Genomic DNA, 55207 nt, shown 5'->3' with positions numbered 1-55207 from the left:
CCGGAAGTAATCTCGACGCGCGCGCCTTGCGCATGTCCACGAAACCTTCGAGATCCCGATGGAAATGCTCAACAATCACTGCGGCGTGACGCGCGATGCGCGCGGCGTCGTTGATGTCGCGATCTGCAATGCCGGCGCGCTGAATATTTTGGGCTCGCCCGTAACCGACGCGATGCGCGAAGGCCTGCAAAAGCTCGCCACCGACCGCAGCATCCGAATCGTGGTGCTGCGCGGCCAGAGCGAGAAGAGCATGATCGGCGGCGCCGACATCAAGGAGATGGCGAAGCTCGACCAGAAATCGGCCGAAGCGTTCATCAGCCGCCTGCGCGATCTCTGCGAGGCCGTGCGCCAGTTCCCTGCCCCCGTGATCGCACGCATGCCCGGCTGGTGCCTCGGCGGGGGGCTCGAGGTCGCCGCCGCCTGCGATTTCCGCGTTGCCGCGCATGATGCGCATTTCGGCATGCCCGAGGTGCGCGTCGGCATCCCCTCGGTCATTCACGCGGCGCTGCTGCCGCGCCTGATCGGCTGGGCCCGCGCGCGCTGGCTGGTGATGACCGCGGAAAATATCGACGCGCCGACGGCGCTGGCCTGGGGACTGGTCGACAAGATCGCGCCGGCCGGCGGACTGGATGCCGAGATCGAGCATCTCGTGACCGCGCTGCTCGAATGCGGCCCCGAGGCGCTGCGGTCGCAGAAGGCGCTGCTACGGCAATGGGAGGAACTGCCGCTGACGGAGTCGGTGAATCTCAGCGTCAAGGTGTTTGGCGAGTCGTTCCTGACCGACGAGCCGACGCGGCTGATGCAGGCATTTGTGAACCGGAAGCGGTAGGCAGCCCTCCTCCGTTCGAACGACCAATTCTCATCCGAACCACGACAATTTCTCATGCCGGGCGCGGTTGCATTTTTTGCGTCGCATCATATGATGACCATAATCTAAATCGCCATTGCCAAGGAGTTTGTCATGGCCGAAGCCGCCGATCCCGTCGTCATCGTCTCCGCCGCCCGCACCCCGCTCGGCCGCTTCATGGGCGAATTGTCGCCGCTCGCCGCGCACAAGCTCGGATCGCACGTCATCAATGCGGCGCTGGAACGCGCCAAGCTTGCGCCCGAGAAGGTCGACGAGGTGTTCATGGGCTGCGTGCTGCCGGCCGGCCAGGGCCAGGCGCCGGCGCGTCAGGCTGCACGTAGCGCGGGCCTTCCTGACGCGACCGGCGCGACGACCGTCAACAAGGTCTGCGGCTCCGGCATGAAGGCGACCATGCTGGCGCACGACATCATCCGCGCCGGCTCGGCCGAGATCGTCGTCTCCGGCGGCATGGAGAGCATGAGCAACGCGCCGTATCTTCTGGCAAAAGCCCGCGGCGGCTATCGCGCCGGTCACGACCGCATCATCGACCACATGATGATGGACGGCCTCGAGGACGCCTACGAGACCGGCCGCTCCATGGGCGATTTCGGCGAGGCGACCGCGGAAGCCTACCAGTTCACCCGCAAGGACCAGGACGCCTACGCGATGGAGACGCTGAGCCGCGCGCGCAAGGCGGTCGAGGGCGGTGCGTTCAAGGCCGAGATCGCGCCGATCACGCTGACCGAGAAAGCCGGCCAGCGCGTGATCGCCAACGACGAGCATCCGCTGAAGGTGGATCCCGCAAAGATTCCCGGATTGAAGGCGGCGTTCCGCGCCAACGGCACGATCACACCGGCCGCCTCCTCCGCGAACGCCGACGGCGCCGCCGCGCTGGTGCTGACGAAGCGCTCGCTCGCCGATCGCAACGGCCTGCCCGCACTCGCCGTGATCAAAGGGCACGCCACCCACAGCCAGGAGCCGCAATGGTTCACCACCGCGCCGATCCCGGCGATCCGCAAACTGCTCGACAAGGTCGGCTGGAGCGCAGGCGACGTCGATCTGTTCGAGATCAACGAAGCGTTTGCGGTCGTCGCGATGGCAGCGCAGCGCGATCTCGGCATTCCCCGCGAGAAGCTGAATATCAATGGCGGCGCATGTGCGCTCGGCCATCCCATCGGCGCGACCGGTGCGCGGCTGATCGTGACGCTGCTGCATGCGCTCGAGGCCAACAACCTCAAGCGCGGCGTCGCGGCACTCTGCATCGGCGGCGGCGAGGCCACTGCGATTGCGATGGAGCGTCTCTCGCACTGACCCCGATGACGTCCTAAAATGAGGGAAGTCTGTCATTTCAGACTTCTCGTTTTCGTGTCAGACTGCAACAATGACGCGGGTCTCCCAAAACCCGTTAACCTGGATTGAGGGGCAATGATTTCGAACTGGCTTTCGGCCGCGCTCGGCCGCCGCAACATCCACTACGGCTGGGTGATGGTCGGCGTGACCTTCTTCGCCGCGCTGATCAGCGCCGGCACGGTCGGCGCGCCCGGCGTGTTCATCGTTCCGCTCCAGAAGGAGTTCGGCTGGAGCACGGCGCAGATCTCCTCCGCGCTCTCGATTCGCTTTATCCTGTTCGGGCTGATGGCGCCGTTCGCAGCCGCGCTGCTCAATCGCTACGGCCTGCGCAATGTCACGTTGACCGCGCAGCTCATCGTCGTCTCGGCGCTGGTGCTCTCGCTCGGCATGACCGAGATCTGGCAGCTCGTGGCTCTCTGGGGCGTGGTGATCGGCATCGGCACCGGCATGACCGCGCTGGTGCTGGGCGCCACCATTTCCACGCGCTGGTTTGCCGCGCGGCGCGGCCTCGTCGTCGGCATCCTGACCGCGAGCGTCGCCACCGGTCAGCTCGTGTTCCTGCCGTTGCTGGCAAGCCTCACCGAACGCTACGGCTGGCGCCTGGCACTCGGCTTCGTCTGCATCATGCTCGGCGTTTCTGCACTGGCAGTGCTGCTCGTGATGCGCGACCGCCCGAGCGATGTGGGCTTGCGCCCGTTCGGCGACGAAGGCACAGAGCCCCTGCCCGCGCCGCCCGTGAACCACGGCTCGATCACCGGTGTTGCGCTCGGCACGCTGCGCGACGCCTCGAAGTCGAGCGCGTTCTGGATCCTGTTTGCAACGTTCTTCGTCTGCGGCGCCTCGACCAACGGCCTCGTGCAGGTGCATCTGATTCCGATGTGCCTCGACTTCGGCATCCCGCAGGTGCAGGCGGCGAGCCTGCTCGCAGCGATGGGCATCTTCGACTTCTTTGGCACCATCATGTCGGGCTGGCTGTCGGACCGTTATGACAATCGCTTCCTGCTGTTCTGGTACTACGGCCTGCGCGGTCTCTCGCTGATCTTCCTGCCGTTCAGCGATTTCTCGTTCTATGGCCTGTCGATCTTCGCGATGTTCTACGGCCTCGACTGGATCGCGACCGTTCCGCCGACCGTCCGCCTCACCGCGCAGAAATTCGGACCCGAACGTGCCAATCTGGTGTTCGGCTGGATCTTTGCCGGCCATCAGCTCGGCGCCGGTGCGGCCGCCTTCGGCGCGGGCCTGTCGCGGACGCTGCTCCAGAGCTATCTGCCCGCCTTCTTCGTGGCTGGAGCGCTCTGCGTGTTTGCCTCGCTGATCGTGCTGGGGCTCTCGCGGCAACCAAAGCCGCAAGCAAAGCCCGCGATGGCCTAGTACCGGAGCGTGGTGGTGACGCCGAATACCGCGGCGTCACCGATCCGAGACACACCGGTTGGATCGTTCGGGTTCGGGATGCCGCCGGAGGGACGCACCACGTACTGGAAGTAAGGCGCGATCAGCCAGCCCGGCTTGATGTGCGCCTCGTAGATGATTTCGAGCAAGGCCTCGCTGCTGCGCACCGGGCTTTGGATACCGCTGAAGATCTGCGTATCGACGTCGAGGCTTCTTGCTGCGCCCGAAATCCGCATATAGGCCACCCCGATCCCGAACCGATCGAGCGGACGGCCCGGCGTAAAGCCGACGAAGCCGACGCCGCCGTCGAGATAGAGGTCGATCAGGTTGCGATCCGGCGGGCTGTAGGCGATGCGGCCGAACGCGGTGACGCCGGGTATCGAGGCCGACACGGTCTTTTCGGTTTCTGTCCCCGGCGGCCGCCAGAGGGCCTGCTCGACGACGGCGTAGATTCCGTAATTGCCGCGAAGCTTCGCCGGAATGCCGGATCCGGTCGGGTCTGCAAGCGAGAAGCCGTCCGCAGTGAAGCGCTGGCTGTCGAAGTCGCCGAAATGATACCAGCCGCCAGGCGTGACATTGCCGGCAAGCGAGCTTCCGCCGATGTCGACATGATAGTCGAAGTGGACCTGCCCGATGACCCAGGGCGGATCATTGACACGAAACGCGAGACCATGATTGTCGCGCGTCTGCGGATCGCCATCGCCGGGCGCGGCTGGATTGCCGTTGAACACCGCGCCGAAGACGGTGACGTTGTCCGCGACCTGGGCCTTGATGCGAATGCCGGGCACTGCGATCGGCGGCGCCGGGCCTCCGGCCGGCAAATTGGTGGCCTTGATCGCGGGCCAGCCGAAGGTGCCGTTGATGAAGAGGTCGTCGGTCTGGCTGTCGAAGAACTCGACATCGGCCGCCTGCTGGCCCGCCCTGATGTTCAGACGGTCGTTGAAGAAGCTCTGCTCGAAATAGGCGTTGTAGAGCCGCTGGTCGGGCAGCGCCTCGATCTCGCTGATGGTGGCGAGATTTTGGATGTAATTCCTGGTGAGCCCGCGGCCGTAGATGATGTAGCCATTGGCGTAGAAGCGGCCGCCGGTCCAGCCGACGAGCTTGTCGAGATCGGCGTCGACTGACAGATCGAGCCGGCCGAAATGAATGGCGCCGCGCGAGACGCCGCCGGACACGTTGCCGATGTTGTCGGCAATGTAGGTCGCGCCGAAATTCAGCCCCTTGTTGGCAAGCCCGTCATGCCACTCGTTGAACCATTTTGGGAACAGCCAGTCGGCAGCGCTCTCATCCTTGGCGCCGGCGAACGCGCTGGTGCTCGCGAACATCACCGCCGCGATCACCAGCGAACGTCGCAATCCTGATGTCTGGGCAATCGCATTCACGGCTGACACCGGCTGCCAGCTATTTTTTGAAGATGCCGGTGCGCCGCATGAACAGATAGGCAAGGCCGATCGAGGTCACCATCAGTGCCGCCGCCCAGAGGAAGCCCTCGTCCACGTCGGTGAGCGGCAGGCCCTTGGTGTTCATGCCGAAGATGCCCGTGATCAGCGTCGGCGGCAGCAGCAGCGTCGTCACGATCGAGAGCGTGTGGAGGTGGCGATTGCTCTCCTCCTCGTTCTTGAAACGCAGCTCCTCCTCGAGCAGACGGCTGCGCTCGCGGAGCTCGACGATGTCGTGGTCGAGACCGTCGAGCCGCTGGGCGAGCTTGCCGGCCTGAATGCGCAAGCCCGGCGACAAATGATCGGTATTCTTCTGGTCGAGCCGATGGAACAGCACGCGCAGGCCGGTGAGTTGGCGGTGCAGCCGCACACATGTCCGGCGCAATCTTCCGAGCGTGCGGCGCATCTCCGGCTTTACATCATCAGCCAGAATTCGTTCCTCAATGCCGTCGACTTCCTGGCCGAGCTTGTCAGCCATCCTGTCGAGCGTGTCGGCGACCTCGTCGACGATCTTCTCCAGGAGATGGGCGACATTGTCGACGCGATAGCCGCCTTCGAGCACGCGCCGGGTCGCGTCCGCCGAGCACAGCGCCTGATGGCGGCCGGAGACCAGCAGATGCTCGGTCATGGCGAAGCGCAGGAACGCGGTCTCTTCGGTAGCAGCATCGATGTCGCGGACGAGATCGGAGAACACGCCGTAGACGCAGTGGTCGATGACGTGCAGCTGCTGGAACGTGTCGTTCGACAGCAGGAGATCGCGCGCCAGCGGCGGCAGCTGCGATGCCGCGATCCACGGCCGCGCGCGAGCATCTGTCAAATTGAAATGCAGCCAGAGCCGGCCGTCATGGCTGAACTCGATCGGGTGGTCGATCGGCAGCGCCTCGGCGCTGCCGTCGCCATGCAAACGAAACGCCCACACCAATCCGGGAATGACGAGCGCGACATCCGATGTCGCGCTGACAAGCTTAGCCGGCTCAGCCATGCTGACCCCACGTCGTTGCAGCCCAATCCCGGGGAGCCGTTATTGGCCTCCTCCGGGTCCTCCGTGCAGTCAATTACGCCAGTGTTACAGTTTGATGATGGCGCGCCGCCCTACTCCGCGGCCAGCCCCGTCGCGACCGCCGCCTGGGCTTCCTTGATGTAATCGTGCACCACGCGGCCGAACGGCAATGTCAAATCGGCGATGTAGTGATGCGCGCCGATACAGCGGCGGACCGGGAAATCCGCAACCGGGGCGTTGACGTGCGGCACCAGATGCAGCCGGCCGGGACCCATCCAGGAGCCCTTCGGAACGATGTCGACCAGGTTGATGGCGACGAGCTGGCAGACCTCGAGGTGGCCATCGACGCCCGGGATCATCTTCAGATTAACTTGCGTCTTCGACAGCGTGGCGCGGGTGAGATCGCCATTGCCGGCCATGCTCTCGTGCTTGTAGCCCATCGTGCCCATGGCGACGAGCTGGCCGGCATATTCCAGCGTGCCCGTCAGCGTGTCCTTGACGATCTCGAGTTTTGGATGGGCGTACTTCTTGGGAAAGCCCCAGATCTCGCGGCCTGCGGCGATCGGCGGATCATCGTCGAGATACATCTGCGAGACGAAGTTGACGTCCTCGCCGTGCAGGCGCGCCGGGATCACGAGGCCGGACTCGGTGTAGCTGCCGAAGCCGGAGGAGTCCGGCATCTTGATCCATTCATAATGCACGATCGGCTGGTCGATCGGCTCCAGCGGTTCAGGCAGGCCGGCGCGGATCAGGTCCGGATCGGTCTCGTAGGTGATGACGAGGAATTCGCGATTGACGAAGCGGTACGGTCCGGCCGGATAGCTCGGCCCAGCGGCCGGCATGGACGGAAGCCTCAGCACGTCTTCCCTGCGCATCGCTGTCTCCTCTGGTGATGTCCGGCCCAAATTGCTAGCCGCCGTCATTGACTGCGATGTGACCGATTTCCGTCAACCGCACGACCTGGCACCATTCCCGTTGCGGTTGACCTGCATGCAAAGGATGCATCGGCCTGCTTTGTCATCACGCCGTCACCGCGGGCCGCAATCGTCCGGTGAAGGCAGGAGGCATCGCCATGGACGCCCGCACGTCGCAACCGACACATCAGACCCACCAACCGCCCGCGCGGGGCTGGCGGCCCGAGCGCTGCGACCGCGTCGCGCTGGTCCTGCAGGGCGGTGGCGCGCTCGGCGCCTACCAGGCTGGCGTCTATCAGGCGCTGCACGAGGCCGGGATCGAGCCCGACTGGGTCACCGGCGTCTCGATCGGCGCGATCAATTCTTCCATCATCGCCGGCAACAAGCCGGAGAGGCGGCTGGAAGCGCTGCGCATTTTCTGGGAGCGCATCACCAACCGCAAGATCTGGCACTACACGCCGGACGGCGACATCTTCCGCCAGTGGCGCAACCTCTACAGCTCCTGGATGACATCGGCGATGGGCCAGCCGGGTTTCTTCACCCCGCACCAGGTCAACCCGTGGCTCAGCCCGGTCGGCGCCAAGACTGCGACGAGCTATTACGACACGGCAGCGCTGAAGGCGACCTTGCTCGAGCTGGTCGATTTCGACCTCATCAACGAGAAGAAGATCCGCTTCGCGGTCGGCGCGGTCAACGTGCTCTCAGGCAACTTCATCTATTTCGACAACGCCCATGACGAGATCGAGCCGGAGCACATCATGGCCTCCGGCGCCCTGCCGCCGGCGCTGCCGATGGTGCGGATCGGCACCGATCATTTCTGGGACGGCGGCATCGTCTCCAACACGCCGCTGCAGCATCTGCTCGACCAGGAGGACGCGATCAATTCGCTGGTGTTCCAGGTCGACCTGTTCAGCGCGCGCGGCGTGCTGCCGCGCTCGATCCAGGACGTGATGGCCCGCCACAAGGACATCATGTATTCCTCGCGCACCCGCCACAACACCGACGTCTACCGCCGCACCCATAATCTGAAGGTGCTGCTCTACAAGGCGCTTGCAAAAGTCCCGGACGAGCAACTCTCCGACGAGGACCGCAGCCTCAAGGCGAGCCTGCGCAGCATGCCGGAGATCGCGATCCTGCATCTGATCTACCAGCAGAAGGCCTATGAGGGCGACGCCAAGGACCACGAATTCTCGGGCACCTCGATGCGCGAGCACTGGACCTCAGGCTACGAGGACACCAAGCGCACGCTGAAGCGGCGCGACTGGATCAAGATGCCGGACGAAGGCATGGGGCTCGTGGTGCACGACGTGCACCGGGAGACGGAGAGCGCCTGAGGGGCGCTCTCGACAATAACGTCGAAAACAACCCCATGCACAGTAGAAATCGTTCAAGAATTTGGTCTCGCGAAGACTCGACCCCTTGCATGGCGATTTGACACGTCGGGCAAAACACCTGCACACTGTTACGATTGCGAAATCGCACGACTGATCCGCTCTGCGCCAATGCGCGACATGGCGAGCAACAGCCCCATGCCGTACATTGCCGATCGAGAGCGTCACGGGGCCAAGTTGTGCCCTGTCGGCGAAGGCGCGTATTTCCTTGACGACGATCGCTTTCTCCGGGAGCGACGGTGCAGTGAGCGCCACGCAAGGAACAGAACACCGCGTGGAGAGAATGATGATCAAGGTTGTACAGGCCTTCGACCGAAAAGAGATCACCGAACTCGCCAGTGACGACGCCGCCGCGCTGGAAGCGAAGTTCGAGACGGCACGAAAGCTGCTCGCGGACCGCAAGGCCTGGCTGAAACCCCATCAGCGGATCGCCATCCTCCACAAGCTCGCCGATCTGGTTGCCGAGAAGCGGCAGGATTTCGGCATCCTGATCGCACGGGAGGGCGGAAAGCCGCTCACGGATGCATTGATCGAGACCGATCGGGCGATCGACGGCATCCGCTCTGCGGCGGACTTTCTGCGAACCCGCGCCGGGGTCGAGATCCCCATGGGCCTCACGCCCGCAAGCGACGGCCGCCGGGCATGGACCATCAAGGAACCGATCGGCATCGTCGCGGCAATCTCGGCCTTCAATCATCCCCTCAACCTGATCGTACACCAGCTCGCGCCGGCGATCGCGACCGGTTGCCCGGTGATCGTGAAGCCGGCGGGCACAACGCCTCTGTGCTGTGTGGAACTGGTGAAGCTTGTTCACAAGGCCGGGATGCCCGAAGGCTGGGTCCAGACGTTCTTACCGGAGGATCAGAGCCTTCCGGAAAAATTTGCGACCGACCCGCGCGTCGCCTTCCTGAGCTTCATCGGCTCGGCGCGTGTCGGTTGGCACCTGCGCTCGGTCATCACGCCCGGTGCGCGCTGTGCTCTCGAGCACGGTGGCGTCGCTCCCCTCATCATCGACCGCAGCGCCGACCTCGAGAAAATCATCGAGCCGGTCGTCAAGGGTGGATACTACCACGCAGGGCAAGTCTGCGTGTCGGTGCAGCGCATCTACGTGCATTCCGCGCTTCAGAAGGAATTCATCGACAGGATGGCCGCGCGGGTCGAAGCGCTCAAGGTGGGAGATCCGACACTTCCCGAGACGGAGGTCGGGCCGCTGATCACACCGCGGGAGGTCGAGCGTGTCGAAAGCTGGATCGCCGAGGCAACTTCTGGCGGAACGCGCCAGATCGGCGGCGGACGGCTGAGCGAGACGACACTCAAGCCATCGATCCTCGTCTCGCCACCGCGCGACGCAAAAATCTCCACTCTGGAAGTCTTCGGGCCGGTGACCTGCGTCTATCCGTTCGATCGCATCGACGATGCGATCGCAGAAGCCAACTCGCTTCCCGTCTCGTTCCAGTCCGCCATCTTCACACGCGATCTCGCGGTTGCACTCGACGCTGCGGAGCGCCTCGACGCTGCGGCGGTGATGATCAACGACCACACCGCCTTCCGCACCGACTGGATGCCCTTCGCAGGCCGCCGCGTCTCCGGTCACGGCGTCGGCGGCATCCCCTACACGATGCACGAGATGACCGCGGAGAAGATGATCGTCTTCAAGTAAACGCCGATCGCTCGTCAGCAGCGCGACCGCAACCGCCTGCGACGAGGCTAGCGGGATGGCACGCTATTCAGGAAGGCCGGCCCTGCGAAGACCTTCGACGAGAAGGCCCGCCCGCCACTGCCGGCTACGAATGATCCAATCTGAAATTCGATAACCGGGCTCCAGCTCGAGCAGCCGGGATGCAGCCGCCCTGGCGTCAGCATCGCGCCCCTGCAGAGCAAGCGCTGACGCGAGACAGCGATGCGCCGGCATGAAAATCGGATTCTTGCGCAGCGCCTTCTTGGCGGCGAGCTCGGCGTCTTCGAAGCGATGAAGGCCTATGAGGGCCAGCCCCATCATTGCATACGTTCCGTAAAGCATGGGATCAAGCGGGCTCAAGCGTAGTCCTTGCTCGAAACTGTGGAGCGCTTCGGCAGGCTGCCCCACATACTGACAAGTTATGCCACGGTAGTTCCACGCAATAGCTGAATTCGGATTGAGTGCGACTGCGCGGTCGACCATTTCCGCTGCAGCGTCAAAATCGCCAGCCACATAGGCCCTCGCCCATCCGACATTTGCAACGTATCCGGGTCGTTTTCGTCAATTCCGAGTATCAATTCGGACAGCCTTGTCACCTCAGAGATTTCGAACTGCGGATCGTCGGTCCACCCCAACAGCAGATTCAACGTGCGGCAGAAATTTGCGAGCGACGCGGCCGCGCCAAAACGAGGATCGATCTCCAGGGCTCGCGAAAGCAATCGAAGCGCTTCCGCATTCCCTTCGCGGGTCATGGAGTAGTAGTGCGGCTGGGCCCGAAGGTAGAAGTCATACGCACTGAGGCTGTTTGGTCGTCGCACCGCGAGCTCGATCTCGACCTGTAGCAATTTCGGCTGTATGGCGGACACAACGCTCACGGTGATCTCGTCCTGCACCGCAAAGACATCATGCAGATCGCCCTCAAATCGATCTGCCCAGACATGCGCTCCGGTCACGGCATCGATCAATTGGCTGGTGATACGAACCTTGTCCGCGCTCTTGCGAACACTTCCCTCCAGCACGTAGCGAACGCCGAGTTCGCGCCCCACCTGCTTGATATCGACCGCCCGCCCCTTGTAGGTGAAGCTCGAATTGCGGGCGATGACGAAAAGAAACTTGAATCGCGAAAGAGCCGTGATGATCTCATCGACGACACCGTCGGCAAAATATTCCTGCTCGGAATCACCGCTCATGTTCTGGAACGGCAGGACCGCAATCGAAGGCCGGTCAGGAAGCACGAGCGCAGGCTGGGCGATCTCCAAACGGCCGTGATCGGCAGCAGGAAGTTCCGCCCCCGTGGCTTCCACGACCAGACCAACGAAACGAAAGCCTTTGCGCGGGAGCGTCTTGATCAAACGTTGCTCCTCGCCGGAATCGGAAATCGCCGTGCGCGCAGCATTCAAACGGGTTGTCAGGGCCGCCTCCGAGACGATGCGCCCGTTCCAGACGGCGTTGATGAGATCGTCTTTGGTGACGACGCGTTCCCTGTTGCGGATCAGGTAATCGAGCAGGTCGAACACCTGCGGTGCAATGGCGACGTCGTCGGTCCCGCGATGCAGCTCGCGCCGGTCGACGTCAAGTGCGTAGTCCTTGAAGAGATAGCGCAATCTGCAAATCTCCCGATGGCCCCGGATCACCAGAAGGCATCAGCACCGCCTCAGATCCAAAGAAATAAGGTTCCGGTAAGGGAAATGTAAGGCAAGTAACAGGTCTGCCGCGCGATGGTCTGGCATTGTCCCTGAATGAATTGACCGCCAGGAGGTGCGGTGATGAGCATCATTTATGTCGAAGCATTTTTGAGACAAAGCGCCGCACCCCGGCGACGAGTCTCCAACATTTTTAGACGGTATTGGGTTGCTTTTCGGGATCGACGCAACCGACGCAGGCTGCAGATAACCCTATGGAATCTCAGCGACAGAGAGCTCATAGATATCGGCACGACGCGCGGCGAGATCGACTACGTCGCGTCGAACCGGGATGCCGATCCCCGAGGTATCCGATCTGTCGTCTGAACATGCGGTACGCCAATACTGAAGGCGCTTTGAGCCCCGCGGCTCAGTCGGACGCGCATGCGTTGAGCTGCTCGCGCAGCCAGCCATGGGCGGGATCGGACTCGAACCGCGCGTGCCATGTCACGAACAGCGTGAAGCGGCCGGCGTCGAACGGCAGCGGGAACGCGACCAGCCGGTCCGCATAGCGGCTGAGAAATCGGGCCGGCAGCGTGCAGACGAGGTCCGTCGTCTCCAGGATCAGCGGCACCAGGCTGTAATATTGCACGGAGGCGACGACCCGCCGCTGATATCCCTGGCCCTGCAGAATGTCGTCCACGAAGCTGCGAAACCCGCCGCCGTCGCCCGACACGACGACATGATCGAGACGCGCATAGTCGCGAAGCGTCGGCTTCTTCTCGCCGCGCGGATGGCGCTTGCGCTGCGCCATCATGAATTTTTCCTGGAGCAGCGGCTGATGCGGAAGGCCCCGGGGGAGCACGGCTTGCGACACCAGCGCGACATCGATGTCGCCTGCCTCCAGCTGGTCCACAAGCGTGACGGGATCGATCGCGCGCAGCGCCAGCCGCATCCCGGGGGAGCCGCCCCTGCGCAGCCGCTGAATCAGCCGCGTGCCGATGATGGCGCCGGCGTTGTCGTTGGCGCCGAGCGAGAACGTGCGCTCTGACGTCGCGGCGTCGAACAGCGGCGGCGCGCTGACCACGGCCCCGAGCTGCTGCAACGCATGACGGAGCGGCTCGCGCAGCGCGGCCCCGCGCGGGGTCAGCACCATGCCCTTCCCTGACGACGCGGGCGTCAGCAAGGGATCTCCCAACACGTCCCGCAACCTCGCCAGCTGAGCCGAGAGCGCCGGCTGGCTGATGCCGAGTCGGACTGCTGCCTTGGTGATGTTGCGCTCGTCCAGCATCACGCGGAGAGAGGCGAGCAACGGAAGATCGTGGCCGTTGATATCCATCCTGCCTATACCTCCTATCTCTACTATCGATTTCAATGATCGCACAGGCTGCGGCACATGGGCAATCGTATTTCACGCTCCCGCAGGAGACCTGTTCATGGATACGATCCACCGCATCGGCGCGACCTCGATCACGCGCGTGACCGAGCAGCGGGGCCTGGGATTCGCTCCCGACATGCTGTTTCCGGACTGGAATCCCCGCGTGCTCGAACAGCATCGTGCGCTGATGATCCCCGCATGTTTCGACGAGACGCAAAACCGCTTCATCGCCAGCGTTCACACCTGGGTGCTGAAGACACAACGCCACGTCATGCTGATCGACAGCTGCGGCGGCAACCACAAGAACCGGCCTGCGCTGCCGCGCTTTCACCAGCAGAACCTGCCATTCCTGGCTCGGCTCGCCGAGGCCGGCGTCGCGCCCGAGCAGGTCGATTTTGTCTGCTGCACGCATCTCCACGCCGACCATTGCGGCTGGAACACCGAGCTGCGCGACGGCCGCTGGGTGCCGACCTTCCCCAATGCCAGATATATCTTCTCCAGGGCCGAGCACGATCACTGGACCGGCCCGGCCGGACAGAGCGGATTCAATGCCGGCGTCTACGCCGACAGCGTCCTGCCGGTGATCGAGGCCGGGCAAGCCGAGATCATCGACGGCGATGGCCTGCTCGCCAACGGCCTCGCCGTACACGCGACACCGGGGCATAGTCCAGGCCACGTCGTGTTCGAGCTCGCCGATCGCGGCGCGAAGGGATACTTCAGCGGAGACATCATGCACCAACCGCTCCAGGTGTTTCGCCCTGACTGGAACAGCGCTTTCTGCGATGATCCCGCGAAGGCGCGCGCATCGCGCCGCTGGCTGCTGGAGCGTGCCGCCGACGAGGCGGCAAAAGTGTTCACCGCGCATTTCGCCGCAAGCTCGGCCGGCTTCGTGACGCGCCGTGGCGACGGATTCGATTGGCGTTTCGCCTGACAGGAGACCAGAGATGCAGCAACCGCAGACGGATATCATCCGCGAAGAGTTCATGATCCCGAGCGATACTGATGGCATCGAGCTGTTCGTCCGCAACAAGCGTCTTGCGAGCCTCGCGACGTTCACCCCGGAACGAACGCTCCTTTTCGTGGCCGGATCGACCTACCCGGCCTCGACCTCGTTCGACCTTCCCCTCGACGGAGTGTCGTGGATGGATCATCTGGCGAGACGCGGCTTCGACGTCTATCTCGTCGACATCAGGGGCTATGGCCGTTCGACCAAACCCGCGGAGATGGCGGGCCCACCGCTCGACCATGCGCCGGTCGTGCGCACGCCCGTCGCGGTCGCCGATGTCGGTGCCGCCGTGTCCTTCATCCGGAAGCGACGCGGGCTCGACCGTATCAATTTGATGGGCTGGTCCTGGGGCACCACGATCATGGCGCGCTACACATCGGATCATCCCGATCATGTCGCCAAACTGATCCTGATCGCGCCGCAATGGCTGCGAACGACGCCAAGCGCCGCTGATGCCGGTGGCACGCTCGGCGCTTACCGGATTGTCGATCGGACGGCTGCCAGGGCACGCTGGCTCAACGGTGTGCCCGAGGACAAGAGGACAGCCATTCTGCCGGATGCATGGTTCGAGACCTGGGCCGAGGCCACGTTCGCCCAATCGGAGCTCCGCCCGGACCGGCTGCGCGCGCCAAACGGCACCGTGCAGGACAGCCGCGACTATTGGGCGTCAGGCAAACCGATTTACGACCCTGCAGAGATCACGGTGCCGGTGCTGATCGTTCACGGCGACCTTGATCGCGATTGCCCGATCGACATGGCGCAGGCGGTATTCGCGAGGCTCTCTTCTGCGCCGACGCGAAGCTGGATCGAGATCCGCGATGCGACCCATTCCCTGTTCCTCGAAACCGGCCGATGGCAGGCGTTTGATGCCGTCGACGGATTTCTGGCGGCCGGGTCCCGCTAGAACTTCGGCCCAAAGCCACCTGCCCCGCCCGGTCCACCGCCGCCCCGCCCCGGCCGGCCGCCACCGCCGGGCGCCGGCGATGTGCCGCCCCTCAACTCCGCCGCGGTGACCTTGCAGTCCGCGTTGCTGTCGTACTGGCCGATGAAGCGGCTCGGCTTGTCCACGAGCTCGGAGCGGCTGATTTTGCCGTCGCCATTGTCGTCGAAATATCCGAGCTCCGCCTGGGCGAAGCTCCGCTCGGCGCGCCGGATGACGGGGAATTCCGACGCGCTGAGATAGCCGTCGCGGTTCTTGTCGGCCAGCCGGAACAGCTGGTCCATATATCTTTTCCATTCATCGCAGGTGTAGGTGCCGTCGTGATCGTAGTCCCAGATCGGCGGCCCATCAGGAAGAGGATCTGCGCGGGGCGGCGTCCCGCCTCCCGGGGGCATTTGCGCGCGAGGTTGAGAGATGCAAACGAAGGAAGATACGATGACGACGAGTAAGGACCCGAAGGCTCGTGATGCGCGCACTGTCACTTCACGTCCTTGTTCAATTCGATCGCGACCTCCGACATCCAGGAGCCCGGCGCCTCCATCAGGAACGACTGATGATTGGCTTTGGTCTGGATCGTCACCAGCGCAGCCACGGTGTTTCCCTCGATGCGCGCCTCGATCAAGCCGTCCTTGTTGGTGCCGACGACCTTGCCGCCCTGCCGGTATTCGTGCTCGAACCAGTTGCCCGACAGCTCGGTCCCGTCCTGATCGATGTTCGCGGACAGGACCATCTTGTACGCATCGCTCGCGCAGCGCAGGTCGAGGCTCAGGGAACGGCCGGGCTTGGTGACGTTGTAGGCCACCTTGCAGCGCACCTTCTCACGCGGGCCGTCCGACGGCTTCATCGTCCCGATGCCCGACCATGCGCCGCCCAGACTGTCGAACACCGGCTCCGCGCGCACCGGGCCGATGCCGCCAAGCACGAGACAGGCCGCACCGATGCCTATGTGCGCCGCCAGAGAATTCAATCGCATTCTGCCTGTCCTGATCGATGAAGCCCCGTCACCTCCTAGGCAGGAACAGCCGCAAGATGTTGGCGAACATGTTTGGCGATGTTGCTGAATTTGTCCCGATGTGACCGATATTGCCGTTAGACTTCACGGCCCAAACGTGGACAATACGGCCCAAGCGCTTCGCGCGCGCAGTGCACACCAAGATGCGCCAGGGGAAACAAAATGCCGACTGCCTTCCCGTTGCCCGTACCCGCCATTCCGACCGCGCCTGTGACCGCAGAGCTACGCGACGCCTTGCGCGCGATCGTGGGCGAGAAGGGTTTCATCGAGGACGAGCACGGCAAGCAGCCGTTCGTCACGGATTGGCGGGGGCTGCTGGTTGGCGGCGCCGGGGCCGTCATACGTCCCGGCAATACCGAGGAAGTCTCGAAAGTAGTCCGGCTTTGCCATGACCACGGCGTCGCGATCGTGCCGCAGGGTGGCAACACCGGGCTGATGGGCGCCGCCACGCCCTGGCCTGCGCACACCGGCATCGTGCTGTCGCTCGGCCGCATGAACCGCGTGCTGGACGTCGATCCCGTCGGCTATGCGATGACGGTCGAGGCCGGCTGCGTTTTGCAGACGCTGCAGGAGACCGCGGCGGCGCACGACAGGTTCCTGCCGTTGAGCCTTGGCGCCGAGGGCTCCTGCATGATCGGCGGCAATCTCTCGACCAACGCCGGCGGCGTGCAGGTGCTGCGCTATGGCAACGCGCGCAACCTCGTGTTCGGGCTCGAGGTCGTCCTGCCCAACGGCGATGTCTGGAACGGATTGCGAGCGCTGAAGAAGGACAACACTGGCTACGACCTCAAGCATCTCTTCATGGGCGCCGAGGGGACGCTCGGCATCATCACCAAGGCCGTTCTCAAGCTATGGCCGGCGCCGAAGGACGTCGCCACGGCGTGGCTGGCTGTCCGCGATCCGCGCGCGGCGCTGGAGATCCTCTCCGAAGCGCATGCGGCCTCCGAGGACAATGTCGGGTCCTGCGAGCTGCTGAGCCGCGCGGCCGTCGACCTCGTGATGCGCCACATTCCCGGCGTCCAGGATCCGCTGAGGGCGGATACACCGTGGTACCTGCTGCTTGAATGGTCGTCCTCGCGCCCGCGGCAGGACGGGGCCGATGGCATGTCGGAGAAGCTGGAGCAGTTTCTCGCCGACCAGCTCGAGGCCGGCCGCGTGGTCGACGCGGTGATCGCGCAGACCGTCAGTCAATCACGCAACATGTGGCGCATCCGGGAAGCCATGGCCGAGGCCTCCCGCGCCGAGGGTCCGGGGATCAGCTACGATATGTCGGTGGCGATTTCCAGAATTCCGGAGTTCATCGACAAGGGGCTCAAGGCCGTGCTCGACATTCTCCCGAGCATTCGCCCCTATCCGCTGGGCCACATCGGTGACGGCAATCTGCATTTCTCCTTTATGGGGCCGATCGGCATGGATCAGCAGACGCTGAACCAATACACCGCCGCGATCACGCGGGCCGTGAACGATCTCATCACCTCCATGGGCGGCTCGATCTCGGCGGAGCACGGCATCGGCATCGAAAAGCTCGACGAACTCAACCATTACCGCTCGAAGACCGAGCTCGACATCATGCGCACCATCAAGCGCGCGCTCGACCCGCAGAACATCATGAATCCGGGCAAGGTGCTGCGGGTGTGATGACAGCTGACGATGCGCCGGACCTGAAGGCGTTACAGCTTCCTCGGGGAACTCGCGCGCAACCGCTCGGCAAACCAAATTGCAAAAATTGCAGCGAACGACAGGCAGAAGAATACGCCCGTCCAAAGCATTGCGTTTCCCGCGCTTGTCATGACGTCTCTCCCTCGTTCCAAACGAGACGCTTGCAGACAATTGGATGCGTGGTGTTGCGCTAGATCAATTTTGCCCAAATACGACGCTGGTCGCGCCGAAGGCGTTGCGCAGGATCACGGTTCACCAGGCACGGTGGTCTGGTTGACCGCGGCCATGGCGCGGACGCCATGGCCGATGCTCGCCGCTTTCTCGGCGTCGAGGCCGATCACAGCCGGGGCACTCCACCTGTCTCAGCCGCGCGGGTTGACGATGGTGTAGCCCCGCAGCGAACGCGCGTGCATGCGGGTGGCGTGGCCGCCCGAATTGGCGTCATAGGCCATCCACATGTCGCCACCGAGGGGCTGCTCCAGAACGAAGACGTGCCCGCGGCGGGCCGCAACCATTCCCGGCGCCGGCGACGTCCGCGGGAAACGCAGCCAGTTGGCCGCGAGGTTCAAATCCGGCACGTGGTGGCCGAAGACGCGCAGCGCCGCGCCACAGCCGCAGAAGGACGACGGACAACCGGCCGGACGGCCGCCGATGACGCGCTCGCCACCGGACACGCTGATTGTCGTGGCGGTGTTGCCCGCGTCGGTCACCGTCATTTGCGTTGCGCGATAGGCTTGCAATGCCTGGCGCGGAGCCCGCTCGCGTCGCGGCTGCGCATACGAGAAGTCGCAGGGCATGGTGACGTTGCATCCGGGCGCTTGAAAACTGTGAGAGGGTCGCGCTTCCGAGGCAACTGAACTAACGGCAAATAAGAAACACGCAGAAATTACTCTCTTGATCATTGCAGGACTCCGTCTGGAGGGGCCTGCCCCGGCTATGAGCTACCAATATCGGTTTGACCGAAATGGGCCTGAAGCGCGGCGAAAAATGGCCGGATTTAGGCACCGCCGCTTCGAATGTGTTCCCCGCGCATCCGGATTGGGACACAGCAATCCAGACCGTGTCCGCAGTGAGACGCTGATTGCTTCACTTCGCGCGCAGTGACGGCGTTACGGCCGGATCGTCATGTTCTCCGGCGGTCCTGCTTTTCGCAGCGGCTCGGCGAGACGCGCGAACTCGCAGAGCAGCGAGCGCGTCTTGCGGGGATCAATGATCTCTTCGACCCAGAATTTTTCGGCCGAGCGGAACGGCGAGCGCAGCTTGTTGAGCCGCTCTTGGATCTCGTTGAGCTTGGCGGCCTTGTCTTCGGCCGCGTCAATGTCGGCGCGGTAGGCGGCCTCGATGCCGCCCTCGAGCGGCAGCGAGCCCCAGTAGGCGGACGGCCAGGCGTAGCGGATCGAGAAGCGGTCGGCCGGCTGATGCACGACACCCGCCACACCAAAAGCGTTGCGCAGGATCACGGTGCACCAGGGCACGGTGGTCTGGTTGACCGCGGCCATGGCGCGCACGCCATGGCGGATGGTCGCTGCCTTCTCGGCGTCGAGGCCGATCATGAAGCCGGGGCAATCCATGAGATAGACGATCGGCAGATGGAAGGTCTCGGCGAAGTCGACCCAGCGTACCACCTTCTGGCAGGCATCCGCCGTCCAGGAGCCGCCATAATGAAAACTGTCGCTGGCGAGCAGCATCACCGCCCGGCCCTCGAGCCGCGCCAGGCCCACGATGATCGGCTTGCCGAAATTGCTGGCGACCTCGAAGAACGAGCCCTTGTCGACCACCTGCTCGATGATCGGCCGTATCTTGTAGACCTGCTTGCGGTTGCGCGGCACCGCATTCATCAGCGCCTCTTCGCTGCGCTCCGGATTGTCGATGCAGGGCAAGGTCGGCGGCAGTTCGTAGACCGATGACGGCAGATACGACAGGAAGCGCCGCGCGCAGGCAAAGGCCTCCTCCTCGGTGTCGACGGCATGATCGACCGCGCCGGCGCGGGTCTGGATGTCGGCGCCACCGAGCTCTTCCTTCGAGAGGTTTTGGCCCAGCGCCTTCACCACCGGCGGCCCTGCGACGAACATCGCGGACTTCCGCGTCATGATGGAATAGTGGCTGGCGGCCAGACGCGCCGCGCCCAGGCCCGCAACCGAGCCGAGGCCGAGTGCGACCACCGGCACGCGCGACAAATTCTCCGTCGTGAAGCGATACCAGCGCGTGCCGCCGATGCCGCCCGGCAGGTTCGCCGCGCCCTTGGTCTCGATGGTCTTGACCGAGCCGCCGCCGCCGGAGCCCTCGATGATGCGGACGATGGGCAAACGGAAGTCGTGCGCCATCTCCTCCGCCATCAAGGGCTTTGCCGAGATCGACGCATCGGCAGAACCACCGCGTACGGTGAAATCATCACCGACCACGACGACCGTGCGGCCATCGACGCGCGCGCGGCCGAACACGCAGTTCGCCGGCGTCACGGTCTTCAGCTCACCGCTGGAATCGTACTCACCGATGCCGGAGACGGCACCGATCTCGTGGAAGCTACCCCTGTCGATCAGTTTGTCGATGCGTTCCCGAACAGTCAGCCGGCCCTGGTCATGCTGTCGCTTGACCTTGTCAACGCCGCCCATCTCCCGCGCGAAGGCTTCGCGCCGGGCGAGCTCGTCGAGTTCCGGCTTCCAGTTCATCCACTCCCTCCGAATTGATCGGCTTGTTATTGTTGTGCACGGCCATTGCGACCGGTTTGCGCGAGATGCGGTTGTTGAAGGCGTCGCCTTCCGCGCCCTCCATCAGGCTGCCGAGCGAACGGCCGAGCGCGACCATCACCGGCGCGACTTCGGCATGCAGGCGCTGCTCGTCATACATCGCCGAGAGAAGGCCGATCGTGACGACCACGAAGGTCTGATATTGCGGCGACCAGATCGGCACCGCCAGGCCATTGATGTGCGGGCTCCACAAGCCGCAGGCCGTGACATAGCCGCGCTCGTGCAGCGACTGCCGGTTGGCCTCGATGCGAGGCCGCAGGATTTTTGCAGCCTCGGGCGCTTCGCGCTCCATCTCGGCGATATAGGCATCGCCGACTTCCGGCGACAAGGCCGCGGTGTAGGCCGCGCCCGCAGCGGTCGAAGCCATCGAGATGCGGCTGCCAGTGCCCTCGTGCAGACCGAGCGCAGAGGCCGAGCGCGCGAACTGGAGATAGACGAGATGGAAGCGATCGGGCACGACGAAGCCGACAGTGCCCGGCAATTGCTCGGCGACTTCCTGCAGCCGCTGCCGGATCATGCTGCGCAGCTGCGCGCCCTTCATCATCGAGGCGCTCATCGCCACTGCGCTCGGACCGATGCGATATTTCTGGTCACGCGGCAGATAGACCAGCTGCCCCATGCGCGTCAGCGTGTGCGTGAGCCGCGACACCGTCGAGCGCGGCAGGCCGCAGCGATTTGAAATCTCGAGATTGCCGAGCCTGGCCTCGTGGCCCTCGAAGCATCGCAACACGTCGAACGCGCGCGACACCACCTGGATGACATCACCTTCGCCGGCATCGCCAGCGAGTGCACCTTGTCTACTCAACCGCTCCGAACGTCGTCCCATGATCCCTACCGTTTGTTCCGCTGTGCGGAATTAAATTCCACTTGCAGACGACGCTACCTCAGGCATTTTGCCACCACAACAAAAAGGCGATGGCATGCCAGAAATTAAGATCGTCACGGAGGTCGCCGGTCGCATCTGCGCAACTCCCGTGCAAGTTGGAGGAACCGTCGCCGATGGAGACGACGTTGTGGTCGTCGAAGCCATGAAGATGGAGATACCGGTGGCAGCGCCTGCTGCAGGCACGCTCACATCACTGCTTGTGAAGATCGATGACCTCGTTGCCGAAGGTCAGACGATCGCGATCGTCGCGAGCTGAGCACGCGCCGCCGGCGGCTTCTCATCCGCGACAATCTGAAACAGATCATATCGAGATGGCGTGCGGCGTCTTGCGTTCGGGCGTTATGGCGGGGTGCCGGACGGGTTGCGCGCGCCCTGATTGCGTTGCACAAGGGAGGCGATGATAGCGCAACCGCCACCCGCCTCCGCCTGGACCCGCTCGAAGCCGCCGCTGCTGCGGTTTCTCGACACATGCCTCAATGAATTCTCCGCGGAAACCTCAGGCACGGTGGCCGACTACATCCCGGAGCTCGGCAAGGCCGATCCTGCCTATTTCGGCATCAGCCTCGCGACGCTCGACGGCCATGTCTATGAAGTGGGCGACAGCCGAGCGCCCTTCACCATCCAATCGATGTCAAAGCCGTTCGTGTTCGCGCTGGCGCTGGATCTTCTGGGTGCGAGCAAGGTCGAGAGCGCGATCGGCGTCGAGCCGTCGGGCGATCCCTTCAACTCGATCCGGCTCAATGCGGAGAATCATCCGTTCAACCCGATGGTCAATGCCGGCGCGATCGCCTGTACCGGGCTGATCTACGACAGCAAGGGCGCTGACGCGTTCGAGCAGATCAGGCTCGCGCTCAGCCGCTTTGCCGGGCGCGACCTCGCTGTCGACGAAGCGGTGTACTCTTCGGAGAGCCAGACCGGCGACCGCAACCGCGCCATCGGCTATCTCCTCAAGACCAATGCTGTGATCTCGGACAATGTCGCAGGCGTGCTCGACGTCTATTTCCGGCAATGCGCCGTGCTGGTCACCGCGCGCGACATCGCGGTGATGGCGGCGACGCTTGCCAATCGCGGCGTCAATCCGGTCACCGGCGAACAGGTGCTGACGCCATATGCGATCTCGCGCACGCTGTCGGTGATGACGTCGTCGGGCATGTACGACTATGCCGGCGAGTGGATCTACCGTATCGGCATCCCCGCCAAGAGCGGCGTCGGCGGCGGCATTCTGGCGGCGCTCCCTGCCCGTCTCGGGCTCGGCAGTTATTCGCCAAAGCTCGACAAGCACGGCAACAGCGTGCGCGGCATCAAGGTCTGCGAAGCGCTGTCCTCGCATTACGACCTGCACATGCTCAACCGCAGCGACGATGCCCGCAACGCCGTGATCGCCGACTACGACATCGGCAAGAGCCCGTCACGCCGCGTGCGCCGTCAGCAGGAGCGCGACATCCTCGCCGCACACGAACAGGAGGTGCGGATCATCGAGCTGGTCGGCACGCTGTCGCTGTCGGCGGTCGACTATGTCTCGCGCCGGCTGGCGGAGCGGCCGCGGCCGCAATTCGTGATCTTCGATCTCCACCGTGTGACCTCCACCACGCGGGCCGGCGCGCGGCTGATCGCGGAGGCCTTCGAGGACCTCGCCGCACTGAATGTGACCGTGGTGATATCCGGCGTCAGGCGCGCGTCGAAGGAGTGGAACACGCTGCGGGAATGGACGGCGGAGCTGAAGAATGTCCGCGACTTCTATCTGCTCGATACCGCAATCGAATGGGCCGAAGACCAGATCGTCTACCGCTACGGCGGCTCGATCGATTTTCACGAGACCACCGAGCTGTCCGAACAACCGCTGCTCGACGGCCTCAGCACCGAGGAGCTGACCGATCTCGCCTCGATCTGCACGATCAAAACCTATCAGTCCGGCGCAAAGATCCTCACCACGGGCGATCCAGCGGACGCCCTGTTCTTCCTGCGCAGCGGCGCCGTGCATGTCACCCTGCCCGATGGCGTCAGGCTGGCGACGCTGACCGCCGGCATGGCGTTTGGCGAGATGGCGCTGATCGAGACCGCCCGCTCCGCCGACGTGTTCGCGGACATGGCCGCGACCGCCTTCGAGGTCCCGCTGAAGGATTTCGAGCGCTTTCGCAGGCAGCACCCGCGCGCCTCCGAGCGCATCATGCGCAACCTCGCGCAGCTATTGGCCGATCGCCTGATCGTCGCCAACACCAAGGTCGATATCCTGACGTCGACGTGAGCGGCTATCGGCTTGCCGCCTCGCTGATCCGCCGCTTGATCTTGGCGGCGCTGGCCGCGAGCAATTCGGATGGCTGCTGGCCTGTCGCGGCGCACAGGCAAGCCCAGTAATAAATGACATCGCCAAGCTCTTCGACAAGACCCGCCTTGTCGAGCCAGTCGTCCCGCAGCAGCTTCTTGATGTGCTCGGCGACCTCGCCGGATTCACCGGCGAGGCCGAGCCCGAGATAGGACAGGCGCTCGTTCGAGGGATGCTCATCGACTTTCGCAATGGTTGCGGCCCAGGCCGCATATTCATCGATCGTCATGACCTTCCCTCGCAAGCCAGGCTTTGGATCAGTCCACCACTTCCGTGACGGGCTGGAGATCGATCTCGAACGTCTCCAGGAACTTTGACGTCATGATATAGAAGCCGACCGAGAGCTGCAGCTCGACGAGTGCGGCCGGAGTGAGCTTCGCGGCAATCGCCTTGAAGGTCGCATCCGTCGGCTTCTTCAGCTTCACGATCTCGTCGGTGAAGGCGAGCGCCGCGCGCTGGGTCTCGTCGAAGCAGGTCGCAGCCTGCCAGTTGTCCAGCGCCTCGTTCTGCGCGTCGGTGACGCCGACATTCTTGCCGATGCGCTTGTGCGCGACGATCTCGTACGGCGCCTCGCACAGAATTCCGGTGCGCGTGATCGCGAGCTCGCGCACGATCGGATCGAGCTCGCCCTTGTGGCGGATGGCGCCGCCGAGGCGGCAGTATTGTTCAAAATAGCTCGGCGAATGCGACATCATGCGGAAGATGTTGGCATTGCGGTTCTTGTCGAGGATTTCGCGGGTACGGTCCGACGCCTTGGACGGGTCGCTATAGCCGATGCGGGCCATCAATCACCTTGGGTCTTGGTCTTGTTATGGTTTTCTAAGAACCTCCAAGATTAATCGGGGCTCGACCCGAGAGCAACATCATGGCGCCATTGTTGGCACCGGAAATGGCGTGGAATCGGCGAAGCGCCTGACAATGTTGGTGACCAGCAGGGCCGCCACGTTGGCGTAGCCATCGACCGGCAGCGCGCCGATGAAATTCATCGAGCCGACGGAAAACACCGCGCCGCCGCCTCCCGTCTCAAAGAAGGTGAGGTCGGAGCGGATGATCTCCTCACGCCTGGCCGGCCAGGTGTGGTCATAACGCTCTTCGTTGACGGGCTGATAGGTCGGGTCGTCAAGGACGGCGCGGCCGATGATGATGGCATGATGCGGCGTGCCAAGGCGCGTGTCGGCGCGGTCGAGCTCATGGCCGGCCGCGCCGCCGCCCATGAAGCCGCGCTCACCAAGCTTGTGACCAGGCCTCGCCAGATCCTCGATCCCTTCGCGCATGAATGCGACGCGCGGATCGAGAATGCCGTCGAGGAAGGTGTAGGGAAACCCCTTGTACTCCCCTTGCGTGCTGAAGCCGACGCCAACCAGCGCCTGCGGCGGGCGGCCGAGTCGTCGCCACAGGCCGCCATAGGATCCGTCGAACGCGTGATAGCTCTCGCCGGGCAGCGTTTCCCAGAGACGGATGCCGCCCTCGGCGCGTCGCAATTCGAAAGCCCAGGTGCCTGTCGCGTGCGGCACCACCTTCCAGTAGAAGCCATTGCCGCCGAGATACATGAAGCGGCCGCCGCTGCCGAGATAGGCACTGAGCGCATCGAGAGTCTCGTGGGTGTGGTATTCCGGATGCTGTCCGGTCAGGACGACCGAATATTTCGACAGCAGGTCGACGCCCTCGGCGTGGACGTCGTGATCGGTGATGACCTCGAAGTCGATGCCCTTGCGGGTCAGGAGGTCGGTGATCGCACTGTCGGCTGAGATCCAGTACAGGCCGGACCCATCGTCGCTGGGATCGACCAGATGGATCTGGTTGACGCGCTTGTCGATCAGCGGGCGACGCATGGTCGACATCACCACGCCGCTGCCGTCCGAATGGAAGTTGTAGGGCGAGACGCCGTATTCCGGATGACCATCCGGCGCCTGTGCCAGCGCCCCCCAGGCCAGCGACCGCTCCGTGATCAGGGCCTGCCGGCCCCTCTTCTGATACTGGCTGTAGACCGTGTAGCTGAAGGTCGGTGCGAGGAACGCCACCCTGGCCTGCGATCCCGGCACCCTGGCGCGGACATAGAAGACGATATTGTCGCGCGCGCCGTCCTTTTCGAGATGCAGCGCATAGGCGCCGCTCTGCCAGTCCTCCGGCACCGTGAACGCCAGTGAGGGCTGCCAGCCGGAATCGCCGATGTCGTCGTCGTGGAAATGGATCGCGCCCCAGAGTTTTGGCTCTTCCGTCCAGCGATGCGTCACGCCGCCGGTCCAGCGCGAGCCGGTCATCGCACGCGTCGGCAGATTGATGCAGATGCCGTGCGCCTTGGCAGGCCCGATATCGGTCGCAATGTCGGTCGGGATACCGATAGAAAAATCCCATTCGACGATCGAAGGCGCGGCGGCGCCGGAGCCTTGCGCGGCAATGAGGCCGTCGAGGCCGGTGCCGCCATTGGTGATGCGCGGTCGTTCGATCTTGCCGTTGAAATGGTGGACCACACGCTGGCCCTCGCGTTCCGCCGCAATCGCGGCCGCACCGGCGCCGGCCAACGCGGTGCGTGGCACCCCCGACGATTTCGTCGCACGCTCGTCGTGGTCGAGCCTGATCTTGCGCGGCGCCTGCGCGATCGACAAAACCCCGGTCGCCGGGTCAAACAGGCAGGCGATATCGTGCCAGGCCCGCTCGGTGAGCGCGATGCCGGTTTCGACCTCGATCATTCCCGCGCTGGTCGCAAGGCGAGCGAAAGCGCCCCGCTCACCGATGCCAAGCGTGAGCGAGCCGCCGACGCCAGCCCAGTTCAGCACCGCCTGTTTGCCCGCGGCGAGCAAGGTCGGCCAGATCGTCACGGCAAAGCCGACCGGGCCGCCCGGCAGCGCCAGCGCGGGTATGTCGACCCACGATCCCTTCGCGATGGTCTGCTCGATGCCGTCGTGCTGGCCCTCGAGATCCCATCTGACCGGAATCTCGCGATAGCCGGGTCCTTTCGGGTTCGGATCACCGCAGATCACGCGGGCGATCCGCGCCGAATAACGGCCGCCGCCCTTGACGGCGATCATGAACTTGATGTCGCCGCCCTGGCGCACGCTCCAGCGGTCCGCGTAGCCGGTGATCGCAAGCATCAAAAATCCCCTTCAGGCGCGGCGCACGTTCCAGAACAATGGCAGCCCCTTGAGCATACCCGTCAGGTTCTTCCTGTAGGCCGTCGGCTGATAAAACACACCCAGCGGCACGTAGGGAACGTCGATGAAGCACTGCTTCTGCATCTCGACGCCAATGCTGGCCTGCGCCGCGGCATCGGGCGCGGCAAACCAGGCATCGCGCAACTGCTCCAGCCTCTCGCTCTTCGCCCAGCCGAAGGTCGCCTTGTCGCCGCTGCCACGAATGAAGTTGTGCGCGGACGGATTCAGTTGCGTCACGCCGGCGGAATAGGTGCAGAAGGCGCTGTAGCCGCCCTTGTCCGGCGTCTCGCGGTTGGCCATCCGCCGCAGCATCGAGCCCCAATCCATGACGGCATAGTCGAGATTGAAGCCGAGCTTGCGGAACAGATCGGCGGTCACCTCGCTCATCTGGCCGATAACCGGGAAATCGCCCGGCGCGATCAGGACCACTTTCTCGCCCTTGTAGCCGGCATCCTTGATCGCCTTGGCCGCGGCCGTGATATCCCGCGGGCCGGTGAGCGCGTCCATGCCGGCATCGTTGGCCATGTTGCCGCCGGGTGCGAAGTAGCCGACCTTGTCGCGCCAGAGATTGGTGTCCTCGCCCGCGATCGCGGACATGAAGTCCTTCTGGCTGATTGCGGAGAGCACGGCCCGGCGGATCGCCGGATTGTCGAACGGCGGCTGGGTATGGTTGAAGCGCAGCACGCCGACATTGCCGATCGGGTCGAGCAGTTCGACATTGAGCATCTTGTTGGCCTTCAGCGTCGGCAGCAAATCGACGATGGGCTGATCCCACCAGTCGATCTCACCTTGCTGAAGCGCGGCCGCCGCTGTCGCCGGATCCGGGATGACCTGCCACTCCACCCTGTCGAAATTGGCGATCTTCGGACCGGCAAGCTGGCTCGGCGTTCCCTGTGAGCGCGGCACATAGCCATCGAAGCGCGTGTAGACCAGCCGTGCGCCGGGCACGTGCTGGTCAGCCTGGAATTTGAACGGACCGGACCCGATCAGTTCCTTGACCGGCGTGACGCTGTCCGTCTGCGCCAGACGTTCCGGCATGATGAAGGCGACGATGGCGCCGACCTTGCCGAGCGATTCAGGCAGCATCGGGAATGGTGATTTGAGACGCCAGCGCACGGTCTTGTCGTCCGGCGCCGAGAGTTCGTCCACCAGGGTGAAGAGTGAATTGCCGAAGGCATCGCGCGAGGCCCAGCGCTTCAGGCTTGCCACCACGTCGCGTCCGCGCACGGGCTCGCCGTCGTGGAATTTCAACCCGTCCCGCAGGGTCATCGTCCACAGCTTGCCGTCGTTCTCGACGGTATGGCCGGCGACCATCTGCGGCTGGACCTGGAATTTCTCGTCCACGCCGTAGAGCGTGTCCCAGATCAGAAAGCCGTGGTTCCGATTGACGAGGCCGGTGGTGATCATCGGATCGAGGATCGCCGCATCGGCCTGCGGCACGAAGCGCAGCACGCGCGCGCCCTGTGCGCGGGCCAGCCGCGGCATCGGAAAGGTCGATCCCAAGGCGGCGCCGAGACCGGCGCCCAGTGTGGAACGAAGCAGGTCTCGACGGCGCATGTTATGGTCTCCTCAAGGAGTTACGCGGATGGACGGTTCCCGGCGAGCCTGGCTTCGACGCCGGACAAGGTTCGCGCGAAGAGATCGAGGGCCTCATCGACCCCGGCTTCGTCGATGATCAGCGGTGGACAGAACCCGATCGTGTCGCCCATGGCGCGGATGATCAGGCCGTTGTCGATCGCGCATGCGTCGAACATCGCGCCGACCTTCAGCGCCGGATCGAAGGCCTGTCGCGTCGCGGGATCGGCGACCAGCTCGACCCCGATCATCAGCCCCTCGCCCCGCACCTGGCCCACGATGCGCGAGTCCCGCGCAATCTGGTCCAGTCCGGCGCGGAGCCTGCCGCCCATGCGGCGGACATGGGGCACCACATCCATCTCGTGATAGATCTTCAGCGTTTCGAGCGCGATGGCCGCGCCGACCGGGTGGCCGGAATTGGTGAAGCCGTGGCCGAACAACTCACCGCCCTTGTTCATCTCGGCGAGCGCGTCCTGAATCGGACGTCCCAGCAATACGGCCGACATCGGGAAATAGGACGAGGTGATGCCCTTGGCGAGCGCCACCATGTCCGGCTTCATACCGACCGTCTGGTAGCCGAACCAATTGCCGGTGCGGCCAAATCCGCACACGACCTCGTCGCCAAGCACCAGGATGTCGTGACGGCGCAGCACCGCTTCAACCTTGGCAAAATAACCGTTCGGCGGCACGACGATGCCGCCGCCGGCGTTGATCGGCTCGGCGATGAAGCCGGCGATCGTGTCCGGGCCCTCAGCCATGATCAGCGCTTCGAGGTCGGCCGCAAGCCGGTCGACGAAGGCCGCTTCGTTCTCGCCCGGCCTGGTGCCGCGATAGGCATCCGGGCAATGCGTGTGCAGGAAGCTGTCGAGCGGAAGGCCGAATTCACGGTGCATGCGCGGCAAGCCGCACATCGACGCAGCGACGATGGTCGAGCCGTGGAAACCGCGGTCGCGGGCGATGATCTTGCGCTTGCCGGGCTTGCCGCGGACCGCGTGATAGACCCAGGCGAGCTTCACCATAGTTTCTGTGGCTTCCGAACCCGACGTGGCGAAATAGGCCTGCGCATCCGGGATCGGCGAGATTTCGACCAGCTTCTCGGCGAGGTCGATCGTGTTGTCCGGCGTCTTGTGATTGAAGCTGTGATAGAAGCCGAACTTGTCGTAGGCCGCCGCTGCTGCCGCTTTGAGCCGCGTCTCAGAAAAGCCGAGCGAGGTGCACCACAGGCCGGCCATCGCTTCCAGATAACGCTTGCCGTTTGCGTCATAGACATGGACGCCCTCGCCGCGCGCCATGATCAACGGTCCGATTTCTGCATGGCGCTGCGGGTTGGTCTGCGAGTGCAGATGGAACGCGATATCGCGCGCCTCGGCTGAATTCAGTCTTCTGTCGGACACGCGCAGACGCTCCGTCTTCCCGCCCAGGACACCTATCCGGTCCCGGCCGACCAAATTGGTCAGTCCAAATTGGTCTGACCACCTTGGCTTTGGCGCGTCGGCTTGTCAAACTCAAAAAAACAGCTGATGAGCATCGCGATGTTACCAGATCCTCCCTCCAGGCCGGAACGCAGCTTCGAGATCGTCGCCCGGCGCATCACTGCGATGATCCAGGCAAGCTACGGGATCGGCCAGCGCCTGCCAGCTGAACGCGACCTCGCGAAAACCTTCGGCGTGTCGCGGCCGACCGTGCGCGAGGCCATCCTGTCGCTGGCGATGGCCGGGATGCTCAAGGTCCGCAGCAACAGCGGCGTTTACGTGATCAGCCGCCAGGAAACGCCCGACGTGCATGCGCTCGAAGGCTTCGGGCCGTTCGAGAATTTGGAGGCGCGCCAGTTGATCGAGCCGCAGATTGCGGCGATCGCCGCTCAGCGCGCGTCGGAGACGAGCTTCGCGCAGCTGGCCGAAGCGCTTGCCATGATGCGCTGGGAACACGCGCAGGGCCGTGAGGCCGACACGTCAGACCACCGTTTCCACGTGGTGCTGGCCGAAGCGACGGGGAACGGCACGCTGGTGTCGATTTGCGACTCGCTGTGGCGCGCGCAGACCGAGTCCGGCATCTGGCAAGAGATTCACAACCACATGCAGATGGAGGACTATCGTCCCATGTGGGTCAGGGATCACGAGGCCATATTCGAAGCCGTTCAGGCGAGGAACCCACGCAAGGCGAGCCACGCGATGACGCGTCACCTCAACAATATCAGGGACGCGCTGATGGTGGCTTCAAATGCCAAATCAATGGCCGCACCCAAATCGTCCACGAACTCCGCCAAGAAAACTCGATGAAACTTGTCGCGGTCAAATAAAGTTTCCGCAAACTCTGCGCTGTGCGACCGCAGGAGCAACAACATCGAGTCAAAATGCCGCCGCATTGCTGATCGACCTTGGCACAGTCGATATTCGCCGCGTGGGGACTAGATCGCGGTGAATACTCGAAGTGGGGTGTTCCGAGTAAAATAATTGGCCGTCTTTGCGCTCACCGCGCAACGATGAGTCACGCCCAAGTCTAGGGAGAAAACGGCATGAAGGAAGCCACCAAGGGGGCGGCCTCGGAAGCGCTCGCGCACATGCTGGCGGTGATGGCGATGCTCGTCATCGCCAGCATCTTGTTCTACGGGCGTTGAGTTAGAGTTCCAGAGTTTCCAGAGTTTTCGTCATTCCGGGGTGGCTCTCGCACAGGCCAGGCCCAGAATACCCGTTCCAGGCTCGGTCCCTTGGACCGCCCCCGAATGACGGAATCCCGCTACGCTTCCTTCGTGAAGAACGGCACCAGCTTCCCGGCAAACGCCTTGAAGCTCGTCGTGACCGCATCGCCGATGGCGAGCCCGTCGTCGCCATGGGCCATCATGCGAAATCCCTCGGCGCAATCGACCAGCAGGATGTTGTAGGGCACGTGCGCACGCGTCTCCGGCGTCGCGGCGCGGCAGACCAGCGAGGTCGCATAGACCCTGCCCTTGCCGCTGGCGCGCGCCTCGCGCGGATCGGCGGTTCCACATGCGGCGCAGAACGCGCGATGGAAATATTGCACATGGCCGCATGCGATACAGCTCTGGTACGTGATCGCCTGCTCACCCCTGGTCCAATCCGCTCCTCGTTCGCTCATCGCACCCGCTCCAGAAACATGCTGACATGGGACGACAGCACGCCGCCGTCGCCGTGCAGCAGCGCAATCGACGCGTCGCGCACCTGGCGGTGAGCTGCCCGCCCCGTCATCTGCAAATGCGCTTCGACCAGATGCGCCATGGCGCCGCCGACGCCGCAATGGCCGTAGCTGAGCAGGCCGCCATGGGTGTTGAGCGGCATCGCGCCGTCACGGCTGAAATGGCCGGAACGCACGCGCGCAGCCGCCTCGCCGCGGCCGGCAAGGCCGAGGTCTTCCAGCAGCATCGCGAGCGTGATGGTGAAGCTGTCGTAGATCGCGGCGTAACGCACGTCGGAGATCGCAAGGCCGGTGGCCTCCTTGGCGCGCGCGATGGAGATCTCGGCGCCGAGTTCACTCAAGCCGGGCGCAGCGGTGACGTGCTGATGGGTATGGGCCTGAGCACAGCCACGGATGCGCACGCCGGCCTCGCCGGTTCGCTCGCGGCTGATGACGAAGGCCGCACCGCCGTCAGACACCGGGCAGCAGTCCAGCAGTTTCAACGGCATCGCGACCGGCTTCGAGGCCATGACGTCGGCGACCGTGATGGGATCGTGAAATTGCGCGCCGGGGTGCGTGCAGGCGTGGGCACGCATCAGCACTGCGAATTCGGCGAGGTCCTCTTCGGTCACGCCGTATTCGTGCATGTAGCGGGTAGCGAAGAGACCGTAATAGGCGGGAATGGTCGGGCCGAGCGGCACCTCGTAGTCGGGATGGCCGACCTGCGCCAGCGCCTGGATCGAGGCATCGCGGCTCTGCCCGGTCAGGCGGTTCTCGCCGGCGACTACGAGCACGTTGCGCGCAACGCTTGATACCACGAGGTGATGCGCGAGCATCGTCATCGCGAGCCCGGTGGCACCGCCAACCTGCACGGCATGGGCGTAAGACGGGCGGATGCCAAAGTGCTCGGCAAACACTGTCGCCAGCATGATATGCGGCGAGACGGTCGAGTAGCCGCAGAGGATGCCGTCGATGTCGGCTCGCTTCAGCCCGGCATCATCGAGCGCGGCTTGCGCCGCCCTGCTCATCAGGTCGAGCGAGGTCGAGCCTTCATGCTTGCCGTAGGACGTGAGGCCGACACCGGTAATGAAACTCATGGTGCCCTCCCTATTCCGGCGCCGGGCGGGTGACGCCGTCGCGGACCATGGCGGCGATCGCATCAGTGGAGTAGCCGATCTCGCGCAAAATCTCTGCGCCGTGTTCGTTGAGGCGTGGCGCCAGTCGCACCGGCTCGGCCTCGGTCTCCGACCAGGTCGCCGTCACCTTCATGCTGCGGATCGGGCCTTCGGTCGGATGGTTCACAACCGGGAAGAAGCCTGTCGCCTCCAGATGCTCGTCATGCAGGATCGACGCGAGGTCATGCATCGGCATCACGGGCACGTCGGCCTTGGTCAGCAGGTCGATCCATTCGGCCGTGGTGCGCGTCTCGAAGATGCGGGCGAGCTCGGCGTAGACGACGTCGATATTGGCAGCGCGGCCGGCGAAGGTCGCGAACTTCGGATCGGCGCGCAGGTCGTCGCGGCCTGTTGCCTTGAAGAAGTTCTCCCACTGCTTGTCGTTGTAGACGATGACGCTGAGATAGCCGTCGGAAGTCTTGTAAGGCCTGCGGTCGCGCGAGAGATGGCGGGCATAGCCGCCCTTGTCGAGCGGCGGCTCGTAGGTGAGCCCGCCCATATGGTCGCCCATGACGAAGCCGGCCATGGTCTCGAACATGGGAATGTCGACGCGCTGGCCGTGGCCGGTGCGGTCGCGGTGCACGAGGCTGGCGCAGATCGCGCCAACGGCGGTGAGGCCGACGATGCGGTCGACCAGCGCGTTCGGCACGTAGCGCGGCACGCCGTCGCCGGTCTGCGCCATCAGCGCCGGCAGCGCGGTGGCGCCCTGGATCAGATCGTCATAGGCAGGTTTTGCGGCATAGGGCCCGTCCTGTCCGAAGCCGAATACACCGGCATAGACGAGGCGCGGATTGATTGCGGAGACGACGTCGTAGCCGAGTTGAAGCCGCGCCATCGCCTGCGGGCGGACGTTGTAGACGAGAACGTCGGCGTCCTTCAGCAGCCGCAGCACGGCCTCACGCCCCGCGGGCTTCTTCAGGTCGAGGCAGATCGAGCGCTTGCTGCGGTTGGTGTTGAGGAACACCGGGCCCATGCCGGTGTGCCGCATCGGGCCGATCAGGCGGGTGACGTCACCGTCGAGCGACTCCACCTTGATGACGTCGGCACCGTAATCGCCGAGCATCTGGGTCGCATAAGGCCCCATCAGCACGGTGGTCATGTCGACGACCTTGATGCCTTTCAGCGGCCCCATTCGTTCGCTCCCGATGGCGCGGGCTCTCTCAAAGCGGCCCCGCGAATTCGGTCCAGCTAAGGGCAGCAGCGCCGTACGCGCAAGGGCGGCCGGCGTATGGCCGCATGCGCAGGCCGATGCTTACGGCTATTTCTTCTGGCGGGATTCACGGATCTTGATGAGACGATCGAGCTCGTCGTTCTGCTGGCTGATGCGGTCGGCGATGCGCGACTCGTTCTGCTCGCCCGAGGCGGCCGCGGCCTGCTCGATCAGCTGGCGAATATTGTCCTCGAGGATCGCGATGCGATCGTTGAGGGCGTCGATAGAAAGTGACGATTCGTAGTTATTGCTCATGATATATGTCTCGCAAATCGATCAGGAGCCGTAAGGTGGGCAAAGCGTAGCGTGCCCATCATGATCTAGCGCAAAGGCCGTAGGGTGGATTAGCCGAAGGCGTAATCCACCACTTCACTTTCCACTCGGACACAGAAGAGGTGGGTTACGCCAGCGACTGCGCTTCGCGCAGTCACTGTCTAACCCACCCTACAAGACCTACTTCAACGGCTCCAGCACGGAAACGTAGTTGGCCACCGCGGCGCCGCCCATGTTGAAGATGCCGCCGAGCTTTGCGTTCTTGAGCTGCATGCCCTCGGGCGCCTGGCCTGCGAGCTGCATCGCGGTCATCACGTGCATGGAGACGCCGGTGGCGCCGATCGGATGGCCCTTGGACTTCAACCCGCCGGACGGATTGATCGGCAGCTTGCCGTCCTTGAGCGTCCAGCCCTCCTTGATGGCGCGGGCGCCCTGCCCCTTCGGCGTCAGGCCCATCGCTTCGTACTCGATCAGCTCGGCGACGGTGAAGCAGTCATGGGTCTCGACGAAGGAGAGATCGGACAGCGTCACGCCGGCCTGCTCCAGCGCGCGCTGCCAGGCAATGGTGCAGCCCTCGAACTGAAGGATGTCGCGCTTGGACATCGGCAGGAAGTCCTGCGCATGCGCGGTGGCGCGGAAGCCGATCGACTTGCCCATGCCCTTGGCGGTCTCGGCATCCGCCAGCACTAGCGCGGCCGCGCCGTCCGAGACCAGCGAGCAGTCGGTGCGCTTCAGGGGACCCGCGACATACGGGTTCTTCTCGCTCTCGGCGCGGCAGAAGTCGAAGCCAAAATCCTTGCGCATCTGGGCGAAGGGATTGGCGACGCCGTTCTTGTGGTTCTTGGCCGCGATCAGCGCCAGCGCATCGGACTGGTCGCCGTATTTCTGGAAATAGGAGCTGGCGATCTTGCCGAACACGCCGGCGAAGCCACCGACGGTGTCGCCGTCCTCAGGCAGGTAGGACGCCTTGAGCAGGTTCTTGCCGATCTCCGGACCCGGGGTGCGGGTCATCTGCTCGACGCCGACGACCAGCACGATTCTAGCGGCGCCTGCGGCGATCGCGCGCAGGCCCTGATGCACGGCAGCCGATCCCGTCGCGCAGGCGTTCTCGACGCGGGTCGCCGGCTTGAAGCGCAGTTTCGGGTCGGCCTGGAGCACCAGCGAGGCGGTAAAATCCTGCGCCGAGAAACCGGCGTTGAAATGGCCGAGCACGATTTCGTCGACATCGGAGGCCGAGATGCCGGCATCGGCCATCGCCTCGTTGGCGACACGGGTGACGAGGCTCTCGACGGTTTCGGTGTCGAACTTGCCGAACGGCGTATGCGCCCATCCGACGATGCTGGCGGTCATGGTCTTTTCTCCCTGGCGGTCTCTTGCTGACCTAAGTCTTAGCCCAGGGATGGCAAGACTTCACGCGGGTTTAAGGGCCTGGAGGGTGCGCTGGCAGATGGCAGTTATGCCGGCCCAGTTCCCGGCCCGGATCTCCGCCATCGGGCACAGCCAGGAACCGCCGACCGCGACCACATTGGGCTCCGCGAGCCAGGTCGCCGCATTGGCCTCGCCGACCCCGCCGGTCGGGCAGAACCGCACATTCGGGAACGGCCCGCCCAGCGCGCGCAGGCCCTTGATGCCGCCGGCCTGCTCGGCCGGGAAGAATTTTGCGACGTCGAAGCCGTAGGACAGCGCCATCATCAGCTCGGACGCGGTGGCAATGCCCGGGGCAAACGGCAGGGAGCTATGGGTGGCGGCCTTCAGCAGATCCGGGGTCAGGCCCGGGCTGATGCCGAACGCGACGCCGAGCTTCTCGACACGGGTGAAGTCGGCCGGATTGAGAATGGTGCCGATGCCGACGACCGCCTCGGGGACCTCGGCCATCATCGCCCTCGCTGCCTCGATCGCGACGGGGGTGCGCATGGTCACCTCCAGCGTGCGCACGCCACCGGCAACCAGCGCTTTCGCCAGTGGCACGGCATCCTGGATACGCTCGATGGTGAGGACGGGAATGACGGTCGCGGCCTTGAACAGCGCGACGAGGTGGTTCTGTTGGGCAGTCGTGGTCATCTTGGCTTTCGTTTCACTTGGTCGCTTGACGCGTGGTCGCCGGCCGGTGCCGCTTCTTCGGCGGCATGGCATAGCCCGGAATGATGGCACCGGGATAGCAGATCACGAGGCTGGCGAGGCGATGCCCGGCATGGGCCGCCTCGACGGAATCGGAACCGCCGAGCCGGGCCGCGATATAGGCGGCGGCAAAGCTGTCACCGGCCGCCGTGGTGTCAACGACCGGCTTGGTCATTGGTTCGGCGCGGACCTCGCTCGTGCCGCCCGGGAAGCGTAAGAGGCTGACGGGCTCGGCGAGGCGGAACACCAGCTCGGGCGTGGGGATGCGCGCCATTAGCTGCTCAGGGCTCTCGCCGGGATAGAGCGCGAGCAGATCCTCGGTCGAGGTCAGCACGATGTCGGCCGCCGCGAAGGCTGCGGCAAACACCTCGCGCGCGACGTCGCGATCCGGCCAGCCGCGTGCGCGAAAGTTGGTGTCGAACACAAAGCGGGTGCCGAGCAGCCGGGCGCGCTTGATCGCCGCGAACAGGCGATCGCGCCCCGAAGCGTCGTAGATCGAGAGCGTGATCGCGGAGAGATAGATGATGTCGTAGCTCATCAGCGAGTTGAGCAGCTCGTCGGTCTCCGGCAGGCTCATCAGTTGGCGCGCGGCCGCACTGTCGCGCCAGTGGAAGAACTGGCGCTCGCCGTTGGCATCGAGCTGGATCATGTAGAGGCCGGGCAGCTTGCCCGGCAGCCGCACCACGCGTCGCGTGCCGACGCCCTCGGCATTCCAGGCCGCGATCATCTCCTCGCTCATGCCGTCGTCGCCGAGCGCGGTGAGATAGTCGACCTTGACCTCGAGCCGCGCCAGATACACCGCCGTGTTGAGAGTGTCGCCGCCGAAGCCGCGCGAGAACAGGCCACCGCCCTGTCCGGCAGACTGGCCGGTGGAATGTCCACCCTGGGCCTGCCGGAGCTCGACCATGCATTCACCGATGCAAGCAACGCTCGCCATCGTCATATCCACGCTGTTCATCTCTAACGATCAGGCGACGAAATTGCCGCCGAGCTCGTCTTCGATGTGAATGCGGATGATATCGTCAAACGTCTTCTCGGCAGTGGTGAAGCCGAGCTCGAGCGACCGCTTCGCATTGAAATTGCGAGGCCAGCCGCCGACGATGCCGATAATGAAGGGATCCGGCTCCCGCTTGATGCGGGCCGCGACCTTGTCGCCGGCAACCCGCTTCAGCGCCGCGATCTGCTCTCCGACCGTGGCCGACAGGCCCGGCATGGTCAGGTTGCGGCGCGGGCCGACGGTCGCGAGATCCATGGTGCCGGCATGGAGCAGGAAGCCGACCGCCGAGCGCGGCGTGGCGTGCCAGTGGCGAACGTCCTCGGATACCGGGAGGACCACGTCCTTGCCGGCGAGCGGCTCGCGCAGGATGTTGGAGAAGAAGCCCGATGCCGCTTTGTTGGGCAGGCCGGGACGGATGCAGATGGTCGGCAGGCGGATGCCGATGCCGTCGAGGAAGCCGCGGCGCGAATAATCCGCCAGCAGCAGCTCGCCAATCGCCTTCTGGGTGCCGTAGCTGAGCAGCGGCGTGTGGAAGAACTCGTCACCGATCGCATCCGGGAACGGCGCGCCGAACACCGCGATCGAGGACGTGAACACCACGCGCGGCTTGTAGCCGCCGCCGACGAGCCTGACAGCATCAAGCAGCATCCGCGTGCCATCGAGATTGATGCGGTAGCCCTTGTCGAAATCGAGCTCGGCCTCGCCCGAGACGATCGCGGCGAGATGGAAGATCACGTCGGGGCGGCCGGCGATCAGTTTTTCGGCAGCCCCCGGGACGGCGAAATCGCCCGAGACGGTCTCGACGGGGAAACCGGCCTTCTTCGGCTTCTTGGGCTCGACCACGTCGTGCATGGTCAGCTTGGTGATGTCGCTCTTGCCGAGCCGGCCGTCGCGCAAGAGACGTTCACACAATTTGCGGCCGACCATGCCGGCAGCGCCCAGAACCAGAATGTGCAAGAGCCTACTCCTTCTTATTGGCCGGAACGCGCCGCTCTTGAAAGGTCTGGCGCGTTCTCAGGCAGGCCCCGCGATCATTCCTTCACGGCGCCGGTCATCGCCGACACATAGTACTCTACGAAGAAGGAATAAAGGATAACTACGGGGACCGAGCCGGTCAGGGCCGCCGCCATCAGGGCGCCCCAATGGTAGACGTCGCCATTGACGAGTTCGGTGATGGCGCCGACCGGAATCGTCTTGTTCTCCGACGAGGAGATGAAGGTCAGCGCGTAGATGAACTCGTTCCAGGACAACGTGAAGGCGAAGATGCCCGCCGAGATCACCCCCGGCAGCGATAGCGGCAGCGTGATCTTGGTCAGGATCTGGAGCCGCGTCGCCCCGTCGATCAGCGCGCATTCCTCCAGCTCGTAAGGAATCGTGCGGAAATAGCCCATCAGGAGCCAGGTGCAGAACGGGATCAGGAAGGTCGGATAGGTCAGGATCAGCGCCAGATTGCCGTCGAACAGGCCGAGCTGGAACACGATCGCGGCCAGCGGAATGAACAGGATCGAGGGCGGGACGAGATAGCCGAGGAAGATCGCAAGGCCGACATAGCGCGAGCCCTTGTAGCGCAGACGTTCAATCGCATAGGCCGCGCAGACGCTGGCGAACAGCGAGATGAAGGTCGAGGACACCGAGACGATGACGGTGTTCCACATCCACAGCGGATAATCGGTCTCGAAGAACAGTTTTGTGATGTGCTCGAACGTCGGATGCACGATCCAGAACGGATTGTACTTCTCGTAGTCGTACATTTCCGCGTCCGGCTTGAAGGTCGCGACCGTCATCCAATAGAACGGGAACAACAGGAAGACCATGATCAGGCCGAGCGGAAGGTAGACGCGGAGAAACTTCCGCGGAAAACTTTCCAGGTAGTCCATTCCGACGGTTTGGTCGTCCGCGGTGCTCATGGTCAGTCCCTTCCGCCCTGCTGCCAGCGGGAGCGCTGAAGCCCGAAGAAGCTCAACAGGATCGCCGCAACCAGGAACGGGATCATCGCGTTCGAGATCGCTGCGCCCTCGCCGAGATTGCCGCCGGTGATCGCGCGCTGGAACGACAGCGTCGCCATCAGATGCGTGGCGTTGATCGGTCCGCCGCGCGTAATGGTGTAGATCAGCTGGAAATCGGTGAAGGTCATCAGCACCGAGAACGTCATCACGACAGCGATGATCGGCGACAGCATCGGCAACGTGATGTGGCGGAAGCGCTGCAGATTGGTGGCGCCGTCGAGATTGGCGGCCTCGTAGAGCGAGGGCGAGATGGTCTGCAATCCCGCGAGCAGCGTGATCGCGACGAAGGGCACGCCGCGCCAGATGTTGGCGACGACCACCGACCAGCGCGCGTTCCAGGGATCGCCGAGGAAGTCGATGTAGCGCGTGATCAGGCCGGCCTTGATCAGCACCCAGGAGATGATCGAGAACTGGCTGTCATAGATCCACCAGAATGCGATCGCCGACAGCACGGTCGGCACCACGAAGGGCAACAGCACGATCGCCCGGATCATCGACTTGAACGGCAGCCGCTCATTGAGCAGCAGCGCCAGGTAAAGGCCGATGGCGAATTTCACGACGCTGGCGGCCACCGTGTAGAAAATGGTGTTGAACACCGAGAGCCAGAACACGGAGTCCTTCGCCAGCGAGACGAAGTTTGCGAAGCCGATGTAACGGCCGACGCCCCCGATCTTGGTATCGGTCATGCCGAGCCACAGGCCCAGCAACAGTGGATAAGCCAGAAACAGGATCAGGATGGCGATCGCCGGCACCATAAACATGGCGCCGAGAAAATTTCGGCTTTCGAACGCCCTGCTCCACAAACTGCTGCGCTTGATCTCTGCAGCAACGGGCTCGGCGATAACGGCCATGTCGGATTCCCCTCAAAGAACGACAACGGCGGCGCCCAGCAAACCGGACGCCGCCGCTTGTGGCTGATCAGACCTGATAGTAGCGCTTGGCGCGCTCCGCTGCACGCGCCGCAGCTTCCTTCGGCGTCGCCTGTCCGGAGGCGGCTTCCGCGAACATGTCGACCACGACGAAGTCGCCCATGACGGCGGCCGAGGCGTAGCCGAGATCGCCGGCATAGCCGTTGTCGCGGCAGCGCTTCAGACAGTCGCGATACGGCGTGATCTTGGGATCGGAGGTCCAGACCGGGTTGTCGTTGTAGGCCGGGAGCGGCGGCGAGACGTAGCCGTTGGAGGCGACTTCCCACGCGTCGTAGTTCTCCTTGTCCATCATGAACTTGATGTATTCCTTGACCGCCTTCGGATACTTCGAGTGCTTGTAGCCGTAGTAGACCAGGACGTTCTGCTGCTCGGTCGACACGCCCACCGGACCGATCGGCATCGGCGCGTGGTTCATGTCCTTGGCGATCTCCTGCTGCTTGGGATCGGTGGAGTTCTTGCCGACAGTCCAGATCGAGATGCCGTTCAGGGTCAGGCTGAGTTCGCCGTTCAGAAACGCCTTGTTGTTGTTCGAGTCGTTCCACGACAGCACGCCCGGAATGAACGTCGCATAGAGCTGCTTGACGTATTCGAGCGCGGCAATCGTCTCCGGCGAGTCGATCACGACCTCGTTCTTGTCATTGACGACCTTGCCGCCGAACGCCCACAGCGCCCACTGGCACCAGCCGTTGGCATCGCCCGTGGCATGGCCGAGCGCAAAGCCGGCCGGCGTGTTGTTCTTCTTCAGAGCCTGGCACAGCTTGAGGAAGCCGTCGGTGTCCTTGGGGAATTCGTCGAAGCCCGCGGCCTTCACGTGGCTGATGCGGTAATTCAGACAGCCGCCGGTCGCGCCTTGCGGAATGGCGATCCAGTTGTTGCCCTTCTTGCCGTAGCGCTCTGCGACCGGATACCAGCCGCCATACTGCTTGCCGAGATAGTCGGCGACGTCGGTCACGTCGATCAGCTTCTCGGGGAATTTGAAGGGATCGTCGAGCGTGCCGACGATCAGATCAGGGCCCGCGCCGACATTGGCGGCGACCGCGGCCTTCGGGCGGATGTCTTCCCAGCTCTCGGCTTCAAGCTTCACCTTGATGCCGGTCTTTTCGGAGAACTTCTTGGTCTGCTCGGCGAATTTGTCGAACTCGGCCTGGATGAACTGCTTCCAGCGCAGCACGCGAATGGAAGCATTCGGCTCCGGCGTGTTGGTCCACTCTGCAGCACGCACCGGGACGATACCCGGGCCGGCGAGCAAAGCTGCGCCGCCCAGGCTGGCTTTAAGCACACTACGCCTGTCGAAATGGCTCATCGTTCTCTCCCTGATTTTTTATCTTTGTAATTGGTCGTCTTACGTCACGAAACGCCGCTACATGCGTTTACCCGTCGCCTCGTCAAATAAATGAACCAGTGACGGGTCAGGCTTCAGCTTGACCTTGTCGCCCGGCTTGAACGTGTGACGCTCGCGGAAGACCGCGACGACCTGCTCGCCACCGACCTTCGCAAACACCTGCGTCTCCGAGCCGGTCGGCTCGACCACGACGATCTCGGCGTCGGCACCGTCGTCGGCAATGGTGAAATGCTCGGGACGGACGCCATAGACCACGGGCTTGCCATCCGAGTTAGCCGGCGCGTTCTTGAGCGGCAGCTTGACGCCGTTCGGTCCCTCGAAGGTCGCAACGCCATTGACGCGGACATGCCCCTTCAGGAAGTTCATCGCAGGCGAGCCGATGAAGCCGGCGACGAACTGGTTTTCCGGCTTGTCATAGAGCTCGAGCGGCGTGCCCATCTGCTCGACGATGCCGTCATGCATCACGACGATCTTGTCGGCCATGGTCATGGCCTCGATCTGGTCGTGGGTGACGTAGACGGTCGTGGTCTTGAGCCGCTGGTGCAGCTCCTTGATCTCGGTGCGCATGGCGACGCGCAGCTTGGCGTCGAGGTTCGACAAGGGCTCGTCGAACAGGAACACTTGGGGATCGCGCACGATGGCGCGGCCCATGGCGACGCGCTGGCGCTGGCCGCCGGAGAGTTGGCGCGGGTAGCGCTCGAGCAACGGCGTCAGCGCGAGAATTTCGGCGGCGCGCTTGACGCGCTTGTTGATCTCGTCGGAGCCGGCGTTGCGCAGCTTCAGCGAGAAGCCCATGTTTTCGCCGACCGTCATGTGCGGGTATAGCGCGTAGTTCTGGAACACCATCGCAATATCCCGCTCCTTGGGCTGGATATTGTTGACGACGCGGTCGCCGATCGAGATCGTGCCGGAGGTGATGTTCTCGAGGCCTGCGAGCATGCGCAGAAGCGTCGACTTGCCGCAGCCGGAGGGGCCAACCAGAACGACGAACTGGCCATCCTCGATCGGAATCGAGACGCCGTGCAGGACTTCAAAATTGCCGAACGATTTCCGCACGTCGCGGATTTGCACAGACGACATCTAGCTCCCTCCTCCGACTGAGACGACGCAACTGTGGCGCCGCCACCGTCTTGTTTTTTCTGAACTTCGCCGACCCGAAGCCTCTCTTAACAGGCGACATTGTCGGCAGTTTGTGCGGCTTTGGCAATTTGTCTTTGGTTAGTCGTTGCTGGTAGCGCTGTCAACGATCCTTTGTTTGCGGGAGTGGCTGTGTTAAGAGCAACAAATGGGTCGAAAGCGCACCAAGTCCGGCAAGATTCGGTTGGCGGAAGTCGCCGAGCTCGCCGGCGTCAGCCCGATTACGGCGTCCCGTTTCTTCCGCAATCCCGAGGCGCTGTCGGTCGCCAAGCGGACGCGGGTCGAAAGCGCGGCCCAGGAGCTCGGCTATGTGCCTAACCTTGCGGCACGCGCGCTGGCCTCGCAGCGCACCGAGGTGATCGGTGTCTTGATTCCGTCACTGACCAACAATGTGTTCTCCGACGTGCTGCGCGGCATCTATGACGCTTTCGAGAGCAGCCCCTACTCGATCCAGTTGTCCAACACACGCTACTCCATTCTCCAGGAGGAGAAGCTGCTGCGCATCTTTCTGGCGCAGAAGCCGGCGGGACTGATCGTCACAGGCATCGACCAGACCACGGAATCGCGCGCGATGCTGGAGGCGGCCGACTGCCCGATCGTGCAGATCATGGAGATCGGGCCCAACCCGGTCGACATGATGATCGGCTTTTCCCATTATGATGCAGCGCGCGCGGCGATTGCTCATTTGTTCGCGCAGGGCCACCGCAAGATCGGCTTCGTCGGCGCACGCATGGACCCGCGGGTGCAGCGCCGGCTCGACGGCTATGTCGCGGCCATGAAGGACGCTGGCCTGTTCGACCAAAGACTGATCGTGACGACGGCGACGCCAACCTCGGTGACGCTCGGCGGCGCGCTGTTCGCCGATCTGCTCGCGCGCGAGTCCGGCATCGACTCGGTGTTCTGCGCCAATGACGACCTCGCGCTCGGCGTTCTGTTCGAATGCCGGCGCCGGGAGATCGCGGTCCCCGAGCAGATCGCGATCGTCGGCTTCAACGACCTCGAATTCATGGCCTCCTCGGTGCCGACGCTGACGAGCGTGCGGACCAACCGTTACGAAATGGGCAGCGCTGCTGCCGCGATGTTGATCGAGGCGATCGAGGGCAAGCGTCCCGAAGAGCCCGTGCTCGATCTCGGCTTTACCGTGATCGAGCGGCAGAGTTCGCAGATGCAGCGCGCCGCAGCCAGCCCGCGCGCGCCGGAATGGGCGCCAGCCGTACAAAATGATAGCGTTACCAACGACCCATGATTAGTATCGCTGCTATGAGGAAACGATCGCCAGCAGGCGGGCCGTTGTTACATGCTCGCGCTGCCGGGCATCGCACCGATCGGCATCCCGGATGTCGGCCCGTGCGTTTGCATTGAAGGAGAATCCAATGACAAAAAAGCCAACCAATGGGCATGCGCCCGCCGGTAACGGCACCCGCCGCCACCTTCGCTCGCAGGAATGGTTCAACAACCCGCACAATCCGGGCATGACCGCGCTCTATCTGGAGCGCTATTTGAATTTCGGCCTTACCCGTGCCGAGCTGCAGTCCGGCAAGCCGATCATCGGCATTGCGCAAACCGGCAACGACCTCTCGCCCTGCAACCGCCACCACATCGAGCTCGCCCACCGCGTTCGCGAAGGCATCCGCGAGGCCGGCGGCATTGCGATGGAATTCCCGACCCATCCGATCCAGGAGACCGGCAAGCGCCCGACCGCGGCGCTCGACCGCAACCTCGCTTATCTCGGCCTGGTCGAGATCCTCTACGGTTATCCGCTCGACGGCGTGGTGCTGACCACCGGCTGCGACAAGACCACCCCGGCCTGCATGATGGCGGCGGCGACCGTGAACCTGCCCGCGATCGTGCTGTCGGGCGGACCGATGCTCAATGGCTGGCACAATGGCGAGCGTACCGGCTCCGGCACCATCGTCTGGAAGTCGCGCGAGCGGCTCGCCGCGGGCGAGATCGACTATGACGAGTTCATGGAGATCGTGGCGTCCTCGGCGCCCTCGGTCGGCCATTGCAACACCATGGGCACGGCGTCGACCATGAACGGGCTTGCCGAAGCGCTCGGCTTCTCGCTGCCGGGCTGCGCGGCCATCCCCGCCCCCTACCGCGAGCGCGGCCAGATCGCCTACGAGACCGGCAAGCGCGCCGTCGAGATGGTCTGGGAAGACCTCAAGCCGTCGGACATCCTGACCCGCAAGGCCTTCGAGAACTGCATCGTCATCAATTCGGCGATCGGCGGCTCGACCAACGCGCCGATCCACATCAACGCGCTGGCCCGCCATATCGGCGTGGAGCTGTCGATCGACGATTGGCAGAAATTCGGCCACGACGTGCCGCTGCTGGTGAACATGCAGCCGGCCGGCTTCTATCTCGGCGAGGAATTCCATCGCGCCGGCGGCGTGCCGGCCGTGGTGCGCGAATTGATGAAGCACAAGCGCATCCATGAGGACGCTGTCACGGTGAACGGCCGCGGCATCGGCGAGAACTGCAAGGATGCGCCCACGCCCGACAACGACGTGATCCGGGCCTACGACAAGCCGCTGGTGAAGGACGCCGGCTTCCTGGTGCTGAAGGGCAATCTGTTCGACTCCGCGATCATGAAGACCTCCGTGATCTCCAAGGAATTCCGCGACCGCTATCTTAGCAACCCGAAGGACCTCAACGCCTTCGAGGGCCGCGCCATCGTGTTCGAGGGCCCGGAGGATTATCACGCGCGGATCGACGATGCGTCGCTCGACATCGACGAGCACTGCGTGCTGTTCATCCGCGGCACCGGCCCAATCGGCTATCCCGGCGGCGCCGAGGTCGTGAACATGCAGCCGCCGACTGCCCTGATCAAACGCGGCATCCTGTCCCTGCCCTGCATCGGCGACGGCCGCCAGTCAGGCACCTCGGGCTCGCCGTCAATCCTCAATGCCTCGCCAGAGGCCGCCGCCAATGGCGGGCTCGCGATCCTCAAGACCGGCGACAAGGTGCGCGTCGACCTCAACAAGGGCAGCGCCAACATCCTGATCTCGGACGACGAGGTGAAGAAGCGCCACGCCGAGTTGAAGGCCAATGGCGGCTTCAAGCATCCGCCGAACCAGACGCCCTGGCAGGAGATCTATCGCAACACCGTCGGCCAGCAGTCGACCGGCGCCTGCATGGAGCTCGCCACGCGCTACCAGAACGTCGCCGGCACCTTTGGTGTGGCGCGGGATAATCACTAACCACGCGTCATTGCGAGCGAAGCGAAGCAATCCAGAGATATGTCCGCGGAGACAGTCTGGATTGCTTCGTCGCACCAGCGCAAAATTGCCTTGCAATTTTGTCGCGGGCTCCTCGCAATGACGTGGGGTTGGCATTCGAATGAACACAAGGGAGAACAACATGGCAGACCGCCTCAAGGGTAAGCGCGCCGTCATCACGGCTGCAGCCGCAGGCATCGGGCGCGCATGCGCTCTCGCATTCGCGCGTGAAGGCGCAACCGTCATCGCCACCGACATCAACGGGGCCGGCATCGCGGGCCTGACCAAGGAAGGCATAGCCGAGGTCGCAAAGCTCGACGTGCGCAACACCGCCGACGTCAACGCCTTCGCCAAGCGCATCGGCAAGATCGACATCCTGCTCAACGCCGCCGGCTTCGTGCATCACGGCACCATCCTGGAGTGCTCGGAAGAGGATTTTGATTTCTCGTTCGACCTCAACGTCAAGTCGATGCACCGGACCATCAGGGCATTCCTGCCCGACATGCTCGGCGGCGGTGGCGGCAGCATCGTCAATATCTCCTCCTGCGCGGCGCTGCGGCCGCCGGCGAACCGCTACGTCTACAGCTCGTCGAAGGCCGCGGTGTCGCTGCTGACCCGCGCCGTCGCGCTCGACTTCATCACCAAGGGCATCCGCTGCAACTCGATCTGCCCCGGCACGGTCGAGACCCCCTCGATGCTCGATCGCGCCGCAGCCCAGGGGCCGCAGGGTAAGGAGATGTTCGTCTCCCGCCAGAAGATGGGCCGGCTCGGCACCGCCGACGAAATCGCCAACATGGCGATCTATCTCGGCAGCGATGAGAGCGCGTTCACCACCGGCGTCGACCTCGTCGTCGACGGCGGCTACATGCTCTGACGCCAAAGGCCCCGGCATGAACAAGATCGATCTCAACGGCCGCGTCGCTGTCGTCACCGGCGGCGCGCAGGGTTTTGGCCGCGCCATCGCAGAGCGCTTCGTCGCCTCCGGCGCCAAGGTCGCGATCTGGGATTTTGACTCGGCGCTGGCCGAGAAGACGGCGAAGGAAATCGGCGACAACGCCCGCGTCTTCAAGGTCGACGTCACCGACACCGCAGGCGTCGAGCAGGCGCGCGATGCCACGCTCGCCGCCTTCGGCAAGATCGACATCCTCGTCAACAATGCCGGCATCGCCGGCGTCAACAAGCCGGTCTGGGAGACCGATCTCGAGGAATGGCGCAAGGTGCTGCGCATCAACCTCGACGGCCCCTTCATCGTCTGCAAGGCCATCGTGCCGACAATGCTCAAGCAGAAATACGGGCGGATCGTGAACATCGCCTCGATCGCCGGCAAGGAAGGCAACCCGAACGCATCGCACTATTCGGCGTCCAAGGCCGGCCTGATCGCGCTGACGAAGTCGCTCGGCAAGGAGCTCGCCGCCCATGACATTCTCGTGAACGCGGTGACGCCCGCGGCGGCGAAGACGGCGATCTTCGACCAGATGACGCAGCAGCATATCGATTTCATGCTGTCGAAAATCCCCAAAGCGCGTTTCGTGCTGGTGGAAGAGCTCGCTGCGATGGCCGCGTGGCTTGCATCCGAAGATTGTGCCTTCTCCACCGGCGCGGTCTTTGATATTTCCGGGGGACGGGCGACCTACTGAAGCATTGGCCGCCCGAGGGGGCGGACCATGCAGCTTGGGCGTCGGGATTTTGTGAAACTTGCAGCGGGCGCGGGCGCGCTGCCTTTGCTTTCGCGCGGTGCGCTGGCGCAGCTCGCGCCCAACCCGCCGAGCATCCGCCCGCCCTCCCCGGCCGAGCGCACGGCGATGGGCCGGCTCGCGCAGACCTTCATGGACAAATTCGAGGTGCCGGCGCTCTCCTTTGCGATCGGCTATGCGGGAGCGATCGTCCATCAGGCCGCCTTTGGCGTTGCCGATCGCGAGCAGAATGAAGCAGCGACGCCGCAGCATCTGTTTCGCATCGCCAGCGTCAGCAAGATGATCACCTCGGTGACGCTGTTTCGGCTGATCGAGGAGAACCGCGTCAAGCTCACCGACCGCGTGTTCGGCCCCGGTGCGCTGCTCGGCACCGACTACGGCGCGCCGCCCTATTCGCCCGGCATCGATCAGATCACGCTCGAGCATCTCCTGACGCATACCGGCGGCGGCTGGACCAACGACAACCGCGATCCCATGTTCACGCATCCGCACATGGACCACGCGCAGCTCATCACCTGGACGTTGGCGAACCGGCCGCTGGACCGTCCGCCGGGGCAACACTACGCCTACTCCAATTTCGGCTATTGCGTGCTGGGCCGCGTCATCGAGAAGCTCACCGGCCAGCGCTACGCCGAGCACGTCCGCGCCGAGGTCCTCGGCCGTTGCGGCGTCACCGACATGACGATCGCCGGCAATACAAGCGACCAGCGCCAGGCCGGCGAAGTCGCCTATTACTGCAAGGTCGAAAGTCCCTACGAGATGAATGTCCGGCGGATGGATTCCCATGGTGGCTGGATCGCGACACCGACGGACCTCGTGCAATTCCTGATGCATGTCGACGGCTATGCCCGGCCAGCGAACATTCTGCGGCCGCGCAGCATCGAGGTCATGACGACAGCGCCCAGCTACAGCCCGGACTACGCCAAGGGTTTTTGCATCAACAAGTCGGGCAATTGGTGGCATAATGGCAGCCTGCCCGGCACCAGCACCATTGCGGTCAGAACCCATAGCGGCTTCTGCTGGGCCGCCTTCACCAATGTGAGCCGGCCGAATACCAAGATGGATGACGAACTCGATGAGCTCAACTGGAACATGGCGCGCCAGGTCAGCGAATGGCGGGTGGCCTGAGCCATGATCAGGGAAGGTGGATGCCTGTGCGGCGCGGTGCGGTTCAAGGCGGAGGGCGAGCCGCTGAACGTACGCATCTGCCATTGCCGCATGTGCCAGAAGGCGATGGGCTCGCCCTACTTCGCCCGCGCCCAGTTCGACCAGAAAGCGCTGACCGTCGAGGGTGACACCGGCCGCTATGCATCGTCCGAGAATATCGATCGCGTATTCTGCAAGAATTGCGGCACGCGGCTGTTTTCCTGGCGCCGCAACGGCACGCTGGCGGGCGTGGCGCTCACGACCTTCGACGACCGCAATGCCTTCGCGCCGACCGAGCACATCTGGGTCTCGGAAAAGCTCGCCTGGCTGAAGCTCGACGACGGCCTGCGGCAGTATGAGACGACGATCCCGACGTAAGGTCAGAGCTGGTTTGAAACGGTGATGCTGGTGGCCTGAACGCGCCGTCCTGCCGTCGTGGCCAACCAGATCCCGGCGAACACCGCGACGATGCCGGCCGCGAGATTCCAGCGCAATGGCTCATTCAGCAGCCATGCGCCGACCAGGGAGGCCGTGATCGGATTGACCGTCACCGAGATCGCCACACGCGTCGGTGTGGTCCGCTCCAGCGCGAAGGCCCAGAGATAGAAGGTCAGTGCCGCGCCGAAGGCGCCGAGATAGAGCGCCGCGAGCCATTGCGGCGCGCCGAAATTTGCGATGGGCGCGAAGCTGCCACGAAGGCATGAGAGCACGATGAGGCAGGCGGCGCCCGCTGCCATGCTCATGGTCGTGAAGGCGATCGGGCTAGAGCGCCGGATCAGCGGCTTCGACCAGATGCCGTACAGCGCCATGCACAGCGCAGCCGCCACCATCAGGAGATCGCCGCGCCAGGCGCCTGATGGCGCCAACCGAGGTCGGTGAGCAGCGCGACGGCAACGCCGAGCGTTGCCACCACGACGCCGATCGATTTGCGCCAGCTCAGGGCCTCGGTGCCGAGCGCGGCGCCGATCACGAGCGTCAACAGCGGCAGCGTCGACAGCGCGAGCGCGCCGCGCGCGGCTGTCGTGAAGATCAGCGATGCATTGAACAGGATCGGAAACAGCGCAAAAAACAGGATGCCGAGCCCGATTGTCGCAGCCCAGTCGCCTCGCCCCGGCCGGCGATCGCCACGCAGCCATGTCAACGGCAGCAGCAGGAGACAGCCGATCCCGAACCGGAACGAGCCGATCGCCAGCGGATCGACGCTACCAACGAGATAGCGCGTGGCGCCGATCGAGGTGCCGCCCAACCCACTCGACAGCACCGCAGCCAGAACGCCAAAAATCTCGCCCACAAGCCCTCCCCTCGAGCGCATTGACGGACAGCATACGGGCCTTGCCGAAACTGAGAATGGAATTTCCGTCATGTTGGGATAACGTTTCGTCATGACCGCGCCCGACCTCGATCCCGATCTGCTCAAGGCCTTTCTCGCCGTCGCCGAGCATGGCTCGTTCACGCGCGCGGCGGATCGGCTCAACCGGACCCAGTCGGCCGTGAGCGTGCAGGTCAGGCGCCTCGAGGAACGGCTCGCTACAAAACTGTTTCAGCGCGACCGGACCGGCGTCGTGCCGACCGCCGCGGGCCATGAGCTGCTGGCCTATGCGCAGCGCATCCTAGCTCTGCATGCAGAAGCAGTCGGCGCGTTGCGCGCACGCAAGGCGGAGGCCGTCATCCGCCTCGGCGTGATGGACGATTACGGGACGATCGTCATTCCGCCCCTGCTGGCGAGCTTTGCCAGGGAGCATCCGACGGTGCGGGTCGAGATCGAGACCGGGCTGACCGCGACGATGCCGGCCCGGCTCGGTGAGGCCTATGACCTCGTTATCGCCATGCATCCGCAAGGGCGCGGCGACGCGAGCTGTTGCGGCGCGAGCAGGCCGTCTGGGCGGCCGCCGCCGCTTGCCACGCCACCGCAGAGGCGACCCTGCCCGTCGCGCTCTATCCGCCTGGCTGCCTGTTTCGCCAATGGGCCGCGGAGGCCCTCGATCGCGCCGGCCGGCCGTGGCGGCTCGCCTTTGTCAGCCGGACCCTGGCGGCGGTGGAATCGATCGCGGCGGAGGGCCTTGCGGTCACTGTGGTCAAGGCCGGCATCCTGCCGCCCCGCCTGCGCCCTCTATGCGCCCGCGACGGCCTGCCGCCGCTGCCCATGGCGGACATCCGCCTCCATCGCGCACGCAACCTGTCGCGCCCGGCGGCGCTGCTTGCCGATCATTTGCAGCGTGGCATTTCGGAACCGGCCACCCTATGTTGACTGAAGCGTTGCTGCACCGCCGGTTTGGTCGTCTGCAAGGCGACAGGCAAAACTGGCGAGATGCGACGTGAACATTTCCTACTACGACCTCTCGGTGTGGGTGCTCCCGGTGCTGCTCGCCATCACCTTCCACGAGGCCGCGCACGGCTTCGTGGCGCACCGTCTCGGCGACAACACGGCCTTCCAGCTCGGCCGCGTCAGCTTCAACCCACTCCGGCACATCGATCCGTTCGGCACGCTGATCCTGCCGGCGATGATGCTGTTTGCGCATTCGCCGTTCCTGTTCGGCTATGCCAAGCCGGTCCCCGTGAATTATCGCAATCTCAAGAATCCCAGGCTCGACATGGTCTGGGTCGCCCTCGCCGGCCCCGTCACCAACATCCTGCTGGCGCTCGTCGCGGGGCTCGCCCTCCATGCCCTGCCCTGGGCACCTGCGAGTTCGGCGCAATGGATCTTCGACAACCTGAAGAATGCGCTGCTGATCAACGCCGTGCTGGCGGTCTTCAACATGATGCCGATCCCGCCGCTCGACGGCGGACGGGTCGCGGTCGGGCTGTTGCCCCGGCCGCTCGCCCTGCCCCTCTCGCGGCTCGAGCCGTACGGCATGATGATCCTGATCGCGCTCCTGATCCTGCTGCCGCTGGTGGGTTCCCAGTTCGGTCTAAATCTTGATGTTATTTCAGCAATACTGCGAACGTTGACCGGTTATGTGATTCAAGCTGTTCTCTTGCTGACCGGCAATGCGTAGTTGAAGCCGTACGATTTTAGATCCTGCACTTGAAGACAAAGCCGAAGGGCTAGAGGCCAACTTGGTCAAAGCTGCCGATATGCTGATCGCGCGACGCGCCGACACCCGTGCCCGCGCCGATTTCGCCACCTGGAAGATGATGGCCAAGCTGAATGGGTTGTCGGCGCTGCCTCCGGACGCACAGGGCTTCCTCGACGGCTACAAGAGGCTCCTGGAGCGGATAAGCGAGGGCGAGGCAGCCGAGGCCACGATCGCCGAGGTCTACAAATCCTATTATCTGGAGATGGGCGGCGTCGGGAACCCGCCCGACGTCCGCACGCGGCCGGCCGAGCCGGTGGCGGACAATGTTACCGCATTCCGGCGCCCGGCCCCCAAGCCGAAGAAGGCCGCCATGTTCGGGGCGACGATGTTTGGTGGAACCGAGAAGCGTCCCCTCCCGGTGGCGCTGATCTTCGCCTGCCTGGTCGTGGTCTACGTCTCGATCAAGTTCTACTGGCGCTGACGGCCGCCCGGTTATTTCGGCGGCTTCTTGAAATTCACCGGCAGGCTGAAGGAGAACTGATCGTCCGTCAGTTCGGCCGGCGGAACCGGCACGGGATCCGAGCGGCGCACCATGGAGATCGCCGCGCTGTCGAAGGCGGGATCGCCCGAGGACTCGGCCACGTCGACGGACACGACATTGCCGCGGCGATTCAGGACCAGGCTGAGCTTGACCGTCGTCGTCGAGCTCTTGTCCTTGGGATAGCGCTTGTGCAGCTCGAAATAGGCGCTGATCCGCTTGCCCCATTCGGCCGTCAGCTTGCGGATGTCCTTGCCGATGCCCTGGTTGGGTGCAGCCGCCTTCTCGTCCTCGCGCGCGTCTTCGTTCAGCGCCTGCCTCGCTGATTCCTGGGCGTTCGGCATCTCCTCGACCGCCTGGGTTTCGACCTTGGCTACCTTCGTGGTGTCCTCGACCGGCTTCTTGGAGTCGTTTTCGGTGACGAGGCGGTCCGGGTCTTCGGCTTCCTGAGGTATTTCCTTCGGAAGATCGGTCTCCTTGACCTCGGCCTGCTGCTGCATCTGCTGCGGCCGGAACTGCGAGGCTTCGCTATCCGGCCCAGGCGGAAGATCCGTCTCGGGAAGCTTCGGCGAGGTCATTTCGACGGCGTATTCGGCGCCGTTGGCGCCGAGGCCGTCGTCTCCATCGTCAGTCTGCAAATGCGACAACGCCCATGCGGCACCGCCAAGATGCAGCCCAAGTGCGGCCGTTCCGGCCAGGATCCACAGCACGGCCAGGAGCCACAGCTTGGATCGTTTCACCTCGAGAACAGGATCGGACATCGCGCCGCCGTCAGGGTTTTGCTGCATCCGGCGACGGCGCAGCCGCCGCGGGAGGCGCTTCCAGCGCCACCAGCTTGATCCGAGAGTAGCCGCCGGAACGGAGGATTTCCATGACGCCCATCAGCTCGCCATAGGGCACGGCGCGGTCGGCGCGCAGGAACACGTATTTGTCCTTGGCCATGTCGGCCATCGCATCGAGCGAGCTGATCAGCTCGGTGCGCTTGACTGCATTTTCCCCGATCGCGAGCGTCAGATCGGGCTTGATGCTGACATAGGTCGGCTTGTCCGGCTTCTTCTGCGGCATCGCGCTCGAGGTCGGCAGGTCGATCGGCAGATCGACCGTCGACAGCGGTGCCGCGACCATGAAGATGATCAGAAGCACCAGGATGACGTCGATGAACGGCGTGACGTTGATGTCATGCGTTTCCGAGAAGTCGTCGTCGTCATCGTTGTCTGTGAGCGAAACAGCCATGGCCTACTCCGCCGCGCGCGAATGCGCGCTGCCGTGGCTGCGATCGAGGTCGCGCGACAACAGCCGGGCCGCCGCACCCGAGGCGCGGCTGACGAGCTCGAGATAGCTCTTCGTCACGCGGGAGAAGTGATTGTAGATGATGACGGCAGGGATCGCCGCGACGAGACCGATTGCCGTGGCGAGCAACGCCTCGGCGATGCCGGGGGCGACCACCGCGAGGTTGGTGGTCTGCGACTTCGAGATGCCGATGAAGCTGTTCATGATGCCCCACACCGTGCCGAACAGGCCAACGAAGGGTGACGTCGAGCCGATGGTCGCGAGCACACCCATGCCGATGCGGATGCGCCGCGCCTCCGCCCGCGTGATCTCCGCAAAGCTCGAGGCAGCGCGCTCCTTGATGCCGGTGTCGCTGGACAGGCCAGCCGACATTCGCGCTTCGCGCAACGCCGCCGCCAAGAATGACGGAAGGATACCAGACTTGGCGCCCAGCGCCATTTGCGCCTCCGCGAGCGAGCGCGCCTCGGCGATCTTCTTCAGCGCCGAACGCAGGCTGCCGGATGCGACCGACAGCTCGATCGACTTGGCGATGAGGACCGTCCAGGTCATGAGCGATGCAAACGCAAGCCCGATCATCACCGCCTTTACGATGATGTCCGCCGACATGAACATCACCCAGGGCGACAATTCCTTCATGGCCGGCGCGATGCCGGCCTTCGGGGCAGCGTCGGATGCCGGAGCCACAGCAGCCTCGGTCGCCGGCGCGCTGGGCGCAGCAGCTGCGGGAGCCGCAGGCTGCGCCGCGACTGTGGGAGCAGCCGGAGCCGGCTGAGCCGCCACTTGTGCCGGTGCCGCAACGGGCCGGGCCGGCGCCGCGGGCTGGGTTTGTGTCTGGGCAGAGACAGGAGCTGCGAGCCAGGTGGCTGCCAGCAGCACGGCTGCGGCGAGGCTTGCTTGGAAAGATGTGATCTTCATACTTCGGCCCAGGTGCGAATGAGGTTGTGATAGATACCCGTCAATTTGACCGTTTCGGGATCGTCACGCCCGAGCCGTGCCACCAGCGCCTGAATGGCGGTGTCGAGGTCAAAGATCATGCTGCGAGCTTGATCGTCCCGTATCATGCTCTGAAGCCAGAAGAAAGACGCAACCCGCGCCCCCCTGGTCACCGGGGTGACCAGATGCAGGCTGGTCGAGGGATAGAGCACGCAGTCCCCGGCTGGCAACTTGACTTCGTGGGATCCGTAGGTGTCCTCGATCACAAGTTCGCCACCGTCGTAATCCTCGGGCTCGCTCAGGAACAGCGTGACCGACAGATCCGTGCGGATGCGAAGGCCCGTCAGCCGGTCGCCGCGGATCGCGTTGTCGACATGCAGGCCGAAATGGTGGCCGCTGTCCGCCGCATAGCGGTTGAACAGCGGCGGGAAGATCTGGAGCGGGATCGCGGCTGCCAGAAATCGCGGGTTCGCCGTTAGCGCCGAGATGATGCGATGGCCGAGCTTGCGCGCGACCTCGCTATCCGGCGGCAACTGCTCGTTGCGCTTGACCATTGCTGACTGCGCGCCAGCGGTGGAACGGCCGTCTTCCCATTCGCTGGCGTCCATGATGCGGCGGAACTCCGCCACATCTTCCTTGCTCAGGACACCGTCTATGCATGTCAGCATGGCACCTCGTTATCTCTCCATCAGTAGCGCGCCGAGATCGTCAGATAAGCGGCTCGTCCCGGTGCTTCGAGCA

The 55207-nt window shown here is 64.1% G+C and carries 54 protein-coding genes and 2 pseudogenes (1 of these 56 cut by a window edge); 21 read left to right on the top strand and 35 right to left on the bottom strand.

What is annotated here, in order from left to right; translation table 11 throughout:
- The first annotated feature begins 58 nt into the window (after positions 1–58).
- The 3 genes from FXB40_RS07215 to FXB40_RS07205 all read left to right on the top strand — a co-directional run bounded on the left by FXB40_RS07215 (position 59) and on the right by FXB40_RS07205 (position 3568).
- The gene (locus tag FXB40_RS07215) at positions 59–829 is read left to right on the top strand and encodes an enoyl-CoA hydratase (protein ID WP_148771502.1); all 771 of its coding nucleotides are present in this window, start codon (positions 59–61) and stop codon (positions 827–829) included.
- Positions 830–961: 132 nt separating this feature from the next.
- Positions 962–2158: an acetyl-CoA C-acyltransferase gene (locus FXB40_RS07210; RefSeq protein ID WP_148771501.1), complete on the top strand. Its 1197-nt coding sequence runs from the start codon at positions 962–964 to the stop codon at positions 2156–2158.
- Between the two features lie 114 nt (positions 2159–2272).
- A complete protein-coding gene (locus tag FXB40_RS07205; protein WP_148771500.1) occupies positions 2273–3568 on the top strand; it encodes an MFS transporter in 1296 nt (431 codons plus the stop codon).
- On the opposite strand, the gene FXB40_RS07200 is transcribed toward FXB40_RS07205, so the two are convergent.
- The 3 genes from FXB40_RS07200 to FXB40_RS07190 form a co-directional block, all read right to left on the bottom strand.
- Complete coding sequence (locus FXB40_RS07200) at positions 3565–4911, bottom strand: carbohydrate porin (protein WP_187436716.1); 1347 nt, start codon at positions 4909–4911, stop codon at positions 3565–3567. The two genes, FXB40_RS07205 and FXB40_RS07200, sit on opposite strands and share 4 nt — an antisense overlap.
- Before the next feature lie 76 nt (positions 4912–4987).
- Positions 4988–6007: a transporter gene (locus tag FXB40_RS07195; RefSeq protein WP_148771498.1), complete on the bottom strand. Its 1020-nt coding sequence runs from the start codon at positions 6005–6007 to the stop codon at positions 4988–4990.
- Between the two features lie 110 nt (positions 6008–6117).
- Complete coding sequence (locus tag FXB40_RS07190; RefSeq protein ID WP_148771497.1) at positions 6118–6900, bottom strand: acetoacetate decarboxylase; 783 nt, start codon at positions 6898–6900, stop codon at positions 6118–6120.
- Positions 6901–7097: 197 nt separating this feature from the next.
- Between FXB40_RS07190 and FXB40_RS07185 the strand changes: the two genes are divergently transcribed.
- Both FXB40_RS07185 and FXB40_RS07180 read left to right on the top strand, forming a co-directional pair.
- A complete protein-coding gene (locus FXB40_RS07185) occupies positions 7098–8273 on the top strand; it encodes a patatin-like phospholipase family protein (protein WP_148771496.1) in 1176 nt (391 codons plus the stop codon).
- A 343-nt stretch (positions 8274–8616) separates the two neighbouring features.
- The gene (locus FXB40_RS07180) at positions 8617–9990 is read left to right on the top strand and encodes an aldehyde dehydrogenase family protein (RefSeq protein WP_148771495.1); all 1374 of its coding nucleotides are present in this window, start codon (positions 8617–8619) and stop codon (positions 9988–9990) included.
- Between the two features lie 63 nt (positions 9991–10053).
- Here FXB40_RS07180 and FXB40_RS50115 read toward each other — a convergent pair whose 3' ends face one another.
- Both FXB40_RS50115 and FXB40_RS07175 read right to left on the bottom strand, forming a co-directional pair.
- Positions 10054–10491 (bottom strand): tetratricopeptide repeat protein, encoded by a 438-nt coding sequence (locus FXB40_RS50115; RefSeq protein WP_347339749.1) that lies wholly within the window; start codon positions 10489–10491, stop codon positions 10054–10056.
- A complete protein-coding gene (locus FXB40_RS07175; RefSeq protein WP_347339748.1) occupies positions 10428–11612 on the bottom strand; it encodes a winged helix-turn-helix domain-containing protein in 1185 nt (394 codons plus the stop codon). Before FXB40_RS07175 ends, FXB40_RS50115 begins: the two co-directional genes overlap by 64 nt.
- Positions 11613–11774: 162 nt before the next feature.
- On the opposite strand from FXB40_RS07175, the gene FXB40_RS49835 reads away from it, so the two are divergent.
- On the top strand, positions 11775–12017 hold the full coding sequence (locus tag FXB40_RS49835; protein WP_148771494.1) for a YjiS-like domain-containing protein: 243 nt from the start codon (positions 11775–11777) through the stop codon (positions 12015–12017).
- A gap of 43 nt (positions 12018–12060) precedes the next feature.
- On the opposite strand, the gene FXB40_RS07165 is transcribed toward FXB40_RS49835, so the two are convergent.
- Positions 12061–12969 (bottom strand): LysR family transcriptional regulator, encoded by a 909-nt coding sequence (locus FXB40_RS07165; protein WP_148771493.1) that lies wholly within the window; start codon positions 12967–12969, stop codon positions 12061–12063.
- 97 nt (positions 12970–13066) lie between these two features.
- Here FXB40_RS07165 and FXB40_RS07160 point away from each other — a divergent pair, with 97 nt between their 5' ends.
- Together FXB40_RS07160 and FXB40_RS07155 are read left to right on the top strand one after the other, a co-directional pair.
- Complete coding sequence (locus FXB40_RS07160; protein ID WP_148771492.1) at positions 13067–13939, top strand: MBL fold metallo-hydrolase; 873 nt, start codon at positions 13067–13069, stop codon at positions 13937–13939.
- Between the two features lie 13 nt (positions 13940–13952).
- Entirely contained in the window at positions 13953–14918 is a 966-nt protein-coding gene (locus FXB40_RS07155; protein WP_148771491.1) for an alpha/beta hydrolase, read from the top strand.
- Here FXB40_RS07155 and FXB40_RS07150 read toward each other — a convergent pair.
- Positions 14915–15238, bottom strand: coding sequence for an EF-hand domain-containing protein (locus tag FXB40_RS07150; protein WP_187436710.1), 324 nt, complete (start codon positions 15236–15238; stop codon positions 14915–14917). The genes FXB40_RS07155 and FXB40_RS07150 overlap by 4 nt on opposite strands.
- A 194-nt stretch (positions 15239–15432) precedes the next feature.
- The gene (locus FXB40_RS07145; protein WP_148771489.1) at positions 15433–15927 is read right to left on the bottom strand and encodes a hypothetical protein; all 495 of its coding nucleotides are present in this window, start codon (positions 15925–15927) and stop codon (positions 15433–15435) included.
- Positions 15928–16128: 201 nt separating this feature from the next.
- Here FXB40_RS07145 and FXB40_RS07140 point away from each other — a divergent pair, with 201 nt between their 5' ends.
- The gene (locus FXB40_RS07140; protein WP_148771488.1) at positions 16129–17604 is read left to right on the top strand and encodes an FAD-binding oxidoreductase; all 1476 of its coding nucleotides are present in this window, start codon (positions 16129–16131) and stop codon (positions 17602–17604) included.
- Positions 17605–17835: 231 nt separating this feature from the next.
- On the opposite strand, the pseudogene FXB40_RS50320 reads toward FXB40_RS07140, so the two are convergent.
- The 4 genes and pseudogenes from FXB40_RS50320 to FXB40_RS07125 all read right to left on the bottom strand — a co-directional run.
- A pseudogene (locus tag FXB40_RS50320) lies at positions 17836–17982 on the bottom strand (carboxyl transferase domain-containing protein); the annotation flags it as partial.
- Between the two features lie 5 nt (positions 17983–17987).
- Positions 17988–18527: a hypothetical protein gene (locus FXB40_RS07135; protein ID WP_148771487.1), complete on the bottom strand. Its 540-nt coding sequence runs from the start codon at positions 18525–18527 to the stop codon at positions 17988–17990.
- Between the two features lie 207 nt (positions 18528–18734).
- Entirely contained in the window at positions 18735–20294 is a 1560-nt protein-coding gene (locus tag FXB40_RS07130) for an acyl-CoA carboxylase subunit beta (RefSeq protein WP_148771486.1), read from the bottom strand.
- The gene (locus FXB40_RS07125; protein ID WP_148771485.1) at positions 20224–21198 is read right to left on the bottom strand and encodes an IclR family transcriptional regulator; all 975 of its coding nucleotides are present in this window, start codon (positions 21196–21198) and stop codon (positions 20224–20226) included. Before FXB40_RS07125 ends, FXB40_RS07130 begins: the two co-directional genes overlap by 71 nt.
- 94 nt (positions 21199–21292) lie before the next feature.
- Here FXB40_RS07125 and FXB40_RS07120 point away from each other — a divergent pair, with 94 nt between their 5' ends.
- The gene (locus FXB40_RS07120; RefSeq protein ID WP_148771484.1) at positions 21293–21514 is read left to right on the top strand and encodes a biotin/lipoyl-containing protein; all 222 of its coding nucleotides are present in this window, start codon (positions 21293–21295) and stop codon (positions 21512–21514) included.
- Between the two features lie 141 nt (positions 21515–21655).
- Entirely contained in the window at positions 21656–23503 is a 1848-nt protein-coding gene (gene glsA / locus FXB40_RS07115; protein ID WP_148771483.1) for a glutaminase A, read from the top strand.
- A gap of 4 nt (positions 23504–23507) precedes the next feature.
- On the opposite strand, the gene FXB40_RS07110 is transcribed toward glsA, so the two are convergent.
- From FXB40_RS07110 to FXB40_RS07090, 5 genes are all read right to left on the bottom strand, one after another.
- A complete protein-coding gene (locus tag FXB40_RS07110) occupies positions 23508–23810 on the bottom strand; it encodes a nucleoside triphosphate pyrophosphohydrolase family protein (RefSeq protein WP_148771482.1) in 303 nt (100 codons plus the stop codon).
- 28 nt (positions 23811–23838) lie between these two features.
- Positions 23839–24366: a carboxymuconolactone decarboxylase family protein gene (locus FXB40_RS07105; protein ID WP_148771481.1), complete on the bottom strand. Its 528-nt coding sequence runs from the start codon at positions 24364–24366 to the stop codon at positions 23839–23841.
- A 78-nt stretch (positions 24367–24444) separates the two neighbouring features.
- Positions 24445–26673 carry a N,N-dimethylformamidase beta subunit family domain-containing protein gene (locus FXB40_RS07100; RefSeq protein WP_148771480.1) on the bottom strand — a complete coding sequence of 743 codons (2229 nt, stop codon included), beginning with the start codon at positions 26671–26673 and terminating at the stop codon, positions 24445–24447.
- Between the two features lie 12 nt (positions 26674–26685).
- Complete coding sequence (locus FXB40_RS07095) at positions 26686–28290, bottom strand: ABC transporter substrate-binding protein (protein WP_148771479.1); 1605 nt, start codon at positions 28288–28290, stop codon at positions 26686–26688.
- Positions 28291–28310: 20 nt separating this feature from the next.
- Entirely contained in the window at positions 28311–29702 is a 1392-nt protein-coding gene (locus FXB40_RS07090; RefSeq protein ID WP_187436709.1) for an aspartate aminotransferase family protein, read from the bottom strand.
- A 126-nt stretch (positions 29703–29828) separates the two neighbouring features.
- Between FXB40_RS07090 and FXB40_RS07085 the strand changes: the two genes are divergently transcribed.
- Positions 29829–30587 carry a FadR/GntR family transcriptional regulator gene (locus FXB40_RS07085; protein WP_148771478.1) on the top strand — a complete coding sequence of 253 codons (759 nt, stop codon included), beginning with the start codon at positions 29829–29831 and terminating at the stop codon, positions 30585–30587.
- Positions 30588–31044: 457 nt separating this feature from the next.
- Here the strand turns inward: FXB40_RS07085 and FXB40_RS07080 are convergent, their stop codons facing one another.
- The 12 genes from FXB40_RS07080 to FXB40_RS07025 all read right to left on the bottom strand — a co-directional run bounded on the left by FXB40_RS07080 (position 31045) and on the right by FXB40_RS07025 (position 42570).
- Positions 31045–31404: a Zn-ribbon domain-containing OB-fold protein gene (locus FXB40_RS07080; RefSeq protein WP_148771477.1), complete on the bottom strand. Its 360-nt coding sequence runs from the start codon at positions 31402–31404 to the stop codon at positions 31045–31047.
- Positions 31401–32537 carry a thiolase family protein gene (locus tag FXB40_RS07075; RefSeq protein WP_148771476.1) on the bottom strand — a complete coding sequence of 379 codons (1137 nt, stop codon included), beginning with the start codon at positions 32535–32537 and terminating at the stop codon, positions 31401–31403. The genes FXB40_RS07080 and FXB40_RS07075 overlap by 4 nt, the downstream gene beginning before the upstream one ends.
- Before the next feature lie 10 nt (positions 32538–32547).
- Positions 32548–33747, bottom strand: a complete 1200-nt coding sequence (locus tag FXB40_RS07070; RefSeq protein WP_148771475.1) for a CaiB/BaiF CoA transferase family protein — start codon at positions 33745–33747, stop codon at positions 32548–32550.
- 126 nt (positions 33748–33873) lie between these two features.
- Entirely contained in the window at positions 33874–34080 is a 207-nt protein-coding gene (locus FXB40_RS07065) for a hypothetical protein (protein ID WP_148771474.1), read from the bottom strand.
- A gap of 198 nt (positions 34081–34278) precedes the next feature.
- The gene (locus tag FXB40_RS07060) at positions 34279–35448 is read right to left on the bottom strand and encodes an acetyl-CoA acetyltransferase (protein ID WP_148771473.1); all 1170 of its coding nucleotides are present in this window, start codon (positions 35446–35448) and stop codon (positions 34279–34281) included.
- Between the two features lie 60 nt (positions 35449–35508).
- Positions 35509–36159 (bottom strand): bifunctional 4-hydroxy-2-oxoglutarate aldolase/2-dehydro-3-deoxy-phosphogluconate aldolase, encoded by a 651-nt coding sequence (gene eda / locus FXB40_RS07055; RefSeq protein ID WP_187436708.1) that lies wholly within the window; start codon positions 36157–36159, stop codon positions 35509–35511.
- 13 nt (positions 36160–36172) lie between these two features.
- Positions 36173–37153 carry a sugar kinase gene (locus tag FXB40_RS07050; RefSeq protein ID WP_187436707.1) on the bottom strand — a complete coding sequence of 327 codons (981 nt, stop codon included), beginning with the start codon at positions 37151–37153 and terminating at the stop codon, positions 36173–36175.
- A 30-nt stretch (positions 37154–37183) separates the two neighbouring features.
- Entirely contained in the window at positions 37184–38170 is a 987-nt protein-coding gene (denD, locus tag FXB40_RS07045) for a D-erythronate dehydrogenase (protein ID WP_148771470.1), read from the bottom strand.
- 74 nt (positions 38171–38244) lie between these two features.
- Positions 38245–39120: a carbohydrate ABC transporter permease gene (locus FXB40_RS07040; RefSeq protein ID WP_148771469.1), complete on the bottom strand. Its 876-nt coding sequence runs from the start codon at positions 39118–39120 to the stop codon at positions 38245–38247.
- Positions 39121–39122: 2 nt separating this feature from the next.
- The gene (locus tag FXB40_RS07035; RefSeq protein WP_148771468.1) at positions 39123–40070 is read right to left on the bottom strand and encodes a carbohydrate ABC transporter permease; all 948 of its coding nucleotides are present in this window, start codon (positions 40068–40070) and stop codon (positions 39123–39125) included.
- A gap of 67 nt (positions 40071–40137) precedes the next feature.
- Entirely contained in the window at positions 40138–41451 is a 1314-nt protein-coding gene (locus FXB40_RS07030; protein WP_148771467.1) for an ABC transporter substrate-binding protein, read from the bottom strand.
- Between the two features lie 57 nt (positions 41452–41508).
- Positions 41509–42570, bottom strand: coding sequence for an ABC transporter ATP-binding protein (locus FXB40_RS07025; RefSeq protein ID WP_148771466.1), 1062 nt, complete (start codon positions 42568–42570; stop codon positions 41509–41511).
- A gap of 205 nt (positions 42571–42775) precedes the next feature.
- Between FXB40_RS07025 and gntR the strand changes: the two genes are divergently transcribed.
- The 6 genes from gntR to FXB40_RS06995 all read left to right on the top strand — a co-directional run bounded on the left by gntR (position 42776) and on the right by FXB40_RS06995 (position 49066).
- A complete protein-coding gene (gene gntR, locus FXB40_RS07020) occupies positions 42776–43873 on the top strand; it encodes an HTH-type transcriptional regulator GntR (RefSeq protein WP_148771465.1) in 1098 nt (365 codons plus the stop codon).
- Positions 43874–44000: 127 nt separating this feature from the next.
- Entirely contained in the window at positions 44001–45830 is a 1830-nt protein-coding gene (locus FXB40_RS07015; protein WP_148771464.1) for an IlvD/Edd family dehydratase, read from the top strand.
- Positions 45831–45990: 160 nt separating this feature from the next.
- A complete protein-coding gene (locus FXB40_RS07010; protein WP_187436706.1) occupies positions 45991–46722 on the top strand; it encodes an SDR family oxidoreductase in 732 nt (243 codons plus the stop codon).
- A gap of 16 nt (positions 46723–46738) precedes the next feature.
- Positions 46739–47485, top strand: a complete 747-nt coding sequence (locus FXB40_RS07005) for an SDR family NAD(P)-dependent oxidoreductase (RefSeq protein ID WP_148771462.1) — start codon at positions 46739–46741, stop codon at positions 47483–47485.
- A 27-nt stretch (positions 47486–47512) separates the two neighbouring features.
- Complete coding sequence (locus tag FXB40_RS07000; protein WP_148771461.1) at positions 47513–48670, top strand: serine hydrolase domain-containing protein; 1158 nt, start codon at positions 47513–47515, stop codon at positions 48668–48670.
- A 3-nt stretch (positions 48671–48673) separates the two neighbouring features.
- Positions 48674–49066, top strand: a complete 393-nt coding sequence (locus FXB40_RS06995; RefSeq protein ID WP_148771460.1) for a GFA family protein — start codon at positions 48674–48676, stop codon at positions 49064–49066.
- Between the two features lie 2 nt (positions 49067–49068).
- On the opposite strand, the pseudogene FXB40_RS06990 reads toward FXB40_RS06995, so the two are convergent.
- Positions 49069–49979: pseudogene (locus FXB40_RS06990) on the bottom strand (DMT family transporter).
- 91 nt (positions 49980–50070) lie between these two features.
- Between FXB40_RS06990 and FXB40_RS50315 the strand changes: the two are divergent.
- The 3 genes from FXB40_RS50315 (at position 50071) to FXB40_RS06975 (ending at position 52186) form a co-directional block, all read left to right on the top strand.
- Positions 50071–50940, top strand: coding sequence for a LysR family transcriptional regulator (locus FXB40_RS50315; protein WP_430646754.1), 870 nt, complete (start codon positions 50071–50073; stop codon positions 50938–50940).
- A gap of 63 nt (positions 50941–51003) precedes the next feature.
- Positions 51004–51684, top strand: coding sequence for a site-2 protease family protein (locus FXB40_RS06980; protein ID WP_148771459.1), 681 nt, complete (start codon positions 51004–51006; stop codon positions 51682–51684).
- Between the two features lie 79 nt (positions 51685–51763).
- Complete coding sequence (locus FXB40_RS06975; RefSeq protein ID WP_148771520.1) at positions 51764–52186, top strand: hypothetical protein; 423 nt, start codon at positions 51764–51766, stop codon at positions 52184–52186.
- Positions 52187–52197: 11 nt separating this feature from the next.
- Here the strand turns inward: FXB40_RS06975 and tolA are convergent, their stop codons facing one another.
- The 5 genes in view from tolA to FXB40_RS06950 are tightly spaced (at most 20 nt apart) and all read right to left on the bottom strand, a layout consistent with a single transcriptional unit that may run on beyond the window.
- On the bottom strand, positions 52198–53004 hold the full coding sequence (tolA, locus tag FXB40_RS06970) for a cell envelope integrity protein TolA (protein ID WP_148771458.1): 807 nt from the start codon (positions 53002–53004) through the stop codon (positions 52198–52200).
- 10 nt (positions 53005–53014) lie between these two features.
- Entirely contained in the window at positions 53015–53476 is a 462-nt protein-coding gene (gene exbD / locus FXB40_RS06965; RefSeq protein WP_148771457.1) for a TonB system transport protein ExbD, read from the bottom strand.
- A 3-nt stretch (positions 53477–53479) separates the two neighbouring features.
- Positions 53480–54448, bottom strand: coding sequence for a tonB-system energizer ExbB (exbB, locus tag FXB40_RS06960; protein WP_148771456.1), 969 nt, complete (start codon positions 54446–54448; stop codon positions 53480–53482).
- Complete coding sequence (locus FXB40_RS06955; protein ID WP_148771455.1) at positions 54445–55134, bottom strand: Fe2+-dependent dioxygenase; 690 nt, start codon at positions 55132–55134, stop codon at positions 54445–54447. The genes exbB and FXB40_RS06955 overlap by 4 nt, the downstream gene beginning before the upstream one ends.
- Before the next feature lie 20 nt (positions 55135–55154).
- Positions 55155–55207: the end of a TonB-dependent receptor gene (locus FXB40_RS06950; RefSeq protein ID WP_148771454.1), read on the bottom strand. 2506 nt of this gene lie beyond the right edge of the window; 53 of the gene's 2559 nt are visible here — the last part of the coding sequence; its start codon lies off the right edge, out of view — the gene reads right to left on this strand; the stop codon is at positions 55155–55157.

Origin of the sequence: Bradyrhizobium rifense (genome assembly GCF_008123425.1) — a bacterium.
Classification (GTDB): Bacteria; Pseudomonadota; Alphaproteobacteria; order Rhizobiales; family Xanthobacteraceae; genus Bradyrhizobium; species Bradyrhizobium rifense.
The sequence above is the reverse complement of the archived record's forward strand: the minus strand, read 5'-3'. Positions and strand labels throughout refer to the sequence as shown.

What these genes read in the sequence shown, in the direction of transcription:
- FXB40_RS07215 (WP_148771502.1), top strand. Translation starts at nt 59, where the DNA reads ATGGAAATGCTCAACAATCACTGCGGCGTGACGCGCGATGCGCGCGGC.
- FXB40_RS07210 (WP_148771501.1), top strand. Translation starts at nt 962, where the DNA reads ATGGCCGAAGCCGCCGATCCCGTCGTCATCGTCTCCGCCGCCCGCACC.
- FXB40_RS07205 (WP_148771500.1), top strand. Translation starts at nt 2,273, where the DNA reads ATGATTTCGAACTGGCTTTCGGCCGCGCTCGGCCGCCGCAACATCCAC.
- FXB40_RS07200 (WP_187436716.1), bottom strand. Translation starts at nt 4,911, where the DNA reads ATGTTCGCGAGCACCAGCGCGTTCGCCGGCGCCAAGGATGAGAGCGCT.
- FXB40_RS07195 (WP_148771498.1), bottom strand. Translation starts at nt 6,007, where the DNA reads ATGGCTGAGCCGGCTAAGCTTGTCAGCGCGACATCGGATGTCGCGCTC.
- FXB40_RS07190 (WP_148771497.1), bottom strand. Translation starts at nt 6,900, where the DNA reads ATGCGCAGGGAAGACGTGCTGAGGCTTCCGTCCATGCCGGCCGCTGGG.
- FXB40_RS07185 (WP_148771496.1), top strand. Translation starts at nt 7,098, where the DNA reads ATGGACGCCCGCACGTCGCAACCGACACATCAGACCCACCAACCGCCC.
- FXB40_RS07180 (WP_148771495.1), top strand. Translation starts at nt 8,617, where the DNA reads ATGATCAAGGTTGTACAGGCCTTCGACCGAAAAGAGATCACCGAACTC.
- FXB40_RS50115 (WP_347339749.1), bottom strand. Translation starts at nt 10,491, where the DNA reads ATGGTCGACCGCGCAGTCGCACTCAATCCGAATTCAGCTATTGCGTGG.
- FXB40_RS49835 (WP_148771494.1), top strand. Translation starts at nt 11,775, where the DNA reads ATGAGCATCATTTATGTCGAAGCATTTTTGAGACAAAGCGCCGCACCC.
- FXB40_RS07165 (WP_148771493.1), bottom strand. Translation starts at nt 12,969, where the DNA reads ATGGATATCAACGGCCACGATCTTCCGTTGCTCGCCTCTCTCCGCGTG.
- FXB40_RS07160 (WP_148771492.1), top strand. Translation starts at nt 13,067, where the DNA reads ATGGATACGATCCACCGCATCGGCGCGACCTCGATCACGCGCGTGACC.
- FXB40_RS07155 (WP_148771491.1), top strand. Translation starts at nt 13,953, where the DNA reads ATGCAGCAACCGCAGACGGATATCATCCGCGAAGAGTTCATGATCCCG.
- FXB40_RS07150 (WP_187436710.1), bottom strand. Translation starts at nt 15,238, where the DNA reads ATGGACCAGCTGTTCCGGCTGGCCGACAAGAACCGCGACGGCTATCTC.
- FXB40_RS07145 (WP_148771489.1), bottom strand. Translation starts at nt 15,927, where the DNA reads ATGCGATTGAATTCTCTGGCGGCGCACATAGGCATCGGTGCGGCCTGT.
- FXB40_RS07140 (WP_148771488.1), top strand. Translation starts at nt 16,129, where the DNA reads ATGCCGACTGCCTTCCCGTTGCCCGTACCCGCCATTCCGACCGCGCCT.
- FXB40_RS07135 (WP_148771487.1), bottom strand. Translation starts at nt 18,527, where the DNA reads ATGATCAAGAGAGTAATTTCTGCGTGTTTCTTATTTGCCGTTAGTTCA.
- FXB40_RS07130 (WP_148771486.1), bottom strand. Translation starts at nt 20,294, where the DNA reads ATGAACTGGAAGCCGGAACTCGACGAGCTCGCCCGGCGCGAAGCCTTC.
- FXB40_RS07125 (WP_148771485.1), bottom strand. Translation starts at nt 21,198, where the DNA reads ATGGGACGACGTTCGGAGCGGTTGAGTAGACAAGGTGCACTCGCTGGC.
- FXB40_RS07120 (WP_148771484.1), top strand. Translation starts at nt 21,293, where the DNA reads ATGCCAGAAATTAAGATCGTCACGGAGGTCGCCGGTCGCATCTGCGCA.
- glsA (WP_148771483.1), top strand. Translation starts at nt 21,656, where the DNA reads ATGATAGCGCAACCGCCACCCGCCTCCGCCTGGACCCGCTCGAAGCCG.
- FXB40_RS07110 (WP_148771482.1), bottom strand. Translation starts at nt 23,810, where the DNA reads ATGACGATCGATGAATATGCGGCCTGGGCCGCAACCATTGCGAAAGTC.
- FXB40_RS07105 (WP_148771481.1), bottom strand. Translation starts at nt 24,366, where the DNA reads ATGGCCCGCATCGGCTATAGCGACCCGTCCAAGGCGTCGGACCGTACC.
- FXB40_RS07100 (WP_148771480.1), bottom strand. Translation starts at nt 26,673, where the DNA reads ATGCTTGCGATCACCGGCTACGCGGACCGCTGGAGCGTGCGCCAGGGC.
- FXB40_RS07095 (WP_148771479.1), bottom strand. Translation starts at nt 28,290, where the DNA reads ATGCGCCGTCGAGACCTGCTTCGTTCCACACTGGGCGCCGGTCTCGGC.
- FXB40_RS07085 (WP_148771478.1), top strand. Translation starts at nt 29,829, where the DNA reads ATGAGCATCGCGATGTTACCAGATCCTCCCTCCAGGCCGGAACGCAGC.
- FXB40_RS07080 (WP_148771477.1), bottom strand. Translation starts at nt 31,404, where the DNA reads ATGAGCGAACGAGGAGCGGATTGGACCAGGGGTGAGCAGGCGATCACG.
- FXB40_RS07075 (WP_148771476.1), bottom strand. Translation starts at nt 32,537, where the DNA reads ATGAGTTTCATTACCGGTGTCGGCCTCACGTCCTACGGCAAGCATGAA.
- FXB40_RS07070 (WP_148771475.1), bottom strand. Translation starts at nt 33,747, where the DNA reads ATGGGGCCGCTGAAAGGCATCAAGGTCGTCGACATGACCACCGTGCTG.
- FXB40_RS07065 (WP_148771474.1), bottom strand. Translation starts at nt 34,080, where the DNA reads ATGAGCAATAACTACGAATCGTCACTTTCTATCGACGCCCTCAACGAT.
- FXB40_RS07060 (WP_148771473.1), bottom strand. Translation starts at nt 35,448, where the DNA reads ATGACCGCCAGCATCGTCGGATGGGCGCATACGCCGTTCGGCAAGTTC.
- eda (WP_187436708.1), bottom strand. Translation starts at nt 36,159, where the DNA reads ATGACCACGACTGCCCAACAGAACCACCTCGTCGCGCTGTTCAAGGCC.
- FXB40_RS07050 (WP_187436707.1), bottom strand. Translation starts at nt 37,153, where the DNA reads ATGGCGAGCGTTGCTTGCATCGGTGAATGCATGGTCGAGCTCCGGCAG.
- FXB40_RS07040 (WP_148771469.1), bottom strand. Translation starts at nt 39,120, where the DNA reads ATGAGCACCGCGGACGACCAAACCGTCGGAATGGACTACCTGGAAAGT.
- FXB40_RS07035 (WP_148771468.1), bottom strand. Translation starts at nt 40,070, where the DNA reads ATGGCCGTTATCGCCGAGCCCGTTGCTGCAGAGATCAAGCGCAGCAGT.
- FXB40_RS07030 (WP_148771467.1), bottom strand. Translation starts at nt 41,451, where the DNA reads ATGAGCCATTTCGACAGGCGTAGTGTGCTTAAAGCCAGCCTGGGCGGC.
- FXB40_RS07025 (WP_148771466.1), bottom strand. Translation starts at nt 42,570, where the DNA reads ATGTCGTCTGTGCAAATCCGCGACGTGCGGAAATCGTTCGGCAATTTT.
- gntR (WP_148771465.1), top strand. Translation starts at nt 42,776, where the DNA reads ATGGGTCGAAAGCGCACCAAGTCCGGCAAGATTCGGTTGGCGGAAGTC.
- FXB40_RS07015 (WP_148771464.1), top strand. Translation starts at nt 44,001, where the DNA reads ATGACAAAAAAGCCAACCAATGGGCATGCGCCCGCCGGTAACGGCACC.
- FXB40_RS07010 (WP_187436706.1), top strand. Translation starts at nt 45,991, where the DNA reads ATGGCAGACCGCCTCAAGGGTAAGCGCGCCGTCATCACGGCTGCAGCC.
- FXB40_RS07005 (WP_148771462.1), top strand. Translation starts at nt 46,739, where the DNA reads ATGAACAAGATCGATCTCAACGGCCGCGTCGCTGTCGTCACCGGCGGC.
- FXB40_RS07000 (WP_148771461.1), top strand. Translation starts at nt 47,513, where the DNA reads ATGCAGCTTGGGCGTCGGGATTTTGTGAAACTTGCAGCGGGCGCGGGC.
- FXB40_RS06995 (WP_148771460.1), top strand. Translation starts at nt 48,674, where the DNA reads ATGATCAGGGAAGGTGGATGCCTGTGCGGCGCGGTGCGGTTCAAGGCG.
- FXB40_RS50315 (WP_430646754.1), top strand. Translation starts at nt 50,071, where the DNA reads ATGACCGCGCCCGACCTCGATCCCGATCTGCTCAAGGCCTTTCTCGCC.
- FXB40_RS06975 (WP_148771520.1), top strand. Translation starts at nt 51,764, where the DNA reads ATGCTGATCGCGCGACGCGCCGACACCCGTGCCCGCGCCGATTTCGCC.
- tolA (WP_148771458.1), bottom strand. Translation starts at nt 53,004, where the DNA reads ATGTCCGATCCTGTTCTCGAGGTGAAACGATCCAAGCTGTGGCTCCTG.
- exbD (WP_148771457.1), bottom strand. Translation starts at nt 53,476, where the DNA reads ATGGCTGTTTCGCTCACAGACAACGATGACGACGACGACTTCTCGGAA.
- exbB (WP_148771456.1), bottom strand. Translation starts at nt 54,448, where the DNA reads ATGAAGATCACATCTTTCCAAGCAAGCCTCGCCGCAGCCGTGCTGCTG.
- FXB40_RS06955 (WP_148771455.1), bottom strand. Translation starts at nt 55,134, where the DNA reads ATGCTGACATGCATAGACGGTGTCCTGAGCAAGGAAGATGTGGCGGAG.